This is a genomic window from Paenibacillus sp. AK121 (assembly GCF_019042715.1).
GTDB lineage: Bacteria > Bacillota > Bacilli > Paenibacillales > Paenibacillaceae > Paenibacillus > Paenibacillus polymyxa_C.
The window spans coordinates 57,672-115,342 of record NZ_JAHPJM010000007.1 but is presented as its reverse complement, the minus strand read 5'-3'; the positions used below and the strand labels follow the sequence as shown (position 1 = coordinate 115,342).

The window sequence follows — 57,671 nt, the reverse complement described above, 5'->3', positions numbered from 1 at the left end:
TCAAAATTCCTACAAGATGACGGAAGAAAAAATACAAATTGCGACTCCCAATGGAGTATTAACAGGTACACTGGTTTTGCCTAAGAACTACTCGGGAAAGATTGGACTGGTTGTTTTTGTCCATGGAGATGGTCCAATTAATGACACCTATGATGATGGATACAAACCACTGTGGGAAAGGTTCGCTTCTAAGGGCTATGCTTCCTTATCCCTGAATAAGCCCGGTATTAGCGGCGCTCCAGGCAATTGGCTGGAGCAGAGCATGGAGGACCGGGCACAGGAGATTCGATATGCAGTTGACTGGGCCAAAACCTTACCGATGATTGATAAGCACAAAATCGGCCTATGGGGAGCCAGTCAAGCTGGCTGGGTCATTCCGAAAATCGTTAAAGAGGAGCATGATATTGCATTCAGCATCCTTGTATCGCCGGCCGTGAATTGGATTACACAAGGGCAATTTAACACCAGGAAAGAGTTGGAACAAGAAGGAGCTAGCCCGCAGCAAATTAAAAAGAGACTGGACTACGACCAAAAGATTCTACAACTACTGAAAAAACATGCTTCCTATGAAGAGTACCTAAGCATGGCCGATCCTGAGAATATAATTCCCAAAGAAAGATGGAGCTTTATAGGCAAAAATTTTCGTTCTGATTCTACGGAAGAATTAAGCTACTTAAAATCCCCAGTACTCTTGGTTCTGGCTGGAAAAGATATGAACGTAGATGTAAAAGACACCGAGCGAGTATATCGCCAAAAGATATCTGCAGAGCTGCTGTCTGTCATTCATTTGCCTGAAGCTGACCATTCCATGATGAATGAACAAATCGCGCATTCCAAGTCCCTAACTTTCTTAACAGCCGTATTTGCCCCTAGACAATTGGTAAATGATGATTATCTAGAAATTCTCGCTGATTTTGTTAGTCAGCATTAAACAATGATATTCTTTTTTTGCCATATTTCTTTGGAATAGGCTAATGAAAACCCCATCGAAAAATAAAAGGACTGATCAGAACCCACAAAGATTCTTTCTACACCTTTGTCCTTGACTCTTTTTATGGCTTCATAAATAACGGCTTTTCCAAGCCCCATTTTTCTATACTTCGGTATCGTACCTACAGGCTCCAGTATTCCTATTTTATTTAGCTCGTCGTACCAGAGAGTAGTGAAAGAAGCAACTTCATTATTGGTGTCTAGGATGACTACATCGAATTCCGGTATATAATCAGGGGCATTTCTCAATGATAAATAACAACGCTCAGCCACATCATTATCTGGATAATCGCCCTTGTAGTACCCGAATGCTCTTCCATGAGCAAATCCTTTTTCAAAATCCCCAACTTCATTCGCATCCGAGATTCTAAACCCGTTTGGTAATTCCAGCTTTACATCATGCGGTACATTCATATAGGACGTCGTTTCTTTCCCATCCTGCAAGATGTACCGTCTTTTTTTCAAAAGCTCCTTCAGTTGCTCTCCATCCTCGTTTACGATTATATCTAAAGTAGCTACATTCTCACCATGTAAAGCTAATTTCAATTCAGCATAATCTATTAATTCATTTAGAAATTCATTTGAAAAATCACGATCAGCAAGCTGGAAATAAGCTTCACCTATGTTATCTTCTCCTTCCGGGTGAACAACAGCAATAATTTCATTATGCTCATCCTCCCAAATTCCAACAGTCTCAGGCCATGTTTCAAATGTGTTGTGCATAATTTGTCCCCAATATCTACAGAAATTCCAGCGATCTATGAACCAATTTTTAAGGTCAGGACTGCTTTTCAGCGACTGTTTCAAAAAATCTCCAACCCTTAAAAAGTCATGTGCTTCAAATTTTTTCTGAGTATACTTCATTATTTACCTCCTGCTCTTCTATATTGACTTTATTGTAATGATTCTGGAAGGTCTGATATATGCCAAGTTCTTTTATCAAATGTTTGTAACGTTATACTTATAAAAGTGGATAACAAAAACCCACAGATCTTCTCTGTGGGCACCTATTTTTTATTTTTTTGAATATACGATTTTCTTAATGCGATCTGTAGACAGTCCATATTGTTCTGAGAGCTCGTCAATGGACACTCCCACACTGAATTTTGCACGTATCTCTTTGTTCCGAATGAGATAATAATGGGCTGCCCCAGAGCTTTCTCCCCATCGCCTGCGCTCACTCGGACGATTGGGGATATAAATGAGTTCTCCTTGTATATACCGCTGAACTTCCTTAAGTAGATCATCAGGAAGCAAATCAGTTGCCTTCAAATAATTCATTTCGGCTCGCTCCTTAAAATAAATTGGTATTTTAAGGGCAAAGCCTGCGTCTGCAAACAACTAATTCTTCAAGCGAAATATATTTGCTCCACACCAAGCTTCGCCTTGTTTATTCCGCAGGCTTTGCATGGAGCTGATTGAGTACGAAACCAATGATAGGATACATCGTTCCCCCTCCTCTCAAGTATCATCTGGTTTTCACTGTTTCCAGTTCGTGTCCAGTTCAATGATTAGGAACTCAACTCATGTTATTGTAAAATACGAACTGCGTTGAAACAACGATCAAAGTTACACTCACAAACAATGGGTTGCTATTTATAATCAAACTCGATAAGCGCTCATTCAACCCTTACCTGCCCTTGGTTAGGCTGGAAACAGATCTATGAACAACAAAAAAAACGGCATTTCTGCCGTTTTTTCTAAAGAATGGACTCTCAGGGACTCGAACCCTGGACCAATTGATTAAGAGTCAACTGCTCTACCAACTGAGCTAAGAGTCCATATAAAATTATGGTGGAGCCTAGGGGGATCGAACCCCTGACCTCATCGCTGCCAGCGATGCGCTCTCCCAGCTGAGCTAAGGCCCCGTCACATGTAAATGAATTAACGTTTCAAGCGACTTCTATATCATATAAAATATTCGACCCTGTGTCAATACTTTTATAAAAAAAATATAATCCTCTTCCCACCACGGCCCTAAAAAGATACAGTCAGCGATCAGTCGCTGTCTGTATCTTTGGATAACAGTGTTTTCAGTTCCTTCATAAACATATTGATGTCTTTGAACTGCCGATAGACGGACGCAAAGCGTACGTAGGCGACTTCATCCACAGGATAGAGCTGTTCCATGACTAGCTCACCAATCTGCTGGCTATCCACCTCTGTGGCTGCTGTGTTGCGAATAGCGTTCTCCACCTGAGATACGATCAGATCGAGCTGCTCGACTGATACTGGACGCTTCTCACAGGCACGAATGAGACCGCGCAGCATTTTATCACGGCTAAACTCTTCACGGCTGCCATCTTTTTTGATGACCATCAGTGGGGTCTCTTCTACCATTTCAAAGGTGGTAAAACGCCTGGCACACTGTTCGCATTCGCGACGGCGGCGGATGGACTTATTATCATTCGCTGGTCGCGAATCCAACACTTTCGTGCCATTGTAGGCACAATACGGGCACTTCATAATCTCATCACTTCCTTTTTCCAATAAATTCCCGAAGCTTTTTAGTAATAATTTTGTCGAAACGGATCATAATATGTTTACCACGTCGCGAGGAGGTGAACAACAATGGCACAAGGAAACAATGGCAACTCCAACAACCTGGTAGTCAGCAGATCCTCCGGTGCTCTGGAGCAAATGAAATATGAAATCGCTCAAGAGCTGGGTATCAGCATTCCTCAAGATGGATACCAAGGTAACATGACTTCCTATGAGAACGGTTCGATCGGGGGCTACATCACAAAACGCCTCGTAACGATCGCCGAACAACAATTGGCAGGTCAATACCAATAATCTCGGTAATAATCAAGAAGTAATACGAAAAAGTGTAGGGATAGGCTGCTAAAAACAGCCTGTCCTGCGCTTTTTTCATTTTATAGCGAAAAGGCTCATATTGTCATTAACCTGTCACTTAAAACTCATTATAAATTTTTGTATATTGCCTGTAATAGTAGATGACTCGCTGTACATAATGCCGTGTCTCACCAAAAGGGATTTGCTTAATGGACTCTTCTTTGCCATCCCACACCCCTTGATCCAGCCACTCCTTAACTTTACCTGGACCAGCATTGTATGCCGCTACGATGACCACAGGATTATCCTGAAACTTCATAGACAGGTTATGCAGATACCAGGTTCCCAGCTCAATGTTGGTGCCGGGCTCGTGCTTTACACTGTCCAGCGGGACCTTCTGAATCTGGGCACTGTCCATAATCCAATTGGCGGTATTCGGCATAATCTGCATAAGCCCCAGTGCACCCTTGTGTGACTGCTTGCTGGTTTTAAAGTTTGTTTCCACACGGATAATAGACGCCACCAAAAATGGGTCCACTTCATACGTCTGAGAATATTGCCGAATTTCATCCTTATATTGAATCGGGTAAAACCATGACATCCAATTGGAATTGAGGAACAGAATCAGGACAAATCCGACAAACAAAATGAGCAGGACTCTTTTCTTACGTAAAATGTTCATGCAAGTCCCTTTCGCTGCCAAAACTGATCAATTTGCCGCTTCGTCTCAGTCTGTGTTCCGCTATTATCAATAACAATATCAGCCAAACTTTTTTTCTGCTCGATATCCATTTGTGCGGACAGGCGAAGCTCGGCTTGCTCTTCTGTCAGACCGTCTCTAAGCATCAGACGTCGGAGCTGAATATCACGTGGTACATATACAACCATAATTTCCTCGTACAGGCTCTCCAGCCCAGACTCATACATTAACGGGATATCTGCCAAAACAAGCTTGTCCGGCTGCTCCCGTTCATAAGCTTCCATGCGCAGACGCATTTCCTCACGAATAGCAGGATGCGTAATATCGTTAAGTGCCTGTCGCTGAACAGGGTCTCCGAATACAATCTCTCCCAGTCTTTTGCGGTGCAGGGTACCGTCACTGTTCACTATAGCTTGTCCAAAATGCTGTATGACCGCCGCCAGCACCGGATGCCCCGGAAGCATGACTTCCCGGGCAATGGCATCTGCGTCGATCAGCAGCGCACCCTTGGCGACCAAAAGAGCCGACACGGTGCTTTTTCCGGTAGCGATCCCTCCGGTTAATCCGATATTCATGCTCTTCACCTCATAACAGCTTCAATATGCCCATCATAATGAGTAATAATGCCGGCAATACACCGAGCGCCTTCATAAATCGAAATGCTGACAGGAAGAACCCTGCCTTCATACCAGCAATTAAAAATACACCACTGAATAACGTAATAGCCAGCGCAGTAGACAGGGGCTGAAAACCAAGCATGGCTGCACCTAATCCTGCTCCGAACGCATCGACCGATAATGCAATACCTAACCAAACCGCTTCGGTAGCAGATATACTGCCGGAACGGTCCATATCCGCAGCAGATGGGCTTCGAAGAATCCGAATAACAAGCCCCCATTTGCGGAACTCCAGCGAAAATAACGTTCGCTCCTCTTGCTGTAGCTCCAAAGAGGTTTCTGTCGGTAGGCCTTTTCCTGAGCTGCTTAGAGACTTTGTATTGGCATCCTCTGCACTTTTTTTCTCCGCAAGTGCTGATATATTCCCTGGATCAACCTGTTCCGTAAGGCAAAGATTCCCCGGAACTTCCGCTGCTTCCTCCGTCAAATCTTCCTTGCGGTGCAGAGCCTGAATCAAAGAGTAGCATCCGATACAGATCAGAATGACAGCACCGAAAACCGTCGTATATACAGGGGACAGGACACGAGATAGTAATGCGCCGAGCTGCATGGATATGCCGATCACTAAACCTGAACATACTGAGATGATGGCAATCGACAATAGTGGAATTTTCATTTTGCGCAGACCATATGTAACACCGACTCCGAAACTGTCCAAACTTAGTGCAAATGCCAGTAACAGCAGGGCTCCCCAATGATTTGCCACTCCAAATTCCCTCCCATTGCGAAGGCTGGGCCTTACAGCAACCTACTTCCTTCGCAGTATTGGTACTTGGAACAATATATGAGAGGGATGGGCTTGGGGTGACTGTGCCTGTTTAGCGCAAAGGCTGGCAGACCGGGCAATGATGTGTGCCACGTCCGGCTACGACGGATTTCTCGATCAATGTACCACAGTTCATGCAAGGCTTTGCGTTACGTCCATAAATTTGCAACTGATGCTGGAAATCGCCCGTTTTGCCCTGTCCGTTGACGAATGATTTGATGGACGAGCCACCAACCTGAATCGACGCGCCCAGCGTGGAGACAATAGCTTCATGCAGTACGCGAAATTGACTATCCGTTAGGCTTTTGGCTGGCTGTGCCGGATGAATCCCTGCCTTAAATAACGATTCATCTACATAAATATTCCCGATGCCTACCACATATGACTGGTTTAACAGTGCTGCCTTGATCGAAGTCGAACGAGTTCCAACAGCGGCACGCAGCATTTCAGGTGTAAAAGCCTCGTCCATCGGTTCCAAACCGAGTTTGTTCAGCGGCTTTTCCAGCAAATCTTGTCCTGCCGGAAATAAGTGCATCGTGCCGAACTGGCGCACATCCTGATAACGCAGCTCCGTACCATCTTTAAAATGAAAGATGACATGGGTATGCTTTTCCACAGGATCATCTTGTGAATACAATCCATAGCGCCCTTCCATTCGAAGATGGGAGACAAGCACCAGCCCGTCCAGCAAAATCCGAAGAAACTTACCGCGTCTCTCCACTCCTGTAATCCGGTGGCCGGCCAATTCCATCGCAAATGCGTGGATATCATCGGGACGTTGGATAATACGCGGCAAATTTACGGTTACATGATCTATATGTTTATCAACGATAAGCTCGTTTAGTGTTCGTTTAATGGTTTCTACTTCCGGTAATTCCGGCATGATGTCTTCACCTCACCCTATATTATAACGGAAGCAACGTCAAATTGGGACTATCTGCTCATTGAAATATCTTACTTGGCCTCATACCAATTGCTGCCATAGCTGACTTCCGCTTTAAGCGGTACAGCCAATTTTAATGCAGCTTCCATGGTAGCCGGGACAAGCTCTTTCATCGTCTCCATTTCCTCAGGCGGAACCTCGAATACAAGCTCATCATGTACTTGTAGCAGCATGCGGCTGCGAAGATTGCGTTCACGCAGCGCTGCGTCCATCTGCACCATCGCCAGCTTGATAATATCGGCTGCGGTACCTTGAATCGGCGTATTCATCGCTGTACGCTCAGCGAACGAACGCTGGTTGAAATTGCTGGCGTTAATCTCAGGCAAATATCGTCTGCGTTCCAGCAGCGTTTTTACGTATCCATCCCTCTTCGCATCCTTCACAATATCATCCATGTAACGGCGAACACCTTGGAACACGTCAAAATACTGGTCGATAAAGCGAGCCGCTTCCTTCCGCGTAATATTCAAATTTTGCGACAGACCATAGTCGCTAATCCCGTAAACGATCCCAAAGTTGACCGCCTTTGCGGAACGGCGCATATCGGAATCTACAGCTTCTGCTGGTACACCGAACACATCGGATGCGGTCTTGGTATGGATGTCCATATCGTGGACAAAAGCCTCTTTCAAACGCTCATCATCCGAAATATCAGCCAGCACCCGCAGCTCGATTTGTGAATAGTCTGCCGCCAAAATCGACCAGCCCGGTTCCGAGGGAACAAATACTTTGCGGATTTTGCGTCCTTCTTCGAGACGGATCGGGATATTCTGCAAATTCGGAAATTGACTGCTCAAGCGTCCGGTTGCCGCAACCGTCTGCCGGAAATACGTATGCACTTTACCTGTCTTCTCCGAAATTTCTTTAAGCAATCCTTCGACATACGTCGATTGGAGTTTGGCAATGGTGCGATATTGCAAAATATTTTGCACAATATCATGATATGGAGCAAGCTTTTCCAGTACCTCTGCATCGGTCGAGTACCCGGTTTTTGTCTTTTTAATAACTGGCAGACCCAGTTTATCAAACAAAATCTCACCCAACTGCTTGGGCGAATTAAGATTGAACTCTACCCCTGCAATGCTGTAGATCTCACCCACCAACGTTGCAATCTGGGCTTCAAATTCTTTACCCAAAGCGCGCAGTTCCTCTACATTCACCAAAATCCCCTGCTTCTCCATATCCGCCAAAATGCGTGATAACGGCATCTCCAGCTCATGGAACAGCTTGTGCATTTCCGTCTTTTCCAGTTCCGCCTGCTGCACGGGTACCAATGCTTCGATCACCGCTGCCTTACGTGCCACATGATCGGATAGTACATCCATTTCAGGAACTTTATATTTAGCTCCTTTACCAAACACTTCGTCATCTGGACGAATCGATGACAAGCCATACTTGGCTGCCAGTCCACTCAACGTCTGATTCGCGTCTGTCGGGTCTAGCAAGTATCCGGCCAGTTGCACATCAAATTCGGCTCCGGCAAACTCAATTCCATGCCAGTGTAAAGCCAAGTCTGTACGGTGCAAATCATGACCGCGTTTTTTGCGTTCAGGATCGGCAAGCCATTCGCGAATAGGGGTAGCTGCATCACTTTGTAGAACATTCAGTGTCATAAAGAACTGCCGCCCCGTTGCGGCAAATATTAAGCCTACAATTTCAGCATGATGCGGATTATCACCATGCGTCTCCACATGCAGCACATCTATGTTATTCAGCACTTCTACCAATTCGCTGATACGCTCTTCATCCAGCACAGTCACGTCTGCCGCGGCTTCCTCTACGCCAACTCCAGCACTGCCAACCTCGCCCGATAAGGATAAACGCTCCAGCAGGGACTTGAACTCCAGCTTCGCCAGAGCTGGTCCAGCCGTCTCAGCCTGCAGCCCGCTGAAAACTACATCTTCCAGCTGTTTGTCCAACGTTACATCCCGATAAATAGTCGCCAATTCCTTGCTCATTCGTGCATCGTCAGCATGTGTCTCCACGCGTTCTTTCATTTTGCCCTTCAGCTCATCCGTGTGCGCCAGCACCTCTTCGACTGAACCATATTGATGCAGCAGCTTGAGCGCTGTTTTCTCACCCACGCCCGGAATGCCAGGAATGTTATCCGACGTATCGCCCATCAGACCCTTAAGGTCTATGATTTGCAGCGGCTTCAAGCCGTAACGTTCCTGAATCTGCTCAGGTCCGTACGTTTCCACCTCGGTAACCCCCTTACGGGTTAAGCCGACCGTAACATGGTCTGAAGCCAATTGAAGCATGTCCTTGTCGCCAGTCACAACCAGCACATTGAAACCCGCTTCGTCCGCTGTTCTGGACAGGGTGCCTATAATATCGTCTGCCTCATAGCCATCCAGTTCAAATTGGGCAATGCCAAAGGCGGTCAATAGCTCTTTCAGCAGCGGAAATTGCTGGGACAGCTCCGGCGGCGTTTTCTCCCGTCCACCTTTGTAATCCTCGTACCCTTTATGGCGAAACGTAATTTTACCAGCATCAAAGGCAACCAAGATATGTGTTGGTTTGTGCTCCTCCAAAAGCCGCAATAACATTGTCGTAAATCCATACACCGCGTTCGTCTGCTGTCCGCTTGAATTCGTCAACGGCGGCATAGCAAAAAACGCCCGGTATATGATACTGTTACCATCTATAAGCATGAGTTTATCCATTTCGCACCTCACAAGTTCATCAATGCATTCGTAACGTTCTTACGTTTTACGCATTCCTCTTCCTATATTAACATACAAGACTCTTTTTCAGAAAAAAACGGCTGTTTCCTAGCCAAATTTGCCTTTTGCTCAAAGACAAGTCTGGGTTGGAAACAACCGCTATATACCAATCGCTCTACTGGTTCAAATCTGGTCTCTCCCCTGTCACGAGATATACAGTGCTTTCACCGATATTCGTGGCATGGTCACCAATACGTTCAATGTATCGTCCTACAAGCAATTGCAACATGGCCTGTGAAGCCTCTGCCGGCTTTTCTACCATAAAAGCGTATAGATCACTGATCATGTGGCTGTACAAGGAATCCACCCGATCATCCTCTTTAGCCATTTTGTAGGCCAGATCTGTATTTTCATCCAAATAGGATTTGATCGCATTGTCGATCATTTCTTTAACAATGGAAGCCATGTGTGGGATATCTACCAACGGCTTCATCGCCTGTTGCCCTTCCAAGCGAAGTGTGACCTTGGCAATATCAAGTGCCAAATCGCCCATACGCTCCAAATCACTGGAAATTTTAAATGCAACAATGATCCGACGTAAATCCTTCGCTACCGGCTGCTGGGTAATTATGAGCTTGGAGCCCATATCCAGAATATTTTCTTCCATTGTATTGAGGGATGCATCATTTTTGACTACCTGCTGGGCCATTTCTGTATTTTTGGTCTGCAAACATTCAATAGCCTGATCGAGCGCCTTCGAAACGTGTGCACCCATTTCGCGCAGTACGGCTCTCAGTTCTTCTAATCCTTCATCAAAACCTTTTCTACGTATCATTTCGAAGTCACCCCTTCTCGCATAATCATTAATTTGGCTTTAGCCAAAACGCCCGGAAATATAATCTTCCGTACGTGAATCCTGTGGCGTGGAAAACATCGTCTCAGTATCCGCTGCCTCCACTACAACCCCATTCAAAAAGAACGCAGTTCGACCAGACACACGCGCTGCCTGATGCATGTTATGCGTCACCATGACGATAGTATACGTGTCTCTTAATTCTTGAACCAGTTCTTCAATTTTCATCGTCGAGATCGGGTCCAACGCAGATGTCGCCTCGTCCATGAGTAAAATATCTGGCTGTACAGCAAGCGCCCGGGCAATGCATAGCCGTTGTTGTTGCCCGCCGGACAAGCTCAGAGCAGAACGCTTCAGAAAATTTTTAACCTCTTCCCAAAGTGCTGCCTGCCGCAGACTTTGCTCCACCAATTCATCTAACTTGTCCTTTTGCCGAATTCCATGCAACCGCGGGCCGTAGGCCACGTTATCATAAATGGACTTGGGAAACGGGTTAGGCTGTTGAAAAACCATTCCCACCTGTTTGCGCAGCATTTCTACTTCCATGGTATCGCCGTATATATCCTGACCTGCGATGCTCACGGTGCCCTCAATACGCGTTCCCGGTATCATGTCATTCATCCGGTTCAAAGTACGCAGCAATGTTGATTTGCCGCAGCCGGATGGGCCGATGAAGGCTGTTACCGTTTTTTCAGGAATATCCAGGTTTATATGTTTCAGCGCGTGGAATTTTTCATAATACAAATTCAACTTATCAATCCGGATTACGGAATCATTCATGGATTTATGATCTCCTTCGTGTTGCAGTTATGGTCCTCAAGCATTGCACCTGATTTGCACAATATGAAGATTATATAAGCTGTGTGTAAATTCAGTGTGGTGGATTTGTTAACGTTATGTAAAATGATCAAGAACTCAGCATGAGTTCAAGCTCCTGGGCAATTCCGGCTGCATTCAAGGCCGCTTCTTCTGCGGAACGGGACATTTCGCTGTTTTTAGCCTCTATTTCATCGACTGCCTGCAATAATTTGGCAAACGTTTGGGTTCCGGCAGATATAAATTTAGACCCTGTATGAATCTGCTGCATACTCGTATCCGTCAGTTCAGCGGTATGACGCAGCATTTGCTCGATATGAGTGAGTAAGCCTGTAATCTGTACAGAAAAAGCTTTGGTCTGGAGTGACATATTTCGAACCTCTTGAGACACAATCTGAAAACCACGCCCGTGTTCACCAGCATGAGCCGCTTCAATGGACGCATTGATCGCCAGCAATCCGCTGTGATCTGCCAGTGCACGAATGGATGAAGCCATGCCCGCAATATCATTGAGCGATTGGGTTAACGCCGTCATCTGCTCATGCTGGCGCTTCATTTGCTCCGTCACTGCATGATAAGAAAGCAGAACATCCTCCAGTTCCACTTTGCCACGGCGGGATAATTCACTCATTGAGCGGGTTAGCTGCACACTGTCATCGGCCTCTTTCGCTGCATCCAGAACAGTCATCCGAATGCGCTGGACTCCGTCATAGCTATGTCGAATCACATCGCCCCGGTCTTCGTCTGCTTCTCTTTGCATTCGCTGAACGACAGACAGGATATCACGAATTGTGAGTACACCGAGTAATCTTGTCCCTTCCTTTATCAGTAAACAATCGTAAAAACGCTGATCTTCACGCATCATCGCCTGTTCTACAATTTCCGCTGCTGGACTTTTCAGATCCACAATTAATGTATTGGGATCGGCAAATATAGAAGCCGGTTTGTCATAGAACAATGCCGCAGCAAACCTGCCCGTAAAATGACGATTGTACGCATCTCTCATGATGATACCCAAAGGAAGATCATTTTTATCCACGACGATGACACAGGGAATATCTTCCTGTGTTTTCATGAGTGCTAACAGTTCTTTGCAAGACATATCCGTGCCAATGATCGGAACCTCCCGGCATGGCACATAGGTAGTAATCGGCTTGAACGTTTCACGTTCAATCACGGCAGTGGAACTCGTCTGGGTCTTTGGTTCCGTTATCATCGTTCTGAAGTCCCCTTTTTTTAACTACTTGAAGTGACGGGAACATCATATCGGTCATTTGTTGATTTTAACGGCTATTTTTGTTAACGAAATGTAAAATCACAAAATGGACATAAAAGTCGCTGCTACTGCCTGGAAAGAGAAAAGCGCTCCTCATTTATAACAAATGAGAAGCGCTTCTTTTTTTATTTACAACCAGCTTATACCCCACTCCACGGATTGAATCAATATGAACCGAGTCGGGATCAAGCTCCAGCTTTTTACGTAAGGAACTGACGTGTACATCCACTGTACGTTGACCGCCGATGTAGTCAAAGCCCCACACGGCATTCATTAGATCATCCCGAGTCAGGACCACACCCGGCTTGCGGGACAAATAGAGGAGCACCTCAAATTCCTTCGGTCTTAAGCTGATGGACTGACCTCCAAGAATGACTTCATATTTCTCAGGGTAGATCTCCAGCTCGCCCAGTTGAATTTTGGAGCCATCCTTCTGTTCAGACAACACTCCTTCATCCCCTCCGGATGTTCTTCGCAGTACAGCCGTTACGCGGGCCAGTAGCTCAGAAACGCCAAAAGGCTTTGTGATGTAGTCATCAGCACCCGACTTCAGTCCTTGGACCACCTCAGCCTCCCCGTTTTTAGCGGTTAGAATAATGATAGGTGTCGTCAGCCCCTGATGGCGAAGTCTGCTGAGAATATCCAGTCCATTCATCCCCGGCAGCATCAAATCCAGCAGGATCAAATCGTAGGATTCTCTGGAGGCTCTTTCAAACCCAGCACTGCCATGATCCTCCGTGTCCACTTCGAAACCTTCTTGTATCAAATTGTAGGATAGCAATCTGGCAAGCGTTGGTTCATCCTCAATAACCAGCAAACGTTGTCCCATTAATAACTTCATCTCCTGTTTACCTGTTAAAGGCGCATTGGTCAAAATCCTGAAATCTTTTCCATACTCATGCGACACCCGTTTATTTTATCACGGCATTGTTAACACAATGTAAAAAATGTTATAGTTCATTCTTCCTGTTGCAATAACGGTAATTCAACGGTAAACGTGGTACCCAAACCAAGCTCGCTTTCCACTGAGAGTGTACCATGATGTAGATCGACCAAGTGCTTGACGATGGACAATCCCAGTCCCGTTCCGCCCGAGTTGCGCGAGCGTCCTTTGTCCACACGGTAAAAGCGCTCAAAGATACGTGGCAGGTCCTTCTTCGGTATCCCAATACCCGTATCACTGACTGTAAATACGACCTTTTCCGTGTCATTGTCCCGTTGTAACGTTATAACCTTGATCTTTACCTTGCCGCCATCAAGGGTATAGTTAATGCCATTAGACAAAAGGTTCAGGAAAATCTGCTGAAGCTTATCTTCATCTGCCTCCATAAACAGTTCATCTGGGATATCCATGTGCAGCGTAATTTTTTTTTTGGCAGCTACATTGTTCAGTTTCTCCAGCAATGATTCTATGAATGATGAGATATGAATCGGAGAGCAATCCAGAGGGGACCGTTTGGACTCGATTTTGGAAAGCTCCAGAATATCGCCGATCAGTCGATTCAGTCGTTCGCTTTCGTCATATATAATTTGCAAAAAGGAACGGGCCGTTTCCTCATCTTTAACCCCGCCACCAAGCAATGTCTCGGCAAAACCCTTGACTGCAGCAATCGGTGTTTTTAGCTCATGGGATACGTTTGCCACAAATTCGCTTCGCATATTTTCCAACCGTCGAATAGCTGTAATATCCTGCAACAAGAACAGCATCCCCCGGTACCCCCCTTCATCCTCATACATAGGGACACCATCCAGCAAAACGAGTCGTTCCTCAGGATTGTACAAATGCACCTCACCATGCAGCCTTTCTCGGCTTTGTATACTTCCCTCAATTAGCTTTGTGAGCTCATAGTGCTTCTTCAGCTCATGATACGGCTTGTCTGTCACCCGCTTACCCACGACACCGAGCATTCGCTCAGACTCACGGTTGACAAGCGCTATGCATTCACGAGCATCAATCATCAGAATCCCGCCTGTCATATTACTCATGACACTCTGGAGGAGATCCTCATTGTCACGTATCGTTTTCATTTGGTTTTGGAGACTGTCGGCCATACGATTAATGGCTTCACCTAGTTGTCCTACCTCATCCCGGCGCTGTACACCGACCCTAGCGTCATAATCTAGTCCTGAAATGCGGTTGGCTACCCCTGTAATATGTTCAATGGGCGAGGTGAGGCTGCGAGCAATACGATAGCTCATCAGTCCAGCAGCAATAAACAGCAACACAAGACCGATCCCGATGGCCGTCCAGCCTCGCTGCATTCCCTCTTCCACCGCTTTCAGACTCATGGACAAACGGATATATCCGTCAAAGCCCTTGTCCGATACAACAGGCTCAGCGACGTATAGCATGTTTCGTTGCAAAGTTTCACTGTAGCGTATCGTCCGTCCGATTCCCTCCGACGTGGCTTGCCGTATTTCTTCACGCGATGCATGGTTTTCCATCTTGCGTGGATCGCTTAACGAATCACCCACCACCGTTCCATCCTTACGAATGAAGGTCACTCGCGAATCGGTCAGATGGGCAATTTCCTTCGCCTTCTGAGAATAATAGGAGACGTAATCTGTGCTGGATAGGGCATCAGCATTAACAAATGGGAAAGTAGCGCGAAGCAGATCGATCTCGCGACCCATGTTCTCCTCTAGCACCTTCATATTCGAATTTTTGAAAATTTGCCCCATAGTGATCCCAGCAGCAAGGACAGATACGCCAATCAAAATCAGCATGATCAGGGTAAGCCTGAAACGAAACGATTTCATAGAAATTTGCCCATCCTTTTATGTAAGTTAATCTCATTCTACAGGCTACCTGCATTATGTTCCACTGTGAAAAGAAAAAAAGGCCGGAGCAAAAGACTGCCCCAACCGTTTCTTTATCCTCTTATCCGTTTACAACTTCACCGCCATTGATATGAATAACCTGCCCGCTTACATAAGACGAATCGTCTGAGGCAAGGTACACATAAGCTGGCGCCAATTCTTCCGGCTGACCTGGGCGTTTCATAGGCTGTGCTCCTCCAAATTCGCTCACTGTTTTTGCATCAAAGGTAGACGGGATTAACGGTGTCCAGATCGGTCCTGGGGCTACAGCGTTCACCCGAATACCTTGATCCGCTAAATTGAGCGAAAGGGAACGAGTGAATGATGTGATTGCCCCTTTGGTGGAGGAATAATCAATGAGTGTCTTATTCCCAGCATACGCGGTAATCGACGTTGTGTTGACGATCGCGCTCCCTTTCTTCAAATGCGGCAATGCCGCTTGTGTCAGGAAGAACATACCGAAGATATTCGTACGGAACGTGCGCTCCAATTGTTCTTTGGTGATATCCTCCAGCTTTTGCTGTGGATGCTGCTCGGCCGCATTGTTCACGACAATGTCGAGCTTGCCCAGTTCGTTCACCGTCTGTTGCACCGCTTTTTTGGCAAATTGGTCATCTCCGATATCGCCAGGAATCAACACGCATTTGCGTCCTTCCTGTTCGACTTGACGCTTGGTTTCTTCCGCATCCTTATGCTCATTCAAGTAGACGATAGCTACGTCCGCACCTTCTTTGGCATACGTGACAGCTACAGCCCTCCCAATTCCACTGTCTCCACCAGTAATCAGTGCAACTTTGCCTGTGAGCTTGCCAGCCGCTTTGTAAGTTGGTTTTTCAAATTGAGGTGCAGGCGTCATTTTGGATTCAATCCCCGGTTGCTGGTCCTGATGCTGTGGGGGCAAGGTTTGCTGAGGTTGGTTGCTTTTAGCCATTATACATTCTCCCTTCAAAATCAGATATTTTTTAGGATGCAACATTTGCATCCACTCTACTCCTGATTTACCACACAAACTTATCGGTTAAACGAAAAAAGAAAAAACTAGCTATATGAGCACACAAAAAAACGGCCTGTGCTTATTCTGCACAGACCGCTTTATTCAACGTTAGCCTTCGTCATTATTTAATTGGCCGATTAAAATGGTTCATTAAATAATATGGCTGTATACCATTAAAATTGTAATTAGAATCATGAAGACAGCCAGCAGCGTGCTGAACATCCGCATTTTACCAGCGTATTGCGTAATCGGCTGTTGGTTGCGAACCGCTTCCAGTGACAAGCGTAATGGCTTACCCATAGCACCAGCGATACCGGAAATGGCAAGAAACAACACCAACACAACAACGATCCATGCTACCGAATAAGAATCCCAAACAAAGATCATATAGATGCCGCTAATAAGGACAAGAATCAGTGCAAATTGAGCCAGACGGTTCAATAGCTGTACAGCCGATATCGTCCCTTCCTGCGCGCTTGGAGCCAATTTGTCGATTTTGCCCACAACGAAGGGAAGCAATAAATAAAAGCCCATTGCCAGTGATCCAATAATGTGAATAAAAAACATTCTTTACAACCTCCCAGTTCTTTGTTTTCTTACAAACTTTTTTCCATAGAACGATCATATTCCAACGAATGACTAGCATCTTTGCAATGTTTTGGGACATGCTTTTCTATGTAACTATTAGTGCATATGAACTCTATTATACCGGGGAAGTGGATCAAAGCAAAGGAATAGGACGGGGAAAGTTTCAGCTTGGGGGGAGGGTACAAACCCAAACTGAAATTTTCAATATTAAATGAAAAGGAAGAAAACGAATAGACTATTAAAAAATAAAAGAGGTGGCCAGCAGCCATAACGATGGCTAGGGGACACCTCTTCAAGTAAAAGTATACTGTTTTAGTAGAAAATCGGATCTATACGTTGACTATTTTAGTCACATTGCGAACCGCTTCAGCGGATTCATCGAGCGCTGCTTTTTCTTCGGCTGTCAATTCCAACTCGAACACTTTTTCGATGCCATTACCGCCAAGAAGTGTAGGCACACCGAGGAACAAGTCCTGATAGCCATACTCTCCTTCCAGGTAAGCAATGACTGGAATAATCCGTTTTTTATCTTTTACAATCGCTTCTGTCATTTGCGCAAGCGAAGCTGCCGGAGCATAATATGCGCTGCCATTACCCAATAGGTTAACGATTTCTCCGCCGCCCACTCGTGTACGTTGTACGATCGCCTTGATACGTTCCTGAGAAATCAGGTTTTCGATAGGTATACCTCCCACGCTGGAATAGCGTACGAGCGGCACCATATCATCACCGTGACCACCCATAACGAAGCCGCGCACGTCTTCAACCGAAACGTTCAATTCCTGTGCAATAAAGGTACAATACCGGGCTGTATCCAGCACACCTGATTGACCAATAACCCGATTTTTCGGGAAATCAAGCGTTTGGTATGCAGTATAGGTCATAGCATCGACCGGATTACTCAGAATAATGACGATAGAATCGGGCGCATACTTCTTCACATTCTCACATACGGATTTTACAATTCCTGCGTTCGTATTGACCAAATCATCACGGCTCATACCCGGCTTGCGCGCGATCCCGGCTGTAATAATGACGATATCCGAGTCGGCTGCATCCTCGTAATTAGAAGTGCCCATGATCTGGGTGTCAAATCCCTGCACTGGACCAGCTTCCAAAATATCAAGCGCTTTGCCTTTAGTCGGATTCTCTAGTTGCGGAATATCGATGAGTACGATATCACCTAACTCCTTTTGAGCCAGCAGCAATGCGGTAGTGGCACCGGTAAAACCGGCGCCAACAATGGATATTTTTTTGCGTTTAATGGTCAAGTAGTATTCCCCTTCCTTACAGGTTACTAATAATGGTATCCGCGAACTCGGAGCATTTCACCTGTGTAGCACCATCCATCAGACGGGCAAAGTCATAAGTTACAATCTTCTTATTAATGGACGCCTCCAGTCCTTTGTAAATCAGGTCAGCTGCTTCTTTCCAACCCAAGTGTTCTAGCAGCATGACGCCGGACAGAATTACGGAACCTGGGTTCACTACGTCTTTGTCAGCATATTTTGGAGCTGTACCATGTGTAGCTTCAAAGATAGCATGCCCGGTTACATAGTTAATGTTTGCACCTGGCGCGATACCAATTCCACCAACTTGAGCAGCAAGAGCATCGGACAGATAGTCCCCGTTCAGGTTCAGCGTAGCAATGACATCAAATTCAGAAGGACGAGTCAGCACCTGCTGAAGTGCAATATCAGCAATCGCATCCTTGATAATGATTTTGCCTGCATCTTCAGCTGCTTTCTGAGCTGCATTTGCCGCATCCTCACCTTCTTTTTCCTTGATGACATCATATTGGGCCCATGTAAATACTTTATCTGCAAATTCTTGCTCGGCTACTTCATAGCCCCAGTTCTTGAAGGCACCTTCGGTAAATTTCATAATGTTACCTTTGTGTACGAGCGTTACACTCTTGCGTCCGTGGTCAACAGCATACTGAATAGCTGCCCGTACCAGACGCTTTGACCCCTCGGAAGACACTGGTTTGATCCCAATTCCTGAAGTTTCAGGGAAACGGATTTTATTCACGCCCAGCTCTTGCTGAAGGAACTGAATCACCTTTTTCACGTCTTCGGACCCTTCGGCATATTCGATCCCTGCGTAGATATCTTCTGTGTTCTCACGGAAAATGACCATGTCCACCAACTCAGGACGTTTTACTGGAGACGGGACACCGTTAAAGTAACGAACAGGACGCAGGCAAACGTATAAATCCAGTTCTTGGCGCAATGCCACATTCAATGAACGGATACCACCGCCAATAGGTGTCGTAAGTGGACCTTTAATGGCTACAATATACTCACGGATGGCTTCCAACGTATCGTTAGGGAGCCACTCGCCGTATGTATTGAAAGCTTTCTCACCAGCGAATACTTCATACCAGGCAATCTTTTTCGTGCCGTTATATGCTTTTTCTACAGCTGCGTCCAGTACGCGCTTGGAAGCTTTCCAGATGTCGCGACCTGTGCCGTCACCTTCGATAAACGGAATGACCGGATGGTTTGGAACCTGCAGTTGACCGTTATCAATCGTAATTTTTTCGCCTTCAGTTGGGAGCTCAAACTTTTCAAATTTCGCCATAAGTTCCTTTTCCTCCTCAGATATGAATGGGTACAGGACGAAAGACATGATCTTTATCATAGACAAAAAATTACATCTCTCGCCGACCCTTCTATTGTACCTTATTTTTTAAATTCAGGGTATACAACCTCAATCTTCCTCCAAAGGTTAGCGCAACTCTGGTGACACATATTTTTGATCCATTGGGCCTGTGTATTCGGCACGAGGACGAATCAAACGGTTATTTTCATACTGCTCTAAAATATGTGCAGTCCACCCCGATACACGGCTCATAGCAAAGATAGGAGTAAACAAATCCCTCTTAATACCCAGCTGGGTATATACGGAAGCAGAATAAAAATCCACATTCGGTTTCAAGCCTTTTTGCCCTGTTACAATACTTTCAATTCGAACTGACATATCAAACAACGTAGTGTCGCCGTTCATTTCTCCCAGTTCGCGGGACATTTTGTGCAAATGCTTGGCACGCGGATCACCGTTTTTATAGACACGATGTCCGAAGCCCATAATTTTTTCGCGGTTATCCAGTTTGGCCTGAATATAGGAGTCCACCTGATCCAGACCGCCAATCTCCTCCAACGTTTTAGCAACAGCCTCATTGGCTCCACCATGCAATGGTCCTTTTAAGGCCCCGATGGCAGACGTGATCCCGGAATAAATATCTGATAAAGTGGCTACCGTTACACGCGCAGCAAAGGTCGAAGCATTCAATTCATGATCGGCATGCAGCACGAGAGCCTGATTGAACGCTTTAATAGCCGTCTCCTCCGGATCCCTGCCAGTCAGCTGATACAAAAAGTTTTCAGCAATAGAAACACCTTTTTTAGGCGCAATTGGTTCCAAGCCTTCGCGTATACGTGCTATGGCTGCCACAATTGTGGGCAATTGCGCCTGAAGCTTGACGGTTTTAGTCACATTGGACTCTCTTGACATATCATCCGCCTCTGGGTCATACAAAGCAAGAGACGATACAGCTGACCTCAAGGCAGCCATCGTGCTCAATTCTTTCGGGTATAACTTTAATTGAGTAATAATTTCATCCGGAATAGCAGCATAGTCGCTTAACTGGCTGCGAAGCTCTTGCAATTGTTCTTGGTCAGGTAATTTTCCAAACCACAACAAATAAGCTACCTCTTCAAAATCGGCGTTAACAGCCAAATCATCAATGTTATAACCCCGGTACGTGAGAACGCCATCTACGATAGAGCTTATGGAGGAAGTGGTCGCTACGATCCCTTCCAGACCTTTGGTCGCCGTCATCGTTACATCTCTCCTTTGTAAAAACATTGTGAACGGACTTGCAATGTAAACATTTTCAAAAGTAAGATATGTCTTTTAAATAGCTGAGTAATGTTAACGCCATATGTCAATATTTAAACCTTCTTTCACTATACTGGATTTTGTCGTTTATGTGAACATTGAGGGCTATTCCAACACATTCAAATGTTTTATCGCTTCTATAAAGAAATTTTTGAAACCCCTTACAAAAAATATGAGCTCATTTGCACTTTTTTACATAGGTCTTGTCTTACCCTCTCCCCGCATAAGTATAGTAGAGCACTGATTTTAAGGGACACCATCGAAAAGAAAGGAGTCGTGAGCGCTTGAGTCGGTTAATCCTGAATCGCATATTACGTGCTCTATGGGTCGTAATCGTGATTGTAGCTCTGTTGCTGGGCATATATGTGCTGTTCCCTCTCGTTTATCCTTTCCTATTCGCCTGGCTTGTGGCCTATGCTATGAACCCACTGGTCGTTTTTTTGCGTAACAAGGCTCGTATGCCGCGTTGGGCAGCTGTCACGGTCTCATTATTTGTATATTTAGGCGGAATCGCAATCATCCTGTCTGCTGCAATCACCCGCATGGTTCGAGAAGTGATTAAGCTGGCCATGACTTTTGACGGGCATATCGAGCGTTTTAAAAGCCTGTTTATTGATTGGACTCAAAGCGATTTGATCCAAAATATAATTATTGAAATCAACCATTTTATTCGGGATAATCCCGATTACCAACACACCATCAACAGCAATATTGATAAAACGACTCAAACCGTCAGTTCGGCTGTTACTACGCTAGTTGGTCAATTTTTTAATGGGGTTTTGAATTTGCTAACCTCTCTGCCTAATATGGGAGCTGTGCTTATGGTTATTGTATTATCGGCCTTTTTTATTAGTAAGGATTGGGATCGACATTATCGGATACTTTCGAATACGGTTCCAGATACGATCCGCAAACCATTGTCAGATATTTGGCACGATCTGCGTAAAGCATTGTACGGCTATTTGCGTGCACAGTTTATTATCATTTCCATTACGGCATTAACGGTTATCATTGGGCTGTTCATCTTACGTGTAGAATCGGCCTTTACCATCGGTTTGATGATCGGGCTGGTGGATTTGTTACCTTATTTAGGGGTTGGCATTGTGATGATTCCGTGGATACTGTATGCGTATATGTCAGGGAATTTAGCACTAGGGGTTGGATTGTCGATCCTATATGCCATCCTGTTGATTGGACGGCAGATCGTGGAGCCTAAGGTGCTGGCCAGCAGCGTGGGATTGAACCCGCTTCCCACCCTCATCGGTATGTTCATCGGGCTCAAGCTGTTTGGCGTTTTAGGACTCATTATCGGACCTGTATCACTCATCGTCCTTGATGCACTAAATCGCGCAAATGTCATTCAGGACTTGCGCAACTATATTCTTGCTGGAAGAGTCCGTTAGTCATGGATAGGGGATAACGGCAGCTCAGTCAAAAGCGCCGAAATGTAATACTGCCGTTTTTCATTTTTTTCTCCAGCCACTTTAATAAAAAACGTCGGTACAATACTCGTGTTAAAGGAAATACCAACGTAAAACCAATAATATCCGTTATAAATCCAGGGATGAGCAGCAAGCTCCCACCGAAAAACACACATAATCCATCTAGCATTTTACGGCCGGGCATTTGGCCCCGATTCATTTCATTTTTGGCATCCGCAATCACCTTTCGGCCTTCAAATTGCATCATGGCAGCGCCAATCAAGGTCGTCAGAATAATGAGCAGAATAGTTTTCCCCGCTCCAATCCAGTGACTTACCCATATAAACCCGTACAGCTCCGCCAAAGGAATGAGCAGCAGCAACAGCCACAGACGTTTACGCATCATCATGACTTCTGTCCCTCCCCGCCTGCAAAAGCAGACCTTAACGCAGTGTACAACTCAGGTAGTGCCTGATCAAGCCGAACGGGCTTCCAGTCGGTATTCAGCCACACATGTCGTGTCGTTCCTGTGACCAGCAGTTCTCCCGGCAGCGTGTCAGCCTCTGTCCATACCTTTCCCACATTCTTTTGGTGCTCCTCCTCCGTTACCCGTCGAACCTCATAAGTATAGTTCAAACGTAGTCTGGAGAAGTCCGTAATAGCGGTATAAATAGTAACTAAATCATCATATCGAGCAGGACTCGCATATTTCGCATTGATTTCAATAACTGGCAGCAAAACTCCCCGATCTTCCATACTCCGGTAGTTAAAGCCTGCCTGCCGGATCATTTCCGTACGCCCGATCTCAAACCAGTTTAAATAATTCGCATGATACACGACCCCCATCTGGTCGCTTTCCTGATAACGGACACGTAGAGGTGCGCCATACCATCGTAGTTGCGTTTGTTTCTCCTCTTGAGTCATACAAGCTCTCCTATCTTTGTGCATCTTTATCTCTATTTTGCTCTCTCTCCATTAAACCATATTTACCGCCTGGGAACAAAAAGAGGGCCGAACCATACGGCCCCCCCTCTCAAAGCATTTACAATGATGGCTTTATTATTGTGGCAACGGCTTGGACAGTTTATAATATCCACTTTCCGAAGCCAGTTTCAGTAAGCTTTTCGCCTGACTTCCGGCCCAGGCGTAACCGAGTCGTCTTTCTTCACTAATTTTCATGATGTCCGTATACTTTTTGCCATCTCGGTCTGAGAAGAAATACTTATTGTCCTCCACATTGTAGAAACGATACCACATCACGCTTGATGCATCCTTTTGGAAAAACTCCGGACCTTGACGGTTGTATTTCATACCGTCGATCCGATTCGTGTCAAACCATTTCAAGGCACTCTGAGCAGCCTTTTTCACCTCAGCCGTCTGCGGTTGAGACATCAAGAAGGCCGTAATGCCTACCGATTCCGTAGTTGTTTTGGAAGCAAGCTCGAATGCTCGCGCAGGTACAGATTCATAAGTAACCGGATCATGCTGTGCTCCCCAGATTGTCGGTGTGCCATTGTTTACAATTTGAGCTTTAATTGTGTACTGTACGCCTTTATTCAGAGCCTGCTGAAGTCTGGAGCGATATGTATTGTCAAGAATATCGCTATCAAACGGCTGCCTTTTGTTTACAATGTCATCTGCCAGTACCATCACTCTAACCATTGCATCATCGTTGTAGGTTGCGGCATCAGAATAATTACCACGTTTAGGATATACCTGCGGCCAAGCACCGGAGGAATATTGAGAGGTTAATACAAAATCAATTGCTTTTTGTACACTGTTCTTAATGTCTTTGTTTTTGGTTTTTTTGTATACATCCGCTAAAAAGCGGATCTCGGTTGTCGTGGCCTCGTTATCAAACGTTCCGAGTTCAACACCATCCTTGCTCTTCCATGTAGAGCGAGCTGCTTTGCCATCCCATTTGGATTTATAATTTTTTTCCATCGCTTTGAAGAATCCGCCATGCGGCAATTGCCACGATACAATATTCAAGGCAAGCGTAGTGTCCTTGGATGTATTCCCTGTAGAAAATTTACTAAAATCACGATACTTGTCCAGCAAACTACTCACATTCACACTAGCCAATGGAACAACAGCATTTTTGTAAACGTTTGCATCATTGTACACGGCCTGGGTAACACTCGCACCTGCATCAGTCAAATTCTGCTCAGCTGCTGCCCATGAAGGGCTGACAAGTCCAGTTGTTAGGGTAATAGCCATTCCAGAAAAAGCAATCCATTTGACAGATTTTTTAACGTTAAACCTCATTGCAAACCTCTCCTTTAATTGGATTGTGGTATTACAAGAACTATTAAACACATGTATTGTATGAAAATATAACCAAATAATCAATATATTTTATTATATACAAATGTAAGAGTTTACTAAAAAACATCTTACCAATACTAGATTAGTAAGATGTTTTTTTATGTTTCATATATATATAACAAGTCGCCAAACTGCACGGCTTATCCAAAGCGACCCATGATGTATTCTTGAGTCAACTCGTTTTCAGGATTGGTGAAAATATCATTTGTTTTCCCATGTTCAACCAAACTTCCGACATAAAAATAAGCCGTATAATCGGAAATCCGTGCAGCCTGCTGCATATTGTGCGTCACAATAACGATGCGCAGTTCTTTTTTCAATTCGGTAATAAGCTCTTCGACCTTGCCTGTAGACACAGGGTCCAGCGCGGAAGCTGGCTCGTCAAGCAACAGAATTTTCGGTTGGACAGAAAGTGCACGTGCAATACAAAGCCGCTGCTGTTGCCCGCCAGACAGAGCAAGAGCGGAATCGTGAAGACGATCCTTGACCTCATCCCATAATGCCGCCTTACGCAGGCTGCTTTCGACGATTTCATCAAGCTGCTTCTTTTTACGCACTCCCCGGTATTTAGGACCGAAGGCAATGTTATTATAAATCGATTTGTAAAAAGGGTTAGGCCGCTGCCACACCATGCCAATTTGCTGACGCAGCTTGATCACGTCCGTCTCTGGCGCCGTCAAATCCTGTCCGTCCATCCAAATATGTCCCGTTGTCGATGAAGACGCAATCTCATCATTCATTCGGTTAAGGGAACGCAAAAAAGTCGATTTACCACAGCCGGAAGGCCCAATCAGGGCGGTCACGGTCTGCTCTGGAAAGGCTAAGTTTACTTTTTTCACGGCCTCAAAACTTCCGTAATAAATACTCAAATCCTCAGTACTGAACGGATGCGGCGCTTGCCCCGCAAGTTGTTCTGAACGCGTAGACTGAACGGATGTTGCTGGTGTGGCGGTTTTTGCCGTTCGTGTAATCACATGTTCCATTGTTCTCCATCCCCTTTCTAATCCATTCGTTTGGCAGCTGTCAACCGACGGTAAACGACTCTTCCGAACCATCTTGCACTCAAGTTGAAGACCAGTACCAGCAGCACCAATACCGCAGAAGCGCCTGCGGCGATATCTTTGGAGTCAGGAGCAATACCTTCACTGTTGACCTTCCAAATATGAACAGCCAATGTTTCAGCAGGTCGCATCGGATTAATAGGCGATCTGGCATGCAATGGATTCCAATCGGTAAAATCAAGCGGCGGCGTACTCATCCCTGCTGTAAACAGCAATGCGGCGGCTTCCCCGAAAATGCGGCCTGCGGCCAAGATGGTACCCGTAATCAGGCTTGGCAGCGCAGCTGGCAACAAAATGGAGGTAATGATTTTCCACTTGGACAATCCAAGCGCAAGTCCGGCTTCCTTTTGCTCCTTCGGTACAGCGCGGAAAGCCTGCTCCGTTGTGCGAACCATCAGCGGCAGATTGAATACGGCCAAAGCCAGAGCCCCTGACAAGAGGGAAAAGCCAAAATCAAACGTATTTACGATGAGTAATAGTCCAAACAATCCAATGACGATCGACGGGAACGAGGACAATACTTCGACGACAAGTCGTATGAAGTCCGTAATTTTCCCCGGCTTTGCATATTGCGCCATGTAAATGCCGGCGCCCCAGCCAATTGGAATGGTAATAATCAAAGTTAAGATTAGCAAAAATACAGAATTAAATAGTTGCGGACCAATGCCGCCACCTGCACGTAACGTTTGCGGCGCACTGGTTAGAAAATCAAAAGAAATATGGCTAACTCCGCGGGCCAAAATGAAGCCCAGTAATCCCACCAAAAGTGCAACAATGAACAAGGCGAAGAAACAGATTACAAATGTAGCGATCTTGTCGGTCGTTTTAGCTTTCATCAAACCCGGTTTCTCCTTTCAAGCAGCCTAACCAGCAGCACGAAAATGAATGTCATGAGCAGAAGAACAAGCGCCATACTCCAGAGTGCATTGTTATGAACAGAGCCCATCGCTGTGTTGCCCATGCTAAGTGTAATGACGCTGGTCAAAGTCGAAGCGGATTCCAGCAAGGAATGCGGTATGTGCGGAGCATTCCCGATAACCATCTGTACAGCCAATGCTTCTCCGAAGGCACGAGCCATACCGAGAATAATTCCTGTTAAAAGAGCAGGCAGCAACGTAGGAATAATAACACGGGCAATCGTCTGCCAGCGGGTAGCACCCAACGCATAAGAGGATTCACGCAGCCCTCCCGGCAAAGAAGACAACGCATCCGCCATAATACTCGTAATTGTCGGTAAAATCATAACTGACAACACAAGGCAACCTGCTAGAATACCGATGCCTTGTCCCCCGAACACGTTTCGCAGCAGTGGGACGATTACGGTCAAGCCGACAAAGCCATAGACAACCGACGGAATGCCGGATAATAATTCAATGGCAGGCTGAAGGATGCGTTTACCCGATTTTGGCACGATTTCCGTCATAAACAAAGCTGCACACAAGCTAAGCGGACTGGCAATTAAGGCCGCTAATATGGTTACGGCAAAAGAACCCGTAATGAACGGAAGCGCGCCGAAGGACTTGGGCTCGCCATCCGGGCTCCATTTGGTTCCAAAGAAAAATTCCCGCAGACTGACTCCATTCACCGCAAATGTAGCTACACCTTTGGAGGCAACAAAATATACGATGGAGACAATGACTGCAACTAAAAAAACGACACAAACCGACGTATAGATGCGGCCGGTCCATTCTTCCCAGTAATGTCTTTCTTTCATAACTCGGGATCGTTTATTCTGTTCCATGTATGCCTTCCCTTCAATTGGTTCCATACTGTGACTCCTTTAACCGAAGAATAGAGGCCGGACGCTAGTCCGCCTCTTCTTCGTGAATATACTCGCGTTAGCTGCGTTCATCCGAACAGGAGATCGCTCTCCTTATTTCGTGATATTACCGTCAGCATCACGTTTCACTTGCATACCTGATACCGGAATGTATCCCAAGTCTACAACGTCTGTTTTTTGGATTTCATCAGACAGAATGTAGTCCAAGAATGCTTTTACATGTTCTTTTGGCTCACCCTTGGTGTACATATGCTCATATGCCCACACTGGATATTTACCTTGTTCTACATTTTCAACGTTAGCTTCCACACCGTCATACTTCAAAGCAGTAACTGTGTTGTCGATGTAGGACAGAGCCAGGTAACCAATCGCACCAGGTGTTTCAGCAATCAACTTTTTCACAGTACCAGAGGAATCTTCCTGAATGGAGCCTGGCAGATCTTCCGTTTTTTGTCCCAGTGCATATTTTTCAAAGGTTGCACGAGTACCGGAGCTGCTTGGACGGTTCACGATCACGATTTTTTGATCTGCACCACCAATCTCTTTCCAGTTCGTAATTTTACCTGTGAAGATTTGTACCAGTTGATCTTTCTTCAGGTCTGTTACGCCTACTTTGGGATTCGCTACCGCTGACATGGCTACAACTGCTACTTGGTGATCGACCAACTCTTCTGCGCCGCTCTCCAGTTTTTCCTTTGCAAACACGTCAGAGTTACCGATATCCGCTTGTCCACCGGAAACTTGAGTCAAGCCAGTACCGCTACCGCCACCCTGCACTTGAACTGCAATGCCTTTATATTTATCGACAGCCATAAATTTTTGTCCCGCTTGCTCTACCAATGGTTGAAGTGCAGTGGAGCCAACAGCCAGAATATTACCTGTCAGTTCAGCAGCTGCTTTATTGTCTGTTCCTGCAGCAGCGTCTCCTTGTGGTGCAGCATTGTTACCTGATCCGCAAGCTGCAAGTGCAAATACCATGGTGAGAGTCATCAGAATGAACGGCCATTTTTTCAACATTTTTTATTGTCCTCCCCTTAGTTAAGTGACGGTTTTTTATTTATGACCATCAACACTTTTACATTGTAGGCCTGGAATGTTAGACGAACGACTAGGTTTTGTAAAACAAATATAAAATATTGATAGATAAATTGTTTTTCGGTATATAATTAATCTATAGTGTAAATTCACGCATAAATATCAAGTAAGGAGAATTATTCGATTCCATGAATATTTTAAAATTGCGCATCTTGGTGCTGATCGACAAATTCCATAAAGCGACGGAGGTGGCCGAAACTTTGCAAATCAAACAGCCCACCGTCAGCTTTCATATGAAAAGTCTGGAAAAGGAAATGGGTGCGACTTTGTTCTCTCTTCAACAAGGCAGAATTATGTTAACCGAGGCTGGTAAAAAAATGTTGCCTTACGCAAAGCAGATTCTCTCTCTCGAGCAAGAAGCCAGACAAGCTGTAGATGAACTGACAGAACAATCACAGGGCCTCTTACATCTAGGCGCAGAGTCGATTTCAGGCATGTATCTTCTCCCGACTATCATGGCTGATTTTGCTCAACAATATCCAGAATGTCGTATTCAGTTAGAAATTCAATCTCCGGATGTAATCAAGCAACTACTGAAAGACGGAGAAGTTGATTTTGCTTTTCTCGACGATGGAGAATCTCTTCTGGAGAATACTGTGGCAGAACCAGTGGCTTCAGATCAGGTGGGAATTATCCGCTCTGCATCGGCAGAGACATCCAAGTCACTGGACATCAATGGGGCCGATACGCTGGATAAACACATATGGGTAAAATATAGCGGGGCATCCGTTGTAGATTCCTATTCCTCGCTAGTTAAATCCCATCTGGAAATCAACTCTTGGGAAGCAGTAAAGCAAGTGGTTAGTGGCGGAGAAGCGCTTGCCTTCTTTCCTGCCTGCGGAGTTCGTAGCGAGGATCATACTATCCCCTCGGTGGAATGGCTTCCTTATCCCGAAACTGACAGCACAAAGAGCCATTATCAAATAAACATCGTGTATCAACAAGATACACATAAGAACATGATGCAACAGGCATTCCTTGATTTTATACGACGAGAAGGAATAAGAACTAGCTAACAAAAAAAGAGCATTCAGGTCTTATTGACCTGAATGCTCTTTTGCTTACTGTAACGAGTAGATGCCGTCCCAGTATTACTTCGTGGAGACTACAATTACGCTTGTGCTGGAACGCAGCTAATTTTGATCAGGTTCGTGGAACCGGAATCACCAAGAGGTACGCCCGCTGTAATCACAACCAAATCGCCCTCTTTAACGAGGCCAGATTTGCGACCACCTTCCAGCGCATTGTCAAACAGACTATCTGTTGTGTCGACGATTGGTCTGCCTTGTACTGCATGTACGCCCCAAATCAGAGCCAAACGGCGAACTGTTCTTTCCTGTGTTGTCACAGCGATAATCGGAGCTTCTGGACGGTATTTAGAGATCATACGCGCCGTTGTTCCGCTTTGTGTGGACGTCAGGATTGCTTTGGCATGCAGGTCAAGAGCAGAAATAGAAACGGATTGGCTGATTGCTTCTGTAATACTAATTTCTTGCGCCGTTCTTTGTTTTTTGAACAAATCGCGGTAGTTCAGAGAAGACTCAGCTTTTTCGGCAATACGTGACATTGTCAATACAGATTCTACCGGATATTTCCCAGCAGCTGTTTCGCCGGACAGCATAATTGCATCTGTTCCGTCAAAAATAGCATTGGCTACATCACTTGCTTCCGCACGAGTCGGACGCGGGTTACGTTGCATGGAATCCAGCATTTGTGTTGCTGTAATAACAGGCTTGCCAGCTACATTACATTTGTTAATCATCAATTTTTGCGCCAGAGGCACTTCTTCAGCAGGAATTTCCACACCGAGGTCACCACGGGCAACCATCAGACCATCCGAAGCTTCCAAAATTTCATCCAGGTTGTCAACACCTTGCTGGTTTTCAATTTTGGAAATGATTTGAATGTGGCTTGCGTTGTGCTTCGCCAGCAATTCACGGATTTCCAGTACATCACTTGCTTTACGAACAAAAGAAGCTGCGATGAAATCAATGTCCTGTTCAATACCAAAAATGATATCATTAGCATCTTTCTCCGTAATACCAGGCAATGAGATAGCAACGCCTGGAACGTTAACGCCCTTCTTGCTTTTGATCGTTCCGCCATTGACAATGCGGCATTTGATTTCAGTGCCTGATACTTCAATAACGGTGAGTCCGATCAGACCATCGTCGATCAGAATGGTGGAGCCGGGCTCCACGTCCGAGGGAAGATCCTTGTACGTAATGGAGATACGATCTTGCGTACCGAGAATTTCTTCCGTTGTCAGCGTAATGAACTCGTCCTGAACAAGCTCAATAGGTTCAACTTCGAGCTTTCCTGTCCGGATTTCCGGCCCCTTCGTATCGAGCAAAATAGCAACATTTTTGTTAAGCTCCTTACAAGCTTGACGGATGTTTTTAATCCGGTTGCCATGCTCCTCGAAATCACCGTGAGAGAAATTCAGGCGGGCTACGTTCATACCAGCCATAATCAGTTTCTTCACATTTTCCAATGATTCACTGGAAGGACCGATGGTACATACAATCTTAGTTTTGCGCATTTGGGTTTTTCCTCCGTTTTCAAAGGTGCTACTCTTTATATCTTTTTCCAACAATTAAATCTACTACACTTTTTCCTATTTGTATAGGAAGTTCGTCATATTTATTGTTACCCGTTTCCAGCGTATTACAACATAGGTTCAGATTCCGAAGGTTTTAAGAAAGTATATTGACCTATTTTCCGGAATTTTTGATACCTGTCTTCTCTCAATTCATCGCAGCTCATATTCGTAAGGTCTGCCAAATGGCGTTCTAATAACTCCTTGATTGCAGCAGCAGTCACTTCATAGTTACGATGTGCGCCCCCTTTCGGCTCTGGCACAATATCCTCGATAATCTCCATGCGCAGGAGGTCATTAGCGGTAATCTTCATCGCTTCAGCTGCCTGATCTGCCTTAGAAGCATCTTTCCATAGAATCGAGGCTGCGCCATTTGGAGAAATGGCCGAATAAATAGCATGTTCCAGCATCAGCACACGGTTACCCACTGCAAACGCAAGCGCACCGCCGCTTCCACCCTCGCCGATGACCACACAAATAACAGGCACCGAAAGCTTTGCCATCTCCCGCAAATTGCGGGCAATCGCTTCCGATTGACCTCTCTCCTCTGCTGTATTACCCGGATAAGCGCCCTTCGTATCAATAAATGTAATAATAGGACGCTTAAATTTGTCAGCCTGCTGCATCAGCCGCAAGCCTTTACGGAATCCTTCCGGATGGGCACTACCAAAAAAGCGTGCAATGTTATCTTTCGTATCCTTACCACGTTGCTGGCCAATGACGGTCACCGGAATACCATTTAGCTTGGCAATCCCGCCCACAACCGCCAGATCGTCTCCGAACAAGCGGTCGCCATGCAATTCAATAAAGTCCGTAAACACCTGCTCGATTAAATCAAGGGACGTTGGCCTTTGATGATGGCGGGCCAGATGCATTTTTTGCGATGCTGTAATGTTAGAATATATTTCTTCTTCCATCTGGAGATAACGTTCTTCCAGGCGGTTAATTTCATCTGTAAAATCAATTTGCTTATCCTGTCCGAATTGCTTAAGTTCTTCGATCTTCTGTCGCATCTCGACCAGGGGCTTTTCATAAGGCAATTCGCCAGCCATTTATTCCTCCCCTTTCACACTGTGCAGATCAAGCAATTGCCCAAGAGTATCACGCAGTTCCTTGCGATGTACAACCATATCCAATTGTCCGTGCTGCAAATTAAATTCGGAAGTTTGGAAATCATCCGGCAGCTTCTGTCTGATCGTTTGCTCAATTACAATACGACCTGCAAAACCGAACACAGCACCTGGCTCTGCAATAATAATATCTCCAAGCATAGCAAAGCTGGCGGAGACTCCACCTGTAGTCGGATCAGTGATCACAGAAATATAAAGCAATCCCTGCTCGTCCAGACGAGCGAGAGCAGCGCTTGTTTTGGCCATCTGCATCAGACTCAGAATACTTTCCTGCATACGTGCCCCACCGGATGTGGAGAAGATGATAAGCGGCAAGCGCTTGTCTATCGCCTGCTCAATGGCGCGCGTAATTTTCTCTCCTACGACTGAGCCCATACTGCCTGTAAAAAAGTCAAAGCTCATCACCGCTACGACAACAGGAAGCCCATGAATAAGGCCGTCGCCCGTAACGACAGCCTCGCGCAGGCCAGCTTTCAGGGTCTGTTGCTCCAACTTACTTGCATATCCCGGAAAGTCCAGCGGATCAACCGAAATCATATCGGCATCATATTCCGTAAACGTGTCTTCGTCGAGCACCATGCGAATGCGATCCATCGCATTCAAACGCATATGGTATCCGCACACCGGACACACTTTCAAATTTTTCTCCAACTCTTTGCTGTATTGAATACTTCCGCACTTGCCACATTTGGTCATAAGACCTTCGGGAATTTCCCGTTTGGGACGATCCGGCATGTCCGCTTGATCGCCGCTCAGCGCCCGTTCCGAAGGGATGGTCGCGTATTTACGCTTCTTTTGGAATAAATCTTTAAACACAACTACACCTCTCCAGCCGTTTATTTGTCAGCCGTAACCGATACAAGGTCCTCTGCCGTCGATGCGGCACCTCTAAGCATTATGTTCATACACACGTCAACGCCAGTTAATACAACATTACCGCCGATCGTGCATCCTTTGTTCCATTCATGCTGCTGTATCACTTCCGCCGTTCCGGACTCAAGGGCGCAAAATCGAATTCAGCACTTCCTGTATTTCTTCGACTTCACCCGAAGGCACAAGTATCTCAAACTGTTGCTTGGATGCACTGATGGCCCGGGTCTGCACCATAAAACCTTCTTCAGACAGTTTGAGCTTAATCATGTCAGCCAGTCTGGCCGTCGGTGCAATATATATCACCGTCCACATGCCTTGTTTCTACCCCCTAAGCCTCAAGTTTTGAGCCCATATAATAGACTCATGATAACATACCTTACTTTTTTCCCGCAACAAAAGCCCTCCTGATCATTCAAGTTCCGTCGGAGGGCCTAGAAAATCATTAATTCTGTTTATTCAGGCCAATTAAACATCCAATGATGCAGGATAATGCTTGGCATGAAGGCTCCGATGGGCAATACGCGAAGAAGCGGCGGCAGCCAATCCGGCGACAAGATCATCTAAAAACACATGAATACCACTGCCTTTTTGGTTCAGCTTTTCGATAATTCCAATCTTTTCTTTATCCAGATAGCCAAAACTGGTCAAGCCGATCATGCCGTACACGCTCGTAATGCCAAGAGCCATTGTCTCGTCCACTCCATACAGCGGTTCGTCTGCCTCCATAATGGCTTGAAGCGGCTGGGGAAGAAGTTTTTTTTCGGCCAGCTCATCGAGCGCAATGCCTGTCAGCAGTGTATATTGTACCTCTCGCTTTTGCAAAACCGCTTTGACACTTTCTACACATTCTTCCATAGTCAAATGAGGATAATATTTTAGCTGAAGCTGAAAAACAATGTCCGCAATGGACTCGATCTGAATGCCTCTGCGATTTAACAAGGTTTCTGCATATTCATAGGACATAATTTCCCTCCCGCTTTCACCATGCAGTTCTATTCTTCCACCGTGCGGGACTTTATGGTGCAGGATACGTGTTGAACCTCCTGTTCCGCCAGTTTTCCAAGTGTATGCGAAAGGGAAGGAAAATGTTCATTAAACCGTTACAATAAAGACGAGTTGCTGCGTGCCTGTCATTTGACTTTCACGGTGCCTTCACCCAGCATCGATTCCATTCGATCAAAAAGCTGAGGAGAAGGCTTAATGCTGTAAGCATCACTCAACGCCAGCAGACGCTGGTTGCTCTCGTAAAAAAGTACGGTAGGTACAGCACCGGGATGCTCCTGTAGCAATGCCTTGAGGCTGACTAGCAAGCTGGCGTCCTCCTCGGCCTGGCGGGTGATTTTGACAAACACCCGCTGACGGGCGGGCGATTCCGAGCCGCGCGGGGAAGGCACCTGCTCACTGTGAGCCGCTTCGCTTCTGCGTTGTGAAGAAGCCGCCACGGGACGAGCCTCTTTCTGCTGGGGCGACGCTGATGGAGCTACTGCCGAAAGCGAGGTCGACACACGTGGCGCTCTCCCGCCTGTATTGCCAGCAGCTGGCACGGATGTTCCAGCTGCTGCGGACGAACGTGCTCCGGTACGCCGGCGCTGAAGAAGCCGTGACAGCGCGTCTTCCGCCAACGGAACTGCCTCATCCGCTAGGAGCTTGAAGTGTTCGTCCTGCTGCTGCATCTTGGCGCGAAGTGCAAGCAAGGCACCTTTTTCAATCCACTGCTGGCTTCGCTTCCAAACTTCAGGAAACAGCACAACCTCACAGCGCTCAATCTGATCCTCCAGCTCAATGAAGGCCATAGCCTTTCCCTGCTTGGTCGTAATCGTCTTGAGTGACACCACCATGCCTGCGGTCACAATAACCGTTTCATCTGGCACATCGCTCAGCTCCATCAGACGATCCGCTTGGCTGCTTTCCAGCAGCGACTCAAAATCATCTAGCGGATGCCCAGACAAATACAGTCCCAGCAGTTCGCGTTCCAGCTCTAATTGCTGGCTGGTACTAAATGGGGGTACATTGGGATATTCGATATCCCAATTAGGCATTTCCACAAACCCAAACATATCAATTTGCAAATCGTCACGTTCCTTGCGCCATTTGGCAGCTGCATCCACCGTTTCATCAAGCATGGCAAGCAACTGTGCCCGATGGCCTGTCAATGAATCAAATGCTCCTGCCTGAATGAGCGATTCAATCACTCTCTTATTACACACCCTCAAATCAACACGTCGACAAAAATCGAGCAGACTGTCGAAAGGACGTTCCTTACGAACAGCAAGAATGCTCTCCATTGCTTGTGTGCCGACATTTTTAATTGCAGCCAGTCCAAAGCGGATATCACCGTGCTGTAATGGGGTAAACAGCACCCCACTCTCATTCACATCAGGCGGCAACACCGCGATATCCATACGACGACATTCGACGACATATTCAGCCACTTTTCGATGACTTCCCATTACGGCCGTCAGCATGGAAGCCATGAATTGCACTGGATAATGTGCCTTAAGATAGGCCGTCTGGAATGCTAGCACACCATAAGCAGCTGCATGGGCACGCGGAAAGCCGTAGTCAGCAAAACGGACGATCATATCGTAAACCCTTCCAGCTTCCTCCTCCGTGTAGCCCTGTTTAATACTGCCTTCGACAAAATGGCCCTGCTCCAGATCCAGCACCTCGCGCTTTTTCTTGGACACCGCGCGGCGCAGCAGATCAGCCTCCCCCAAAGAAAAGCCAGCCATGCGCGAAGCAATCTGCATGATTTGTTCCTGGTACACAATAATACCGTACGTATCCTTTAAGATCGGTTCAAGATCAGGATGCGGATAAGAAATCTCAATCTGTCCGTGCTTAGCCTGTATAAAGTTAGGAATAAAGCCCATCGGACCCGGACGATACAAAGCCACGACAGAAATGATATCCTCAAAAACACTCGGTTTCAAATCCTTGAGCACCCGGCGTACACCAGCCGACTCCAGCTGGAACACGCCTCCTGTATCTCCTTTGCCCAGCAAGTCATAGGTATGCGGGTCATCATCGGGAACACGGCTAAAGTCAGGTGTTTCTCCATGCTGCTCCGCAATCCAGCGCATGCAACGTTCAATAATGGAGAGCGTACGCAGTCCGAGGAAATCCATTTTTAGCAAACCAATGCGCTCCAGATTTTCCATCGAGTACTGCGTTAAAGGAACCCCTTCACTCCCCTCTTGCAGCGGAACCGCATCGGTCAGTGGAGTCCGCGAGATGACAACACCTGCCGCATGTGTCGAAGCATGACGAGGCATTCCTTCTACTTTGATCGCCATATCCAGCAGTTCACGTGTCTTGGGCTTCGTTTCATACAGAGCCTTCAGCTCGGGGGTAATCTCCAGCGCATGTCGGATATTAATACCGAGCTGCGCCGGGATCAACTTGGCCGCCTTGTCCACCTCGCCATATGGCACGTTCAATACACGGCCGACGTCACGGACTGCGGCTCTTGCCGCTAATGTCCCAAAGGTAATAATTTGCGCTACATGCTCATTTCCGTACTTCTGTACTACATACTCGATAACCTCATCGCGGCGTTCATCGCTAAAATCAATATCTATATCCGGCATACTGATCCGTTCAGGGTTCAGGAACCGTTCAAAGAGCAGATTGTATTTTATCGGATCGACATTCGTGATATTAAGCACATAGGCAACCAAACTACCTGCGGAGGAACCCCGTCCCGGACCGGTTGCAATCTTATGCTTATGAGCAAAAGCGATAAAATCCCATACGATCAGGAAATAATCGCTGAAACCCATACTATCGATCGTATTTAATTCGTAGTTCAGCCGCTGGTCCAGTCTTTCCCGCTCCTCTGGCTGCTCCCACACAGGATCGCCTCCATAGCGACGCTCCAGCCCTTGCACGCACAGACTGCGCAAATAGGACGAAGACGTCATGTCCTCCGGCAGCGGGCGATATTCAGGCAAAATAGATTGGCCGAATTCCAGTTCCAGCTCGCACTTCTCAGCAATACGCACTGTATTGGCGATGGCTTCTGCTACATGTGGAAATAAACGAGCCATTTCCTCCTGACTTTTCAGATACAACTGACGTGTTGGTATCCGCAAGCGTTCCTCATCGTCAACTGTCTTCCCTGTCCCGATACAGATCAGGACGTCCTGGACATCAGCATCCGGCTCGGTTAAGTAATGCACGTCATTCGTCGCCACTAGCGGAATATCCAGTTCCTTTGCCAGTGCGATCAATTGAGGATTTACGCGTTTTTGCTCCGACAGACCATGATCCTGAAGCTCCAGATAAAAATCATCGCCAAAAATGCTACGGTATCGTTCCGCTGCACGTCGTGCTTCGGCTTCTCTGCCATGCAGCAAATGCTGCGGCACTTCACCGCCCAAGCAAGCGCTCAGGCATATGATGCCTTCATGATGGGCAGCCAAAGCATCCATATCGATGCGCGGCTTATAGTGAAAACCCTCCAAATGGCCAATGGAGCACAGCTTCATTAGATTTTGATAGCCTGTTTTATTTTTGGCGAGCAAAATTAAATGATATATAGGCTGATCCTTCCGGCTGCCACGCTCCTTGCGCGATCCTGCCGTCATATAAGCCTCACACCCGATAATCGGCTTAATGCCGTTCTCTACACATGCTCTATAAAAAGGAATGGCACCGTACATGACCCCATGATCTGTAAGAGCCAGCGCCTTCATTCCGTAAGCTGATGCCTGTTTGACCAATTCCGCGGTACGAGCCGCGCCGTCCAGCAGGCTGTACTCGCTGTGAACATGCAAATGCACAAATGAACTCATGCGCTTCTCTTCCCTTCACCGCTTGATTTTCTTCAAACTATTTTATCATATCCGCGTTAGTAGCGCCCATAGAATAAAAGTACAGACCCGGGCGGACAAGCGCGGTCCTGATTCATATACCCCAAGGAGGAAAAGGGCATGAGCACTTTTATATCCAAAGCGATTCTCGACTTCTTCATTGCCTTCGGCATCGTGCTCGGAGGAGCCATGCTCGGCGGAATGGGAGCTGTAGTATCGCTTCAGCCACCTACCCAGACGATGCTGGAGGTTGCAGGAAGGATTAAAATATGGGCGCTTGCCGCCGCTGTGGGGGGAACGATGGACCCGATCCGGGTCATTGAGAGCAATATGTTGGATGGTAATTTGTCACCTGCGATTAAGCAGATATTGTATTTGATTTTCGCCTTTCTAGGCGCTCATATGGGTGCAGAGCTGGTCAAGTGGGTATGCGGCAACGGACGGCCGTGAGGTGAAACGACTATGAGAGTTCCCCCCTTTGAGCGCCTGCGCCCTTTTATGCAATTATCCTCCGTTTTTGTACTCGGTATGATTACGGGAGGAATGATCTATAATGCCATCTGGCATGCGAGCTTCAATCAGCTATGGGTAAACAACCAGGACCTTCAATTCCAGCTCCAGCAAGCCGAAGAGGACAACAAAACATTACGTAAATACAGCAAGCGCCAAACCGTCATCAAAGAAATCAAGCTGATCGCGGAGGAAGCTTCGGCTGAAAAAATTGACTCTATTAATCTGAAAGAGCTTCTTCGCCGCGTCAGTCGTGATCTGGAGGTGCTGCGCGGCAGAGATATGTTTGAGATTGACTCTGACAGCAAGCTGGTACGTATGTTGCTGCACCAAAAAAAATACACCGTTCGTGACAAGGAGTATACAATCCAGGTCAAAACGATGCTTGTAATGGAAGGTGTGCTGCAAATTTGGCTGGAGGCCAAAGAAAGACTGCCTCAAAGCCACTAATCGATCTATTTCACCCCACCTTTTGCTCCAATCCAGAGGTAGATCAACCATGTTCAATAGATTGGAGCGTCATTACTGCTTTACACACCAAATGATTTTCCCGAGAAATCGCAATTTCTAGCTTACATGTGCGGCGACTCATCTCAAGCAGCAACGGACGAAGAACGACAGCATCCTCAATCTGTACCGGTCGAATAAAATAAGTCGTCAAATTATCCAGCACATAATCCTTGCCGCTCATATCTCTAGCTGCTCGGTAGCCCGCTTGTGTCATCACGTTGACCAGTACGCCTTCCGAGATCGTCCCTAAATTGGTGGCCATCTGTGGAATGATAAAACCGCGAAAAAATAAGGATCCGTCCTCATTACGCTCCTCAGCAAAACCGTTCCAAATCAGCTGGTCGAACGTCTCGCCCAGTTGTGGCTGCTTTTGGGCGTTACGCAGTGCTTCCAGCACCTCACGCCGTGTAACGGACCCAAGCAGCTTACGGTTGCGGTCCACGACCGGCAAGTAATCTACACCTTCCCATGCCATCATTTGAGCAGCAGAAGCCAGCGAGGTCTGGTAGGTGACCGTAATTGGGTTACGGATCATACATTTATCCATCGTATGCTCAGGTTGAAGTCCTTCCACATCTTTACGGCTGACGATACCAATTAAACGATTCCATTCATCCACTATGGCAAAATGATGATATCCTGTGGTCGCTGATAGCTGTTCAAATTCGGTAAGCGTGCTGTTGATTTTCAAGGTCAGCGTCTTCGGTTTGCTTGCCGCAATGTCTTCAATCAACATAATTTTCTTTTTGATCAGGCGGTCAAATATTGCTCTATTAATCATAGATGCCACCGTAAATGTATCATGGCGCGAGGAAATAATCGGCAGACTAATCTGGTCTGCAAGCTGCTTAACCTCCCGACTCGTACCGAACCCCCCTGTAATCAGCACACCTGCCCCTTGCTCTAATGCAAGCGAATGTGCATCCTCCCGGTTACCTACGATCAGCAAACTGCCTGCGTCAATATAACGAGCCATCGCTTCCTCACGCATCGCCCCGATCACATACTTGTGCAACGGCTTCTCTAGCCCCTCGCTTCCGCCCAGCACATGTCCTTCTACAATATTCACGACATCCGCAAAGGTCAGCTGCTCAGACAAGCCGCGTGGGCGCTTCTCCACTCGTACTGTTCCGATCCGTTCCTTGGTAATGACAATCCCCAAATTCTCTGCTTCTTTCACGGCCCGATAAGCCGTGCCTTCGCTAACGCTCATTTCTTTAGCCAACCTGCGTACAGAAATTTTGGAGCCTATTTTCAACTGCTCGATATGACGCAATAGCTGCTCATGCTTCGTAACTGTTTCATCTAGCCCGTCCAACCTGTTACACCCCCAACGTTCAATCTGTATCATTCTGTATCTATTATACCACAAAACCCCTTTGTTTTAGACCCTTGTTATTAGGATATCTTTCCTTTGGAAATAACAAAAAAGCGGTCCCTTGTTACAAGAGACCGCTTCGTACTAGGATTGTTTTGTAATTTAGGAGCAAGCTTAGGACAATCCGGAGGAAAGCTTACAGCATATTGCCTTTGTCAGCTTTATTATCCCATTTCATCTGCCACTGCTGCATTTTGGCCCGTCGCACACGCTCCAGCGTTTTGCGTTTTTCCTCATCTACACCCAGCAAAAAATGCAGGTTCGCTCCGATGACAAGCAACGCAAAAAGTACCCATACCATCCCAAAGCCGTTGACCCAGTTCAAACCACCTGCCAGCGAGATGCGTGGTAACGCGACCAATACCATAGCCAATGCGATCAGTGTGTACATACCGTGTTTCCATTTTTTAAAAGAACCCAATCGTATCCCTTCCTCTCCCTGTGACTCTATGTATCTAGTCTATGAGAGGACAGGAAGGAATATGAGACAAACTTACAGAGACGAACCGTACAAATGTTGAAGACTGTCTGCAATAATCTTATTTACGTCCTCAATAATCACTGCCAGGCGACGTTCAGCGTCGAACAGACGACGGATGTTAAGGTTCAAGCTGAGTACCTCGAACATTTTTTCCATCTTTTCCATCTCTTCCTGTGCTGGCATATCGCCGCTCATCATCCGCTGTTGCACTTCCATTTGGCGTTCACGGAAATCGTCGAGCATTTTCTTGGCTTCCGGATCAGTCTCAATCAGCTTCATTGCTGACGTAATTTCCTCTACCTCTTTGCTTTCCTTCAATGCTTTCGCTAAATCATGGGCTTTGTCATAGATATTCATGATTGTTCATTCCTCCATTACAAGTTTTGTGTCAACATTTCACATTGTCCGTCAATCACCAAGGTATATATGTCCTCATATGATGAATCAGTGCTATTACAGCCCATTCACGTTTCCCGTTACTTTCAAGACATCAAGTTGCTGCCCGGAAGGAGATCCACGATGTCCATCAAAAAAACAACGATTCAAATCATCGGATCGGGCATCTTGCAGGATGACGTACTCATGGTCGGCGAGTCCCTGCTTCGCAAATGGAAAATATCCGCAGGCCACCCCGTTCAGCTCGCCTTCGGTTCGTTCCGCCAAGAGGTTACCGTCATATCGGTACCCCGATACAGCGGTCTACGCGTGGGAAGCGTGCTGGCCCGAAAAATGGGGCTTCATGCCAGTCATGACAGTTGTAATCTGCGAGTAACCTACAGCCGAGGCCGCCGGACACTTCGAGTGGGCCCACTTATTAGCGTGCTGGTTAGTCGGGACTATCCCGAACAGCCCGACAAGCCTTTCGGGTCGATCACCCTGTTCTGCCGTGAACTAGTCGGGGAATGCCGCAGACAAGGAGCATATGTGTATTTCTTCACCCCGGAGCATATCGGAAGTCAGCCCGGGCGAGTTCAGGGATGGGTGTATGACGGAGGCTGGAAAAAGACGGTCATGCCTGCCGGCGATGTCGTCAATAACCGGCTTACCTCCCGTAAACTCGAGAACAGAACTAGCGTACAGCATTTCATGAAAGAAGTAAAATCACAGTACGGCACGGCCTTTTTTAATGAAAAGTTTTTGGATAAGAACGAAGTGTTTGATGCACTCAAATCGAATTCTTCCCTGCGCAAGTATTTACCCGAGTCCCACTTGCTGCAAACCTTTGCCGTTTTCAAAAAAATGTGCAACCAGTATCCCTCTGTTTTTCTCAAACCCGTGCGCGGAAGCCTTGGTAAAGGCATTATGCGCATTAACAAGCAAACCGATGGTACCTTTTCGGTGCTATCCACGACAGCGGGCACACCCCGAAAGCAATCGTACGCTAACGTCGATAAACTGTACAAAAGCTTAGCGGGAAAAATGAAATCAACACGTTTTCAGCTGCAACAGGGTCTTACCTTGATTGATCACGATAAGCGTCCGGTCGATTTTCGCGCGCTTGTACAAAAAAATGCGTCTGGAACCTGGACCGTAACATCCATTGTCGCTCGGATCGCAGGAGGCAGCCACTTTGTATCCAATCTGGCAAGAGGCGGTACGCTCAGTACAGTCAAGGAAGCACTGGCCAAAACCACGCTGCCCGCAACTGTTAAATCGAATGGTCTTACCTCTCTTAAAACAGCAGCACTGGATATCGCAAGCGGAGTAGAAAAGGCAATTCCCGCCCATTTCGCGGAATTTGGTATTGATTTGGCGATTGACAGCACGGGGCGTATCTGGTTGCTGGAGGTCAATTCCAAACCATCAAAAAATGACAATACACCGTTGAACGATCAGAAAACCCGCCCGTCCGTAAAAAAAATGATTGAATACTGCTGTTATTCAGCCGGATTCAAATGAATCTATCTCTTCCAGAGTCCGGCTGCCAAAGGAGCTGTTGTCGGTGTCTCTTGTTATGCCAGGCATGCTGGGCGTGCTTGTTAGCCGAAAGCAGGGCGCTACTCCCCCTATTACCGAAGCCGATTTCTGCCGTAGGCTAAGTTTGTTGGGCAGGCGCTCTGGTATTAGCGTAATGGCGTTTACCGCCGAAGGAGTTTCACCTGAAGATCATTCCATACGGGGTTATGTTTATCGTGCTGGAGTATGGACATTCGGCCGCTTTCCCCTGCCGGATATTGTTTATAACCGCTGTCTCCATGTCCATGAGAGCCAGAATGTCAAGCGCACACTGGGAGACATAGCGGAGCAAAAATCGCGCAAGCTCATCTACTGGTCGCGTAACTTGCCTGGCAAATGGCAGGTATATCGCGCTCTGCATACGGTAGATAAAGTGCGGCCCTTTGTACCGCCTACGGCCCCATACCGGGATACGCTCCAGCTTGTGGAGTGGCTGCAACGCCATTCGGAGCTATTTATGAAACCACAGTCCGGAACACATGGCAAGGGCACGCTGTATCTCCGGCTGGCGGAAGGAGGTCAGGGGCTGTACGTACAAGGCAGGAACTCCCAAAACCGCCCGTTCCGTCGTTTGTTTTCTGAATTGGATGCAGGATTGTCATGGATCGACGGTATTGCACACAAACGCGCCTATATCGTGCAGCCTTATTTGAAATTAACAAGCCAAAGCAATCATCCCTTTGATGTTCGCGCGCTCATGCAAAAGGACGGCAACGGCTGTTGGCGCCTGACGGGCTTTGCCGTGAGAGAAGGCAGAAAAGGAACTCTGACTTCCAATCTGCACGGTGGGGGCGAAGCCCATCCGGCAGAGCCTTACCTTCGTGAACAATTTGGCGTGGACAGCACACGTCTCATCATCGGGCAGATGATGGAGCTGTCCTTGACCATTGCCGGGGCGTTGGAGGAACGCTATGGTCGCCTTGGCGAGTTGGGAATTGATTATGGTATTGACCGGAGCGGGAATATCTGGCTGTTGGAGGTTAATTCCCGCCCTGGTCGAGCTTCCTTTTTTCAGACTCGTCAGCCAGAGTGCGCTTTTCGGTCGGTCAACCGCCCGCTCGAATATGCTCGATATTTAATGACCCATTCCAAAGCGACAGGGCCAAAGGGCGCGGGCGCCTCCCTTGAACATACGGTATAGGAGGATAAACAGATGAGTTTAACGCATTGCAATGTGCATTTCTCACAGCAGCCCGACAAGGTGGCGTATATATCCACTTCCTTGTTGAAAAGCCTTAAGTTATCTGGAGCCAAGTCTATTCGTTTGCGACTTGGCAAGGATCAGATTCCCGCAACAGTAAAACCCATTCAGAAGGCGGGACGTCATCTATACTTGACCTCCGGCTTACGCAATGCAATCCGTGTTCCCAAAAGCGGGTCTATCTATTTGCGGAATCTGGACGGAGATGTTCAGCTTGGACCGTTGATTGGAGTATTGTCTGATGCTACTAACTCCACCACCCGCCCTTTCGGATCACGCACAGGCTTTATTAAGCAACTGTTGAAGGAAGGCAGCAAAAAGTCTTATATTTTTGCCTTCACCCCACGGGATATCAACTGGCAAAATGATACGATTAACGGCTATTTTCTGTCATCCAGCGGGGAGTTTACCCGTAAACTCGTACCTCTGCCGGACGTAATTTATAATCGTTTGCCGAGCCGCCGCTCTGATTTTTCCCCAGCAATCAATCAACTACGCGAACGCTTTTCCCGCAAACGAATTCCTTTCTTTAACTGGAGCTTTTTCAATAAATCCGATATCTATCATTTGCTAGAAAATAATCCAGAGGTTAACCGTTATGTCCCTGAATCCTATATGAATCCTAGCTCTGAACGTATTCGAGGTATGCTGGAGCGGCATCAATTTGCTTATTACAAGCCAAGTAGCGGCAGTCTCGGCAAAGGAATCTATCGTCTGTCCTATGTCCCCAAGCAAGGATACTATGTAAGGTACCGAAAAAAAAATAGCAATGTATTGCTGCGGTTCGCCTCTTTTAATTCCATGCTGAGGATGCTTCACTCCAATAAGGGGCAGACGCTAAAAGGCTACGTCATTCAGCAGGGCATTCAGCTGATCGAGATTGATAATTGCCCGATTGATTTTCGGTTTCATATGCACAAAGACGGTAATAACCAATGGGTCGTCGTTGGCATTGGAGCCAAAAAAGCCGGACGTGGCAGTGTCACGACCCATATCAAAAACGGCGGTTCCCTGATGACACCCGAGCAAGCGCTCGGTCGTGTATTCGGAGACCGGGCGGGTGAAGTGCTGCAACGTGCCAAGAATGTAGCAGTTACGCTAGCAGAAGCCATTGAATATCACCACCAGCATCTACTGGGTGAAATCGGATTCGATCTGGGCATTGATCAGGATGAAAAGGTATGGATGTTTGAAGCCAATTCTAAGCCAGGTCGATCCATTTTTCAGCATCCATCGTTGCGTGCGGAGGGTAAAGCATCCGTGGAGCATATTTTGGACCACTGTCTTTACCTCAGTAAATTCCGCAGAAAAGAGGAACTATGAATACCCGGGCGGAGCAAAAACCAGTTGTTGCTGTATTGACAGTGCACGACGATGAACAATTTTTCAAGGGAAATCAGCGAAACTTCAGGGATATTCTTGAAACGGGAACGCGCATGGGTTATCAGGTATACATTGTTACTGTCAGGGACTTGAAACTGTCGGATGAAACAGTGAAGGGCTACATCTACAACAAAAACTCACAGATATGGGAGGAACAAAATTTCCCATCTCCACAGGTCATTTATAATCGTATCCCCAACCGTAATTATGAACTTAAAACATCTGTGCGCACAAAGCTGGATGAAATTGCACATGCCTCAGGCGTTGAGCTGTACAATCCAGGCTTTTTTAACAAATGGGAACTGTTCAAATGGCTCCGCACCTCGGAATCCACTCGTCAACTTGTTCCGATTACCAAACGGTTAAGCAACCTGTCATCCTTAGGAAAAATGCTGTCTGCATATCCATACCTGTATCTCAAACCGGAAAACGGTAAAGCCGGAAAGGGAATTATGATCCTCAGATTCAACCCAGAGCATCTGATGGCATACAGGTTGACCATTCAACATGACAAAAAAAGTATCACCTATCGATCTGTATCCTTGTCTCGGTTATGGGGACGTATTCGCCGAGAAGCAGGCAACTCCCCTTATATCATTCAGCAGGGTATCGATCTGGCAACCTATCAGAAAAAGCCCTTCGATTTGCGCATTCTAGTGCAAAAAAATGCCCGTGGCGCATGGAGCATTACCGGAGTAGGTGCCAGACTAGCGGGTAAGGGAAGTATTACAACACATGTTCCGCGCGGGGGAAGTGTGGAGGACCCGTTTATGCTGCTGTCCTCACTCTTTGGACCTGAGGATAGCACAGATTTGCTGAATAAGGTTAAAAGTACGGCCATTCAGATTGCACGTCAAATTGAACGCGCATCCGGTCTTTCTCATGGTGAAATGTCCATGGATCTGGGCGTAGACACACTCGGGACCCTCTGGTTTTTTGAAGCCAATGCCAAACCGATGAAATTCGACGAGCCGGACATCCGTCAAAAATCACTTAGACGTATATTTCAGTACAGCTCCTTTTTGGCCGAACGAATGAAATAATCTCAAGGAAGTGGAATTATGCCGCAAATTAGCGATGTTCAACATTTGCCTGCCCGGAGTTGGGTACTGAGACGACGACAGTTGCTGTTTCTGGCTCGTAGCTCGGGCGGCATGCGCATTACTCGCAATGCTCTGCGGCAGTTGGCTGTTTTAACGCCGGAGCAATTGAACACCCCTGGCTCCTCCCTCCTGTGCGCATATGTGCGCACAGAGAAGGGGCTGCGGATTGCGGGATTTTCCCTCGCTCTGAATTATGGGAAGGATGCTTGCATCGTAATTGTTCGTCCGCTTTACCGGGGCCGCAGACTGGGCGCTAGACTGCTGTCCGCCCAGCTTCAACAGCTGCGCCGTCTGACGTGCAGCGTAGCCACCGACAATATGGCCAGTCTCAAAACCTGTTTTCGTGCTGGACTTATTGCACATGAAATGACAACTGGACCGACGGGGAAGCCCACGCTAATATTTTGTGGGAAGTTATCCGAAGATGAGCAGACGGCAGAGGAAGGTGGAATGCTGTGCCAAAACCTGTCCTAGGCATCATGACTTTGTATTTGAACAGTAAGAAGCAACTGGAGGAACGTGACATATATGAACGCATGATTGCAGAAGGAAAAAGGCTGGGGCTGGATATGTATGTATTCACTCCTGCGGATGTCCATAAGGATCGCAGACTGCTCCTTGCCCAAATCTATGATCCACACAGCGATAAATGGACACGAAAATGGCGAGAATTTCCGGATATGATTTTCGACCGCTGCCGAGTCCAGCGCAGTGAGCGGTATCGTCAATTAAAGAAATTCCGATTGCAGTATACAGACCTTGTTTATTTAAACCGACCGCTGAGCAATAAATGGGCCATTCATCAGCAGCTTGCGAGAAAGGCTGCCTTTCGCCCCCATCTGCCTGCAACAGAGCCGTTCGATGGATTTCATAGTGTAAAGCGAATGCTCAAACAGAATTCACTAGTATACCTCAAGCCAATTAACGGCACGGGAGGCCGCGGGATTTTACGCATTGAGCCTGTTAACAAGCAGAGCGGCCTGTATCTGATTGAGGGACGCAATCGCAAACGCCATATTATTCCTCAGCAGCGGGTACGTCTGGATCGTCTGGAGCCGCGTCTGAGCAGCTGGAACATGGATAACTACATTGTTCAGGAAGGCATTCCTGTGCAGTTGCCGAATGGCAGGGTCCATGATTACCGTATGCTGGTACAGAAAAATAGCCAGGGAGTATGGGAGCTAACGGGATGTGCCGGACGCATCGGGGCACATCGGAGTGTCACTTCCAACCTACATGGCGGAGGCAAGGCAGTGCCGATGAAGCAATTGCTGACGCAATGGATTCGTGATGAAGACCAGAGAGAGAAAATCATCAAGCAAGGGGAAAAGCTCGGACTGGACATTGCTGCGTATCTGGAAGAAAGCTATGGGGCATTATGTGAGCTTGCGCTCGATTTGGCAATCAATAAGGACGGTCATATCTACGTGCTCGAGGTCAACCCGAAGCCGGCTCGCGAGGTATTTTCACGCATTGGCGAAAAAGAAACCTATCGTCGTGCCATCACCAAGCCCATGGAATACGCCCTGTGGGTCTACCATACTCAGATTAATCCGAAGCCACAGACGGAACAAAAAACAGAAGAACAAACAGAAGATAAGACAGAGAGTAAAGCAAAGGAAGGCTCCGCCTAAGTGGCTGCCTTCCTTTGTTTTGTTATCTGCCCAACATCGTTTACATGTATTATTTATATGATACGCCACAGCTAGTTATAACTCTTATCAATGCTTTCACAGTTACTCGGCGTTTTTATAAAGTGTAAGCAGCTGGGTAAAGTCCGTAATAATCGCATCGGACCCTTCCAACTCATCATTCACACCAAATCCAGCGTAAGCACAGCCGATCACGGTCTGTCCGTTCTTTTTGCCAGCTTCCACATCGGAGGAACGATCTCCGACCATCCATACATTCGAAATATCGTGCTTGCTCAACAGAATTTCTAGCAAATTCACTTTGGAAAGCGTACTGTATTCCCCAGCGCTATACAGTCCTTCAAAAATAGGAACCATTTCATACGCAGCAGCAATCCCCTTTACGTAATCCTCCAGCCCGTTACTGGCTACGAATAATCGGACACCTTGCTCATGAAGTGCCTGGAGTGTTTCTTTTACATGTGGATACAGAGCATGACTTCCATTCTTCAACCCCTCCAGCTCCAGCTGAAGCAACAACTCGTCCGCTCTTCTGTGAGCTGCTTCACTGGCTTCTGGCATTACTCTTCTCCAGATTTCATCCAGCAGCATACCCAAACTATTCAAAATAAGCTCCTCCGGAGGAGTCTCTCCTTCATAAAGCCCTTCGGCGCGCAGCGTATCAAACAGCTTGTGATACGCAGGAAGCAGCAGCGTCTCCGTCTGAAAAAGTGTACCGTCCATATCAAATACCATAGCCTCAGGTTTCTTCAACACAGGTGCATTGTTCATGTAGTTATCAGTCATTCCTTTCCTAATGTAAGTTTACACTCCGACCCCTCTCATGATAAGCAATAAGAGAGGTCCGTGTAAACCTCATTGCGCATACCGTTAACTCTTATATTTTTTTAGAACGGTCCTAAAACAATGTAATCCGCCCCACATATCTGTGTGTAGAGCTCCTCGTGGAAGCTTGAGATCCACACCACTCCAATACGAAAATCCCGCTTGTTCTATCCATTGTTCCATCGCTGAAAGATCTACTGTAGGGTAATCAAACGTCAACAGAAGCATTCCGTCATCCCGTAAAGTTCGATGAAATTCACGCAAGGCCGCCAAAGATTCATCGGGCGTTAAATGCTCCAATACTGAAATACATACAATTTTGTCAAAACTGGCATCCTCATAGGGCAGGGCGGTCAGATTGGCATGGGCGGAGTGGAGCCGAACCGGTAAAATCTCCTGAATGCGCTCAGCGGCCTCCTCTCCAATATCCCGCCGCACCTCGGCCAAGATAGCATCTACAGAAACGATTCGTATATCCAGATCGCAGGCATAGACCTGAGCGCAACGGCGGGCCAGCTCAAATTTGAATGGATGAGGGATACCACATGCCGCATCCAATACCGTATCTTGCCCAGACATAAATTGGAGACACCACTCATACTCATAGGGACGACTCCACCAGCTTTGAGGGAGTCTGTAAATCATGTTGGACGAGTTGGGATCAGAATATACAAAAAAGCGAGACAGATACGGGTCAGCCATATTCATGAATGTAGCCTCCTCCTTTGGAGATGTTTAGATTACTTTTGCTACACAGCATAATTCATGACCCCGTTTCTCGCCTTGAAGCTTAGCCAACAATCCCATTTGTTCCGTAAAGGCAAGCTCACCGTACAATGGATGTGCTTGCAGCAAAGCATCCAAACCAGCAGGAAGCTGGCGGGTGAACAAAGCCACCGGACGCAAGCCGGACTTTTCCAGCAAGAGCGTCAGCGTATGATCTGAATAATGGTACAAATGATCTTCCTCCGTAAATAAAGGTGAATGAACGCCGTAAGCCTCGTTGGTAAACGAGTTCTTATTGGGCACCGTAATATATAACGTTCCGTCAGGTTGAAGCTGTTCGCACAAATCCGTCAAAAATGCGACTGGGTCCGCGATATGCTCCAGCACATGCCAGCATGCGATGGCTTCGTATGGGTGCTCCAAAGATAAGTCCAGTTCTTCCTCTAAACTTTCGGCCTCAATCCCTTCCTGAGCTTCATGAGCTTGGTGAATTTCCACTTCCACAGATTGTTGTGTTTGAGCATCTAATTCTGTTTCACCGTTCCAATAGCCGGGTAATAAATCTACCTCATATTTGCTTTTGGCGTAGGCACGCGAGTCACTGGACGGCTCAATGCCCACTGCATTCCAGCCAGCTTGAAGGGCAGCATGGATAAATTCTCCGGTGCCTGAGCCAATCTCTAGCAATTTTCCTTTTCTGGGACTGAACATATCGAGCAACATAAGTCCAAAAAGAGCATGATCCCCATAGGTGGACGCCGCTGCACTATCCCGCATAGCAACCCAATTGGCATTATAAATCTCTGCTATCATTTCCTCAGACTGAATATGATCCACATCCTTACGAAAAACCAATCCACAGGAGCCGCATCCCATCAAGGTAAAGCGTTGATAATCATGAAATACTACCGTGTCAGATGAGCCACACAGTTTGCATTTTACACTCTGCTCTGCTCCTTTCCCCTTCTCTGTAGCATAAAAGGTGTCCTTGGTTTCACTTTTTATTTGTGGTTCGGGTTTGTTCATAACCTGTACACTGGCCACCTTGGCGACATCCGAGGCGTCCACCTGATGGGCAGGTTCATATTCTGGTGTAGGTTCTTTTTCTGTATTTTTGTTGTCCTGATCCACCCAGAGCGTGAGTTGTGGGTTCGAGTCCAGAATTGATTCATATTGCTCTTTCCATCCATAACGAGCACTTGGGTCAAGCAGCTGGTACCGCTCAAATTTAGCCATGCGAATAGCAGGTGTATACCAACCCCAATGCTGAATACGGTAGTTGCTGATCTCTGTGGGAAGATCAAGTACATTTTCGGGTAATCTCCCACAGTGCAAGGACTGCTCCCTCCATTTATAAGGGAACCCTTCTTTATATCGAATTAAAAAAGGACGGTAATACCGATGAGCCTGCCAATATTCATCATCACGGTAATGCGTGGAAGACCACATATCAAACAACCTGAAACAAATCGTATCCGCTGTCGTTCCCGCTAACAAAGAATGTACCCCTTGGGCAAAGCGGGATTCGAACATTTCGTCAGCATCCATGCTTAATATCCATTCGGGAGAGGAAGCCAATGTTTCTTTCCACTGCTGCTTTCGCAGTTCGACTTCATTGGTAAAAGAGGGTGTTTCATTACGGATCAGACGCAGTGGGATTCCTTGTAAGATTTCCCGGCACAACTCTCCGCTATCGTCATGACTACCATCATCAATAATGACTGCTTCATCAATGTATTCTCGGTGGCTCAGCAGCACGTCTGTAAGCTTGTGATCTGCCTCATTGTATACCGTCATGGTCAGCGTCAATTTAGGATTAGAGACAGGCGGTGTATAAAGCTCACTTTGTCGTGGACCAGTGAACGTTGGTGGTACAACAAACGAATCCGCTGTGTACTTGGCAAAGACAGCAGTTTCGTGGAGATGATCGGGTATAACTGGAGGTTCAGGGAACTTAGGGGTTCTTGAAGATGCTGAACGATTGAAGGTTGGAGAGCTTGGAGAAGTATCAGAGTATTCCGCATGTGTTACATGCTCTGGATGGTTCGATGTAAAATATTTTAGGGTGAATAATAGCTGTTCTGCCTTCATTCGATCGGCTTCCCGATATAGATGCATTGCCGGATAGTGTGTGTCTACAAAAAGTGGAAATCCATATGCAGCCGCCCGAATACAAAAATGTCGATCTTCTCCCCAATAAGAAACGTTTTTGATTTTGCCAAAATGAATTCCTGCTTCCAGCGCCCGTCTGCGGATTAAGGTGCAAGCGCCTAGACCACCCACCTCATACAAACCAGGAATATGCAACTGGTGTATAAAATGCAACTCACGTTGCGCTCGCTCCTCTTTCGACAACACTTCGCCATCTTCACGGTGAAACAAGTTATATTCATCACTGACCCACACTTGAGGCAATAACGGTCCTTCCGGTTGCCAACGTGTCCAGAAAATCTCTGATACGATGTCTTTCTCCGTCTCCACCAGCCTGCACAAGGTACGAGAATGGAGAACCAGGTCTGAATCGACCAGAAACAACGCGTCATAATTGTGCTGAAGGGCATATTCAATAAGACGATTTTTAAAGCCAGCCACTTTCCAGACGAGAGCAGGCGGCCAATAATGGGTGTGCTCATCACTACGGTTCTCCACTTGCTGCGAGCCTGTTAACAAGGGCAAAACCCGACCCGGTAGCCGATTGGAAAAGTCAACTAGCCACTGGCTTGAAATCGGATTGTCATTATCATCGACAAACAAATAATCCGGTAGCACGTCAGGTGTCTCCAGGCGCTCCAAGGCTTGAAGAAACAAAGACAAAATTTCCGGCTTCTGGTGCACCGGGCTGCCGATTAATATACGCATGTGTCAACGCCTCCATCAGGCGGAAGCCTCATAACCGTTCCCCTCCATGTCCTAACGCATACCATAATTGCGACCAAGCTTTGGGAGTGAGCGTGGTATGAATGGACTTACACCTGGAAATATCATTGAAAACGACAACAATACAAAATACAATCTCCCCATTCGACGATAAAACCCATCCTGTCGCACGTCCTAACCCGGAATGTCACGCACATCGTTCAATCCATTCTCTCCCCCCAAACATCCAACTTGATTTTCTAATTTATTAGATCAGAACTGAATTTATGATCATCATCTCCTCTACACGTTCCATCCGAATTCTACATAATGAGCAAGCTATCCTAATAAAATGGGAATTATACCAAGTTATTTTGGAGGGACAAAGAGCATGGTAACTGTCAGCTTATGTATGATTGTCAAAAACGAAGAAGAAACCCTTCATACCTGTCTGGAATCAGTCCATGACCTGGTGGATGAAATCATTATCGTTGATACTGGATCTACCGATAGAACCCAAGAGGTCGCTGCAGCATCCAACGCTCGGATATACAATTTTGAGTGGTGCGATGATTTCTCCGCTGCTCGCAATTATGCGTTTGATCAGGCCACGCAAGAATATCAATTTTGGCTGGATGCCGATGACATACTGGAAGAAAAAGATCGACTATCCTTTCTTAACTGGAAAAAACAAGCCACCCTCTCTTATGACAGTATTACAATGGATTATGTGCTTTCCGTAGATGAACAAGGACAGCCGTTGTATAAGCTCAAAAGAAACCGAATTGTACGGCGTGATCGCAGATTCAGATGGACCGGATTTGTTCACGAGTTCCTGAATGTAACAGGCAGCATCTTTCACAGTAATATGGCGGTGACTCATAACAAGACACGCGCTTATACTGACCGTAATTTGCACATATATCTCAAACATCGGGAGCAGGGTACCGTATTTTCTGAACGAGATCACTACTACTTCGCCAATGAATTATATGATAACGGGCGCACGCTAGAAGCCATTCAGCAGTACGAACATTATCTAGGGCTAAATCAAGGATGGATAGAAGATCGGATTGCTGCTTGCTTTAAGCTTGCGGATTGCTACAATCGTCAAGGACAAAAACAGGAGCAACGTATGGCTTTGCTCCGCACACTTACCCTCGATGTACCACGCGCTCAGTTCTGCTGTGTTTTCGGCAATTTGTTCATTGAAGATGAACAATATGCTCAAGCCATTTATTGGTTTCGTCAAGCGACGCTGATCGAGCCCCTACAAGATGTAATGGCCTTAACCAATTCGTCGTACTATACCTGGTTTCCACACTTGCAATTATGCCTGTGTTATGACCGAATCGGTGACATCGAAAAGGCAAAATCGCATCATCGCATAGCTCAGTTGCACCATCCTACTCATCCAAGTGTTTTATATAACGAACAGTATTTTGCACAACTAGAGCAGCAGAAATAAGGAAGACGAACAATGGCTAAAGGCAGGGACCTGCCAGTTCACGTTCGGGTTTTCCTGCTCCAGAGTTAATACCCATGCTAGGCGCACTTAAAAAAGTCGATTCCTTCTGGGAATCGACTTTCTTGGTTTGAAAGTCGCTCGTTTTTATATCATTCCAGGTGTTTTTCGAACCACGTGAGCGAATCCTTCAGGGCTTTTTCCGGATTCATAACATACCTTCTATCCAATAATTCCAGACCTAGATATCCCTTATAATCTATACTGTTAAGTTCCTTTAACACTTCCACCATTGCTAATTTTCCTTCTCCGGGCACCAGATGTCCTCCAGGATTACCATCCACAAAATGTACATGCATTAAATTATTTCCCAGTTCCCTTATAAAATCATGAATGGTATCCTTTCCTGTAGTTTCCATCACATCTGTATCCGCTAAACCTTTTAAATAAGGACTCCCAACTTCTTTTATCATCTTGGAAATGTGCTCGACTCTATTAAACACCTGTGTGGTAAAAGAGGTAAAAGCCTCCATAGGAAGGTAAATCCCCTCTTTTTCTGCTGTTTTACATATTTCGCCTAAAGATTCTCTGCACCATTTCCACATTTCTGTCTCATCAACATCCAAGTATGCGATGCCTGTGGTCACCAACACTTTGTCACATTCCAGCAAAGATGCAGCTTCGATATGCCGGCAAAAAAACTCTACACTTCTCTTTCTATACTCCGGATCAGGATGGCTGATGCTTACCGGGTAGACATACTGCTCAGGGGTAAGGCAGATCGTCTTTAACCCTCTTTCTTTTACTTTTTTATTTAATTTTTTTATATCCTGATACGTAAAATAGTCTAAATGGAAATGTGGACCTGAAGCCCACAATTCAATATTATGGAATCCCAGCCTTGCAACAGAATCTAAAAAATACTCCATAGAATATCTTTTATAATGATAGTTTGCAGCCGCAATTTGTGAGATCTGTATCATAATAATTAGATACCTCCTTTTTACACAACGCTATATTAAAACGCTTCCAAGTAAAGTAGCTAATATTACAGATAAAATAATATTAATCATTCCAGGTATCATAAAACTGTGGTTCAATACATATTTACCAATTTTAGTCGTACCCGCTGTATCAAAAGATATGGCAGCAAGACACTGAGCAGATACTGGTAAAAAGAAGTTTGCATTTACAGCCATCCAGGCTCCAATTATGATGTAGGTAGGCAAATCAAGTGCAATGGCAATAGGTATCATAATTAACGTCGTGACACCTTGACTTGTAGTTAAAGCAGCAACGATAAACATGATAACGGCAAGCATCCACGGATGGCTATTTACAATCGTAGCAACATGATCTTGAATAAAAGCGCTTTGTCCGTTAATAAAGGTACTGCTCATCCAGGCTAACCCAAAGGCACAGACCATAGCCAGCGCCCCTGCCCTAAATATGGGTCCGTTAAGAATCGTTTCAATCGCCGGACGGCATACGATAATAATCATAGTAGCGCAGACTAGCATAATCATTTCAATGGTATGCGGCATTGATAGACTAGTAACCTCGCCATTCAGCACCCAGGATGGACGCAGCTGAGTAAACATGCCCATAATAACAATGGCTAAAACCCCCATCAAAAAGAGAACAACTGCGGCTTTCGCTCCTTTTGAAGTTTCTTTTTTCTCAGCCTTCTTTTCTGATTTTTCAATTAAGCCTTCTGCCAATCTATGCAAATATTCCGAATCTTCAGATAATTCTTTCCCTTTACGCAACGTGCACACCGCACTTGTAATGACACCTAAGAGTGTAGCAGGTATGGAAATGGCCAAGATAGTTCCCAAACTTACTCCAAGGGGTGACATAAATCCAATCATAGCAGCAGTAGCTGCTGAAACCGGTGAGCAAGTTACTGCCTGCTGGGAAGCAATGATACTATTTGAAATGGGTCTTTCCGGCCTGATATCATTATCAATGGCAAGCTTATTGATAATAGGCAATAAACTATATACGACATGCCCGGTTCCTGATAAGAAGGTAAATAACCAGGATATGATTGGAGCTATTATTGTAATATTCTTAGGTGACTTACTAAGCATTTTCTCTGCAATCTGGACGAGTAAGTTAAGTCCGCCTGAAGACTGCAGCGCAGAGGCAGCCAATACAACCGCTAAAATGATCAGCATCACATCAATGGGAGGAGCCGCTGGTTGGACATGAAAGATAAATACAAAAATCGCTACGCCCACTCCACCGAGCAAGCCCATAAAAACATCGCCAACTCTAGCGCCGAAGAAAATGAGTAAAAAGATGATCAATAGCTCAAACCAAAACATAAGAATTCTCCCTTTTTTTGATTTTACGAACTTTACCGATCTTTCATTATCTACAAGGGCGTAGCCGCCCTTTACTGAATACGCTTACAAAATTCTTATCATGCTTATTCTTCCGAGTCCAAACAACGAATGGGTGTGCCGTAGCCAAAAGCTCCGTTTATCTGGCATATTTTAGCCGCAAAAACCGCTCCTTTTTCCATGCTTGCTTTGATACTCCGAAGCATATCCTCATCTTCGTCGTAGAAAATCTTGCCGGCATTAGAACTTCTAATCATCTCTACAATAAAAGCGGTTATATAAGAGTCACCCGCTCCCATCGTATCCACGGTATCCGTCAATACCGCCGGCTGGTGCATCCATTGATCTTTATAGAGAGCAACTGATCCATTTTCTCCCACAGTTCCAATCACTATTTTAGAACCGAATTTCTGTGCTTTTAGCATTTCTCTTTTTCTTTCACTTTCCGTTAAATGACTGCATGAAAGGAATGAAATGTCCGCATACCGGCATATTTGTTCTAAATATTCATCATTCCAGCGTACCGAGAAATCATAGGAGATAGGCACATTCGTTTTTTTTAATGTTGCGAGATTCTGCTCTATATAGCTATTTAAACTGGTATGAATTACGGAGAAATTTTTAATGTAGTTCAAGTCATTTTCCGTAAAATCCCATGCCTTTTCCTTTGCAATACCGCCTTTATTGGAGCCCAGAAATACACGATCACCGTCTTCCAATGTAACCCGCGCATACCCATTTTCCCCTTCAAAAATCCGGCAATGGTTACGTTCTATCCCTAAATCGTCTATAACCTTTTGAATATACTGAGCTATATGATCATTACCAAACTTACCTAAATAAGATGCCTCCATACCACACATTCTGGCATACGCACAAAAGTTCAAGGCATTTCCACCAGGGTACATCATACCCTGGTGGACATATTTATCTACTACATTGTCACCAATGCCAATAACCTTATATTGTTCCATAAGAATATCCCCTCTAAAGGTTGCTAAAAGATTAATATTCAACCTTCCACATATATCTACGAGTTGTAAGCGGATGCGCTCTTTCAATGGCCAAAGCTTGGTTATAAACGGGGTAAACATTATTAAATAGAGAATGATTGAAGTAATCAACCACAGAGCTGTCAATGGTAGACAGTCCCAAATCCTTTGCGTCTAAAACCTCTACTCTCTTGGTATAACGGTTAAGGAACTTTAACGCTCTTTCATCTAAAGGTCGGGTACTTCCTTCAGAGACCTGAATGACAAATGGTATTTCAGCATCAGTAATCTCAAATGGTCCATGGAAATATTCACCTGAATGTATGCTGGAAGAGTTAATCCATTGCATCTCCATAAAAATGCAGATGCTTTGCATATAGGCAGCCCCGTAGCCAG

54 protein-coding genes and 2 tRNA genes (2 of these 56 cut by a window edge) are annotated in these 57,671 nt (G+C 46.2%); 13 read left to right on the top strand and 43 right to left on the bottom strand.

Annotation, left to right across the window (positions count from 1 at the left end):
* Window positions 1-931 carry the 3' portion of an alpha/beta hydrolase family protein gene (locus KSP24_RS14655; RefSeq protein WP_216975551.1) on the top strand. 74 nt of this gene lie to the left of the window's left edge, so 931 of the gene's 1,005 nt are visible here — the last part of the coding sequence; its start codon lies off the left edge, out of view; it ends in the stop codon at window positions 929-931.
* Here the strand turns inward: KSP24_RS14655 and KSP24_RS14650 are convergent.
* The 5 genes from KSP24_RS14650 to nrdR form a co-directional block, all read right to left on the bottom strand.
* Window positions 928-1,854: a GNAT family N-acetyltransferase gene (locus KSP24_RS14650; RefSeq protein ID WP_216975549.1), complete on the bottom strand. Its 927-nt coding sequence runs from the start codon at window positions 1,852-1,854 to the stop codon at window positions 928-930. The genes KSP24_RS14655 and KSP24_RS14650 overlap by 4 nt on opposite strands.
* Window positions 1,855-2,004: 150 nt before the next feature.
* Window positions 2,005-2,271, bottom strand: coding sequence for a CD3324 family protein (locus KSP24_RS14645; protein WP_216975548.1), 267 nt, complete (start codon window positions 2,269-2,271; stop codon window positions 2,005-2,007).
* A 427-nt stretch (window positions 2,272-2,698) separates the two neighbouring features.
* Window positions 2,699-2,771: transfer RNA gene (locus tag KSP24_RS14640), tRNA-Lys, on the bottom strand.
* Window positions 2,772-2,782: 11 nt separating this feature from the next.
* Window positions 2,783-2,858: transfer RNA gene (locus KSP24_RS14635), tRNA-Ala, on the bottom strand.
* Between the two features lie 130 nt (window positions 2,859-2,988).
* A complete protein-coding gene (nrdR, locus tag KSP24_RS14630; RefSeq protein ID WP_013370366.1) occupies window positions 2,989-3,456 on the bottom strand; it encodes a transcriptional regulator NrdR in 468 nt (155 codons plus the stop codon).
* Window positions 3,457-3,561: 105 nt separating this feature from the next.
* On the opposite strand from nrdR, the gene KSP24_RS14625 reads away from it, so the two are divergent.
* Window positions 3,562-3,786, top strand: a complete 225-nt coding sequence (locus tag KSP24_RS14625) for an alpha/beta-type small acid-soluble spore protein (RefSeq protein WP_013309613.1) — start codon at window positions 3,562-3,564, stop codon at window positions 3,784-3,786.
* 118 nt (window positions 3,787-3,904) lie between these two features.
* Here the strand turns inward: KSP24_RS14625 and KSP24_RS14620 are convergent, their stop codons facing one another.
* The 15 genes from KSP24_RS14620 to citZ all read right to left on the bottom strand — a co-directional run bounded on the left by KSP24_RS14620 (window position 3,905) and on the right by citZ (window position 20,728).
* The gene (locus KSP24_RS14620; RefSeq protein ID WP_013370365.1) at window positions 3,905-4,468 is read right to left on the bottom strand and encodes a lytic transglycosylase domain-containing protein; all 564 of its coding nucleotides are present in this window, start codon (window positions 4,466-4,468) and stop codon (window positions 3,905-3,907) included.
* Entirely contained in the window at window positions 4,465-5,061 is a 597-nt protein-coding gene (gene coaE / locus KSP24_RS14615; protein ID WP_013370364.1) for a dephospho-CoA kinase, read from the bottom strand. The genes KSP24_RS14620 and coaE overlap by 4 nt, the downstream gene beginning before the upstream one ends.
* A 10-nt stretch (window positions 5,062-5,071) precedes the next feature.
* A complete protein-coding gene (locus KSP24_RS14610; RefSeq protein ID WP_216975546.1) occupies window positions 5,072-5,869 on the bottom strand; it encodes an MntP/YtaF family protein in 798 nt (265 codons plus the stop codon).
* 112 nt (window positions 5,870-5,981) lie between these two features.
* Entirely contained in the window at window positions 5,982-6,812 is an 831-nt protein-coding gene (mutM, locus tag KSP24_RS14605) for a DNA-formamidopyrimidine glycosylase (RefSeq protein ID WP_058829345.1), read from the bottom strand.
* 71 nt (window positions 6,813-6,883) lie between these two features.
* Window positions 6,884-9,538 (bottom strand): DNA polymerase I, encoded by a 2,655-nt coding sequence (polA, locus tag KSP24_RS14600; RefSeq protein WP_137078231.1) that lies wholly within the window; start codon window positions 9,536-9,538, stop codon window positions 6,884-6,886.
* A 175-nt stretch (window positions 9,539-9,713) separates the two neighbouring features.
* Window positions 9,714-10,373: a phosphate signaling complex protein PhoU gene (gene phoU, locus KSP24_RS14595; protein ID WP_016819636.1), complete on the bottom strand. Its 660-nt coding sequence runs from the start codon at window positions 10,371-10,373 to the stop codon at window positions 9,714-9,716.
* 39 nt (window positions 10,374-10,412) lie between these two features.
* The gene (gene pstB, locus KSP24_RS14590; RefSeq protein ID WP_013370358.1) at window positions 10,413-11,171 is read right to left on the bottom strand and encodes a phosphate ABC transporter ATP-binding protein PstB; all 759 of its coding nucleotides are present in this window, start codon (window positions 11,169-11,171) and stop codon (window positions 10,413-10,415) included.
* Window positions 11,172-11,298: 127 nt separating this feature from the next.
* Entirely contained in the window at window positions 11,299-12,423 is a 1,125-nt protein-coding gene (locus tag KSP24_RS14585) for a methyl-accepting chemotaxis protein (RefSeq protein WP_216975544.1), read from the bottom strand.
* 157 nt (window positions 12,424-12,580) lie between these two features.
* Entirely contained in the window at window positions 12,581-13,312 is a 732-nt protein-coding gene (locus tag KSP24_RS14580; protein WP_013370356.1) for a response regulator transcription factor, read from the bottom strand.
* A gap of 128 nt (window positions 13,313-13,440) precedes the next feature.
* Window positions 13,441-15,243 (bottom strand): two-component system histidine kinase PnpS, encoded by a 1,803-nt coding sequence (pnpS, locus tag KSP24_RS14575; RefSeq protein WP_216975536.1) that lies wholly within the window; start codon window positions 15,241-15,243, stop codon window positions 13,441-13,443.
* Window positions 15,244-15,364: 121 nt separating this feature from the next.
* Entirely contained in the window at window positions 15,365-16,234 is an 870-nt protein-coding gene (locus KSP24_RS14570) for an SDR family oxidoreductase (RefSeq protein ID WP_025676257.1), read from the bottom strand.
* A gap of 213 nt (window positions 16,235-16,447) precedes the next feature.
* Entirely contained in the window at window positions 16,448-16,864 is a 417-nt protein-coding gene (locus tag KSP24_RS14565; protein ID WP_013370353.1) for a hypothetical protein, read from the bottom strand.
* 350 nt (window positions 16,865-17,214) lie between these two features.
* Window positions 17,215-18,156 carry a malate dehydrogenase gene (mdh, locus tag KSP24_RS14560; RefSeq protein WP_064963831.1) on the bottom strand — a complete coding sequence of 314 codons (942 nt, stop codon included), beginning with the start codon at window positions 18,154-18,156 and terminating at the stop codon, window positions 17,215-17,217.
* 16 nt (window positions 18,157-18,172) lie between these two features.
* Entirely contained in the window at window positions 18,173-19,468 is a 1,296-nt protein-coding gene (gene icd, locus KSP24_RS14555; protein ID WP_064963832.1) for an NADP-dependent isocitrate dehydrogenase, read from the bottom strand.
* Window positions 19,469-19,615: 147 nt separating this feature from the next.
* A complete protein-coding gene (gene citZ / locus KSP24_RS14550) occupies window positions 19,616-20,728 on the bottom strand; it encodes a citrate synthase (protein ID WP_013370349.1) in 1,113 nt (370 codons plus the stop codon).
* A 344-nt stretch (window positions 20,729-21,072) separates the two neighbouring features.
* On the opposite strand from citZ, the gene ytvI reads away from it, so the two are divergent.
* Window positions 21,073-22,191, top strand: a complete 1,119-nt coding sequence (gene ytvI, locus KSP24_RS14545; RefSeq protein ID WP_044785434.1) for a sporulation integral membrane protein YtvI — start codon at window positions 21,073-21,075, stop codon at window positions 22,189-22,191.
* A 28-nt stretch (window positions 22,192-22,219) separates the two neighbouring features.
* Here the strand turns inward: ytvI and KSP24_RS14540 are convergent, their stop codons facing one another.
* The 7 genes from KSP24_RS14540 to KSP24_RS14510 form a co-directional block, all read right to left on the bottom strand.
* The gene (locus KSP24_RS14540) at window positions 22,220-22,618 is read right to left on the bottom strand and encodes an FxsA family protein (RefSeq protein WP_013370347.1); all 399 of its coding nucleotides are present in this window, start codon (window positions 22,616-22,618) and stop codon (window positions 22,220-22,222) included.
* Window positions 22,615-23,133 (bottom strand): acyl-CoA thioesterase, encoded by a 519-nt coding sequence (locus KSP24_RS14535; RefSeq protein ID WP_044785433.1) that lies wholly within the window; start codon window positions 23,131-23,133, stop codon window positions 22,615-22,617. The genes KSP24_RS14540 and KSP24_RS14535 overlap by 4 nt, the downstream gene beginning before the upstream one ends.
* 135 nt (window positions 23,134-23,268) lie before the next feature.
* Entirely contained in the window at window positions 23,269-24,477 is a 1,209-nt protein-coding gene (gene pelA / locus KSP24_RS14530) for a pectate lyase (protein ID WP_058829339.1), read from the bottom strand.
* A 200-nt stretch (window positions 24,478-24,677) separates the two neighbouring features.
* Complete coding sequence (pstB, locus tag KSP24_RS14525; protein ID WP_016819624.1) at window positions 24,678-25,520, bottom strand: phosphate ABC transporter ATP-binding protein PstB; 843 nt, start codon at window positions 25,518-25,520, stop codon at window positions 24,678-24,680.
* 17 nt (window positions 25,521-25,537) lie between these two features.
* Window positions 25,538-26,434 (bottom strand): phosphate ABC transporter permease PstA, encoded by an 897-nt coding sequence (gene pstA / locus KSP24_RS14520; protein WP_013309592.1) that lies wholly within the window; start codon window positions 26,432-26,434, stop codon window positions 25,538-25,540.
* The gene (gene pstC / locus KSP24_RS14515; protein WP_013370343.1) at window positions 26,434-27,366 is read right to left on the bottom strand and encodes a phosphate ABC transporter permease subunit PstC; all 933 of its coding nucleotides are present in this window, start codon (window positions 27,364-27,366) and stop codon (window positions 26,434-26,436) included. Before pstC ends, pstA begins: the two co-directional genes overlap by 1 nt.
* A gap of 105 nt (window positions 27,367-27,471) precedes the next feature.
* Window positions 27,472-28,395, bottom strand: coding sequence for a phosphate ABC transporter substrate-binding protein (locus tag KSP24_RS14510; protein WP_165084095.1), 924 nt, complete (start codon window positions 28,393-28,395; stop codon window positions 27,472-27,474).
* A gap of 206 nt (window positions 28,396-28,601) precedes the next feature.
* Here KSP24_RS14510 and KSP24_RS14505 point away from each other — a divergent pair, with 206 nt between their 5' ends.
* Window positions 28,602-29,489, top strand: coding sequence for a LysR family transcriptional regulator (locus tag KSP24_RS14505; RefSeq protein ID WP_167438182.1), 888 nt, complete (start codon window positions 28,602-28,604; stop codon window positions 29,487-29,489).
* Between the two features lie 95 nt (window positions 29,490-29,584).
* On the opposite strand, the gene pyk is transcribed toward KSP24_RS14505, so the two are convergent.
* The 6 genes from pyk to KSP24_RS14475 form a co-directional block, all read right to left on the bottom strand.
* Complete coding sequence (gene pyk / locus KSP24_RS14500) at window positions 29,585-31,015, bottom strand: pyruvate kinase (protein ID WP_013370340.1); 1,431 nt, start codon at window positions 31,013-31,015, stop codon at window positions 29,585-29,587.
* A 125-nt stretch (window positions 31,016-31,140) separates the two neighbouring features.
* Window positions 31,141-32,124: an acetyl-CoA carboxylase carboxyltransferase subunit alpha gene (locus KSP24_RS14495; RefSeq protein WP_013370339.1), complete on the bottom strand. Its 984-nt coding sequence runs from the start codon at window positions 32,122-32,124 to the stop codon at window positions 31,141-31,143.
* Entirely contained in the window at window positions 32,125-33,018 is an 894-nt protein-coding gene (gene accD, locus KSP24_RS14490; RefSeq protein WP_013370338.1) for an acetyl-CoA carboxylase, carboxyltransferase subunit beta, read from the bottom strand.
* A gap of 180 nt (window positions 33,019-33,198) precedes the next feature.
* Window positions 33,199-33,387, bottom strand: a complete 189-nt coding sequence (locus KSP24_RS14485) for a hypothetical protein (protein ID WP_007429680.1) — start codon at window positions 33,385-33,387, stop codon at window positions 33,199-33,201.
* A gap of 153 nt (window positions 33,388-33,540) precedes the next feature.
* A complete protein-coding gene (locus KSP24_RS14480) occupies window positions 33,541-34,038 on the bottom strand; it encodes a phosphatidylglycerophosphatase A family protein (protein ID WP_013370337.1) in 498 nt (165 codons plus the stop codon).
* Window positions 34,039-34,205: 167 nt separating this feature from the next.
* Window positions 34,206-37,871 (bottom strand): DNA polymerase III subunit alpha, encoded by a 3,666-nt coding sequence (locus tag KSP24_RS14475; protein ID WP_216975534.1) that lies wholly within the window; start codon window positions 37,869-37,871, stop codon window positions 34,206-34,208.
* Between the two features lie 138 nt (window positions 37,872-38,009).
* Between KSP24_RS14475 and KSP24_RS14470 the strand changes: the two genes are divergently transcribed.
* A complete protein-coding gene (locus KSP24_RS14470; RefSeq protein ID WP_013309582.1) occupies window positions 38,010-38,339 on the top strand; it encodes a YtrH family sporulation protein in 330 nt (109 codons plus the stop codon).
* A gap of 12 nt (window positions 38,340-38,351) precedes the next feature.
* Window positions 38,352-38,849: a sporulation membrane protein YtrI gene (locus KSP24_RS14465; RefSeq protein WP_013370335.1), complete on the top strand. Its 498-nt coding sequence runs from the start codon at window positions 38,352-38,354 to the stop codon at window positions 38,847-38,849.
* 43 nt (window positions 38,850-38,892) lie between these two features.
* Here the strand turns inward: KSP24_RS14465 and KSP24_RS14460 are convergent, their stop codons facing one another.
* The 3 genes from KSP24_RS14460 to KSP24_RS14450 all read right to left on the bottom strand — a co-directional run bounded on the left by KSP24_RS14460 (window position 38,893) and on the right by KSP24_RS14450 (window position 41,125).
* Window positions 38,893-40,227, bottom strand: a complete 1,335-nt coding sequence (locus tag KSP24_RS14460; protein WP_058711216.1) for a DRTGG domain-containing protein — start codon at window positions 40,225-40,227, stop codon at window positions 38,893-38,895.
* Between the two features lie 196 nt (window positions 40,228-40,423).
* Entirely contained in the window at window positions 40,424-40,708 is a 285-nt protein-coding gene (locus tag KSP24_RS14455) for a hypothetical protein (RefSeq protein WP_013370333.1), read from the bottom strand.
* Window positions 40,709-40,780: 72 nt separating this feature from the next.
* On the bottom strand, window positions 40,781-41,125 hold the full coding sequence (locus KSP24_RS14450; RefSeq protein WP_013370332.1) for a YlbF/YmcA family competence regulator: 345 nt from the start codon (window positions 41,123-41,125) through the stop codon (window positions 40,781-40,783).
* 162 nt (window positions 41,126-41,287) lie between these two features.
* Here KSP24_RS14450 and KSP24_RS14445 point away from each other — a divergent pair, with 162 nt between their 5' ends.
* From KSP24_RS14445 to KSP24_RS14420, 6 genes are read left to right on the top strand one after another with little or no spacing between them, the layout of a single operon-like run.
* On the top strand, window positions 41,288-42,667 hold the full coding sequence (locus KSP24_RS14445; RefSeq protein ID WP_014599605.1) for a YheC/YheD family endospore coat-associated protein: 1,380 nt from the start codon (window positions 41,288-41,290) through the stop codon (window positions 42,665-42,667).
* A 43-nt stretch (window positions 42,668-42,710) separates the two neighbouring features.
* Window positions 42,711-43,865 (top strand): YheC/YheD family endospore coat-associated protein, encoded by a 1,155-nt coding sequence (locus tag KSP24_RS14440; protein ID WP_216975532.1) that lies wholly within the window; start codon window positions 42,711-42,713, stop codon window positions 43,863-43,865.
* 12 nt (window positions 43,866-43,877) lie between these two features.
* Window positions 43,878-45,248 (top strand): YheC/YheD family endospore coat-associated protein, encoded by a 1,371-nt coding sequence (locus KSP24_RS14435; RefSeq protein WP_216975530.1) that lies wholly within the window; start codon window positions 43,878-43,880, stop codon window positions 45,246-45,248.
* Complete coding sequence (locus tag KSP24_RS14430) at window positions 45,245-46,351, top strand: YheC/YheD family endospore coat-associated protein (RefSeq protein ID WP_025676033.1); 1,107 nt, start codon at window positions 45,245-45,247, stop codon at window positions 46,349-46,351. The genes KSP24_RS14435 and KSP24_RS14430 overlap by 4 nt, the downstream gene beginning before the upstream one ends.
* Window positions 46,352-46,369: 18 nt before the next feature.
* The gene (locus tag KSP24_RS14425; RefSeq protein WP_013370326.1) at window positions 46,370-46,885 is read left to right on the top strand and encodes a GNAT family protein; all 516 of its coding nucleotides are present in this window, start codon (window positions 46,370-46,372) and stop codon (window positions 46,883-46,885) included.
* A complete protein-coding gene (locus KSP24_RS14420; protein ID WP_013370325.1) occupies window positions 46,867-48,045 on the top strand; it encodes a YheC/YheD family endospore coat-associated protein in 1,179 nt (392 codons plus the stop codon). Before KSP24_RS14425 ends, KSP24_RS14420 begins: the two co-directional genes overlap by 19 nt.
* 102 nt (window positions 48,046-48,147) lie before the next feature.
* Here the strand turns inward: KSP24_RS14420 and KSP24_RS14415 are convergent, their stop codons facing one another.
* From KSP24_RS14415 to KSP24_RS14405, 3 genes are all read right to left on the bottom strand, one after another.
* Window positions 48,148-48,849 (bottom strand): HAD family hydrolase, encoded by a 702-nt coding sequence (locus KSP24_RS14415; RefSeq protein ID WP_016819605.1) that lies wholly within the window; start codon window positions 48,847-48,849, stop codon window positions 48,148-48,150.
* 84 nt (window positions 48,850-48,933) lie between these two features.
* Window positions 48,934-49,596, bottom strand: coding sequence for a class I SAM-dependent methyltransferase (locus tag KSP24_RS14410; protein WP_025676031.1), 663 nt, complete (start codon window positions 49,594-49,596; stop codon window positions 48,934-48,936).
* Between the two features lie 27 nt (window positions 49,597-49,623).
* On the bottom strand, window positions 49,624-52,473 hold the full coding sequence (locus tag KSP24_RS14405) for a methyltransferase domain-containing protein (RefSeq protein ID WP_216975528.1): 2,850 nt from the start codon (window positions 52,471-52,473) through the stop codon (window positions 49,624-49,626).
* 388 nt (window positions 52,474-52,861) lie between these two features.
* On the opposite strand from KSP24_RS14405, the gene KSP24_RS14400 reads away from it, so the two are divergent.
* Window positions 52,862-53,938 (top strand): glycosyltransferase family 2 protein, encoded by a 1,077-nt coding sequence (locus tag KSP24_RS14400; RefSeq protein WP_216975526.1) that lies wholly within the window; start codon window positions 52,862-52,864, stop codon window positions 53,936-53,938.
* 149 nt (window positions 53,939-54,087) lie between these two features.
* Here KSP24_RS14400 and KSP24_RS14395 read toward each other — a convergent pair whose 3' ends face one another.
* The 4 genes from KSP24_RS14395 to KSP24_RS14380 all read right to left on the bottom strand — a co-directional run.
* Window positions 54,088-54,918, bottom strand: a complete 831-nt coding sequence (locus KSP24_RS14395; RefSeq protein ID WP_058711210.1) for a sugar phosphate isomerase/epimerase family protein — start codon at window positions 54,916-54,918, stop codon at window positions 54,088-54,090.
* Window positions 54,919-54,948: 30 nt separating this feature from the next.
* Window positions 54,949-56,265: an anaerobic C4-dicarboxylate transporter family protein gene (locus KSP24_RS14390; protein ID WP_040101729.1), complete on the bottom strand. Its 1,317-nt coding sequence runs from the start codon at window positions 56,263-56,265 to the stop codon at window positions 54,949-54,951.
* A 104-nt stretch (window positions 56,266-56,369) separates the two neighbouring features.
* A complete protein-coding gene (locus tag KSP24_RS14385) occupies window positions 56,370-57,257 on the bottom strand; it encodes a fructoselysine 6-kinase (protein WP_216975524.1) in 888 nt (295 codons plus the stop codon).
* A gap of 31 nt (window positions 57,258-57,288) precedes the next feature.
* A protein-coding gene (locus KSP24_RS14380) for an SIS domain-containing protein (RefSeq protein ID WP_064963848.1) crosses the window boundary here: on the bottom strand, window positions 57,289-57,671 show its 3' portion. 592 nt of this gene lie beyond the right edge of the window; only the last 383 of its 975 coding nucleotides appear in the window; its start codon lies off the right edge, out of view; the stop codon is at window positions 57,289-57,291.

Coding starts and splice junctions, on each gene's coding strand:
- KSP24_RS14650 (WP_216975549.1), bottom strand. CDS start 1,854: ATGAAGTATACTCAGAAAAAATTTGAAGCACATGACTTTTTAAGGGTT.
- KSP24_RS14645 (WP_216975548.1), bottom strand. CDS start 2,271: ATGAATTATTTGAAGGCAACTGATTTGCTTCCTGATGATCTACTTAAG.
- nrdR (WP_013370366.1), bottom strand. CDS start 3,456: ATGAAGTGCCCGTATTGTGCCTACAATGGCACGAAAGTGTTGGATTCG.
- KSP24_RS14625 (WP_013309613.1), top strand. CDS start 3,562: ATGGCACAAGGAAACAATGGCAACTCCAACAACCTGGTAGTCAGCAGA.
- KSP24_RS14620 (WP_013370365.1), bottom strand. CDS start 4,468: ATGAACATTTTACGTAAGAAAAGAGTCCTGCTCATTTTGTTTGTCGGA.
- coaE (WP_013370364.1), bottom strand. CDS start 5,061: ATGAATATCGGATTAACCGGAGGGATCGCTACCGGAAAAAGCACCGTG.
- mutM (WP_058829345.1), bottom strand. CDS start 6,812: ATGCCGGAATTACCGGAAGTAGAAACCATTAAACGAACACTAAACGAG.
- polA (WP_137078231.1), bottom strand. CDS start 9,538: ATGGATAAACTCATGCTTATAGATGGTAACAGTATCATATACCGGGCG.
- phoU (WP_016819636.1), bottom strand. CDS start 10,373: ATGATACGTAGAAAAGGTTTTGATGAAGGATTAGAAGAACTGAGAGCC.
- pstB (WP_013370358.1), bottom strand. CDS start 11,171: ATGAATGATTCCGTAATCCGGATTGATAAGTTGAATTTGTATTATGAA.
- KSP24_RS14585 (WP_216975544.1), bottom strand. CDS start 12,423: ATGATAACGGAACCAAAGACCCAGACGAGTTCCACTGCCGTGATTGAA.
- KSP24_RS14580 (WP_013370356.1), bottom strand. CDS start 13,312: ATGGGACAACGTTTGCTGGTTATTGAGGATGAACCAACGCTTGCCAGA.
- pnpS (WP_216975536.1), bottom strand. CDS start 15,243: ATGAAATCGTTTCGTTTCAGGCTTACCCTGATCATGCTGATTTTGATT.
- KSP24_RS14570 (WP_025676257.1), bottom strand. CDS start 16,234: ATGGCTAAAAGCAACCAACCTCAGCAAACCTTGCCCCCACAGCATCAG.
- KSP24_RS14565 (WP_013370353.1), bottom strand. CDS start 16,864: ATGTTTTTTATTCACATTATTGGATCACTGGCAATGGGCTTTTATTTA.
- icd (WP_064963832.1), bottom strand. CDS start 19,468: ATGGCGAAATTTGAAAAGTTTGAGCTCCCAACTGAAGGCGAAAAAATT.
- citZ (WP_013370349.1), bottom strand. CDS start 20,728: ATGACGGCGACCAAAGGTCTGGAAGGGATCGTAGCGACCACTTCCTCC.
- KSP24_RS14540 (WP_013370347.1), bottom strand. CDS start 22,618: ATGATGATGCGTAAACGTCTGTGGCTGTTGCTGCTGCTCATTCCTTTG.
- KSP24_RS14535 (WP_044785433.1), bottom strand. CDS start 23,133: ATGACTCAAGAGGAGAAACAAACGCAACTACGATGGTATGGCGCACCT.
- pelA (WP_058829339.1), bottom strand. CDS start 24,477: ATGAGGTTTAACGTTAAAAAATCTGTCAAATGGATTGCTTTTTCTGGA.
- pstB (WP_016819624.1), bottom strand. CDS start 25,520: ATGGAACATGTGATTACACGAACGGCAAAAACCGCCACACCAGCAACA.
- pstA (WP_013309592.1), bottom strand. CDS start 26,434: ATGAAAGCTAAAACGACCGACAAGATCGCTACATTTGTAATCTGTTTC.
- pstC (WP_013370343.1), bottom strand. CDS start 27,366: ATGGAACCAATTGAAGGGAAGGCATACATGGAACAGAATAAACGATCC.
- KSP24_RS14510 (WP_165084095.1), bottom strand. CDS start 28,395: ATGTTGAAAAAATGGCCGTTCATTCTGATGACTCTCACCATGGTATTT.
- KSP24_RS14505 (WP_167438182.1), top strand. CDS start 28,602: ATGAATATTTTAAAATTGCGCATCTTGGTGCTGATCGACAAATTCCAT.
- pyk (WP_013370340.1), bottom strand. CDS start 31,015: ATGCGCAAAACTAAGATTGTATGTACCATCGGTCCTTCCAGTGAATCA.
- KSP24_RS14495 (WP_013370339.1), bottom strand. CDS start 32,124: ATGGCTGGCGAATTGCCTTATGAAAAGCCCCTGGTCGAGATGCGACAG.
- KSP24_RS14485 (WP_007429680.1), bottom strand. CDS start 33,387: ATGTGGACGGTGATATATATTGCACCGACGGCCAGACTGGCTGACATG.
- KSP24_RS14480 (WP_013370337.1), bottom strand. CDS start 34,038: ATGTCCTATGAATATGCAGAAACCTTGTTAAATCGCAGAGGCATTCAG.
- KSP24_RS14475 (WP_216975534.1), bottom strand. CDS start 37,871: ATGAGTTCATTTGTGCATTTGCATGTTCACAGCGAGTACAGCCTGCTG.
- KSP24_RS14470 (WP_013309582.1), top strand. CDS start 38,010: ATGAGCACTTTTATATCCAAAGCGATTCTCGACTTCTTCATTGCCTTC.
- KSP24_RS14465 (WP_013370335.1), top strand. CDS start 38,352: ATGAGAGTTCCCCCCTTTGAGCGCCTGCGCCCTTTTATGCAATTATCC.
- KSP24_RS14450 (WP_013370332.1), bottom strand. CDS start 41,125: ATGAATATCTATGACAAAGCCCATGATTTAGCGAAAGCATTGAAGGAA.
- KSP24_RS14445 (WP_014599605.1), top strand. CDS start 41,288: ATGTCCATCAAAAAAACAACGATTCAAATCATCGGATCGGGCATCTTG.
- KSP24_RS14435 (WP_216975530.1), top strand. CDS start 43,878: ATGAGTTTAACGCATTGCAATGTGCATTTCTCACAGCAGCCCGACAAG.
- KSP24_RS14430 (WP_025676033.1), top strand. CDS start 45,245: ATGAATACCCGGGCGGAGCAAAAACCAGTTGTTGCTGTATTGACAGTG.
- KSP24_RS14425 (WP_013370326.1), top strand. CDS start 46,370: ATGCCGCAAATTAGCGATGTTCAACATTTGCCTGCCCGGAGTTGGGTA.
- KSP24_RS14415 (WP_016819605.1), bottom strand. CDS start 48,849: ATGACTGATAACTACATGAACAATGCACCTGTGTTGAAGAAACCTGAG.
- KSP24_RS14410 (WP_025676031.1), bottom strand. CDS start 49,596: ATGAATATGGCTGACCCGTATCTGTCTCGCTTTTTTGTATATTCTGAT.
- KSP24_RS14405 (WP_216975528.1), bottom strand. CDS start 52,473: ATGCGTATATTAATCGGCAGCCCGGTGCACCAGAAGCCGGAAATTTTG.
- KSP24_RS14400 (WP_216975526.1), top strand. CDS start 52,862: ATGGTAACTGTCAGCTTATGTATGATTGTCAAAAACGAAGAAGAAACC.
- KSP24_RS14395 (WP_058711210.1), bottom strand. CDS start 54,918: ATGATACAGATCTCACAAATTGCGGCTGCAAACTATCATTATAAAAGA.
- KSP24_RS14390 (WP_040101729.1), bottom strand. CDS start 56,265: ATGTTTTGGTTTGAGCTATTGATCATCTTTTTACTCATTTTCTTCGGC.
- KSP24_RS14385 (WP_216975524.1), bottom strand. CDS start 57,257: ATGGAACAATATAAGGTTATTGGCATTGGTGACAATGTAGTAGATAAA.